The organism is Thermomonospora echinospora (assembly GCF_900108175.1).
Lineage (GTDB): Bacteria > Actinomycetota > Actinomycetes > Streptosporangiales > Streptosporangiaceae > Thermomonospora > Thermomonospora echinospora.
The window spans coordinates 1-55,815 of the sequence record NZ_FNVO01000027.1 but is presented as its reverse complement, the minus strand read 5'-3'; the positions used below and the strand labels follow the sequence as shown (position 1 = coordinate 55,815).

The following is a 55,815-nucleotide window of genomic DNA, read 5'->3' as shown; positions in this document are numbered from 1 at the left end:
CCAGGTCGAGCCGTTCGGCGATGTCCAGGGCCAGCCGCTGTGCCTCGGCGGCCAGTTCCTCGTCCAGGCCGGGGGCCGGGGCGAGCACCTCGTGGCAGATGCCGTCCCGCTGGACGGTCTCCACCACCGGGTACGCGGCGCCCTGCCCGTACGGGGAGCGGGCGACCAGCGCGGCCAGCTCCCGCCGGAAGGGGACGTACTGCTCCACCATCAGCGACAGGCCCTCGCCGCTGAGCGACTCGACCAGCCGCCTGTCGTCGGCGCCGAGGGACTCCAGGATCCACACGCCCTTGCCGTCGTAGCCGCCGGTGGTGGCCTTGAGCACCACGGGCAGGCCGTGCTCGGCGGCGAACGCCTCCACGGCCGCCAGCGGGTCGCGGGGGTCCACCGGGGCGAACGCCGGGCAGGGCGCCCCGGCGGCGCTCAGCCGCTCGCGCATCACCAGCTTGTCCTGCGCGTGCAGCAGGGCGGCGGAACTCGGACGGCACGCCACCCCGGCGGCCTCCAGGGCCTGGATGTGGGCGGACGGCACGTGCTCGTGGTCGAAGGTGATCGCGTCGCAGCCCTTGGCGAAGGAGCGCAGGTCCGCCAGCGAGGTGTGCTCGCCGATCCGCACGTCCGCGCAGACCAGCGCGGCCGAGTCCCGGGGCGAGGCGGCCAGCACCCGCAGCGGGACGCCGAGCCCGATCGCGGCCTGCTGGGTCATCCGGGCCAGCTGCCCGCCCCCGACCATTCCCACGACCGGCATCTGACCAGGTTCTCTCACATCGGGAAAGGCTATAGGCACCCTGGTGGTGAACGAAGCGGACGTCGGCGGCGTCACACTGGTGTAGGGGCGTCTCCGGAGGGCAGGGCTCGGCGGGTACGCCCACCCGGCGGAAAGATCGTGCTTCGGGCGTCCGCAAAGCACCGTGCCTCTATTCTCGTTGTGCGAAACAGCCCCGTGTCCGGAAGGACGGTTCCCCTTCGTGAGCCTGGTCGCCAACCTCTACCGGCGGTTCGAGCACCTCGTGCGCGAGCTCGCGAAGTTCGGCAGCGTGGGGGCGCTGGCGTTCGTCATCACCATCGGGGTGGCCAACGCGCTGCAGTTCGGCCTGCACCTGGGGCCGTTGAAGTCCAACGCGGCGGCCACCGTGGTCGCCACCACGTTCGCCTACGCCGCCAACCGGTACTGGACGTTCCGGCACCGCGACCGGTCCGGGCTGGGCCGCGAGTACGCGCTGTTCTTCGCGCTGAACGGGATCGGGCTGGTGATCACCAACCTGGTGATCGGGTTCACCCACTACGGGCTGGGCCAGGACGGTCCGCTCGCCTACAACGCCGCGCTGATCGTCGGCACCGGGATCGCCACCCTGTTCCGCTTCTGGTCGTACAAGAAGTGGGTGTTCCTGCCGGCGGAGGCGCCCCCGGTGGACCCGGCCTCCGGGCTTCCCGAGACCCCGCCCGCCCCGCGACCCGATGCGGTGGACGATGCGGTGAACGGGGTGACGGCCCCGGCCAACGTCCCGGCCAACGGGGTCACCGGGCGCGGTGCCCGGCACCGGGCGCACAATGGCGTCCGCGTCCGCGACCACGACGTCCCGGCCGAGCCCGCCGGGCGGCCCGCACCGGCCCGCCGCCGGTAGACACGTCCGCCGAAAGCCCTGGGATAGACACGCTCGCCGGAAGCCTCGGGACAGGCACGTTCGCCGGCAGCCTCGGGCCGAGCGCGGTCAGGCGGGGCCCACGACCACCGGTTCCTCGGCCAGATGCCGTTCGGCCGCCTGGCGCAGGAACACCGCGAACACCGCGGGGCGGGCCTGCAGCAGCTCCAGCCGTCCGCCGTCCACCACGGCCAGCGAGCGGGCCAGGTAGAGGCCCAGGCCGGTGCCGTCGCCGCCGGTGACGCTGCGTTCGAAGATCCGGCGCTCCAGCTCCGCCGGCACTCCGGAGCCCTCGTCGCCGATCTCCACGACCACCGAGCCGGCGCTGTTCTTGGTGGTGAGGGTGACCGTGCCGGCGCCGTGCACCAGCGAGTTGTCCAGCAGCGTGGCCAGGATCTGGGACAGGCCCGCCGGGCTGACCAGGCCGACCAGCCCGCGCTCGCCGGTGAGCCGGATGTCCCGGCCGGCCCTCCGGAAGATCGGCCGCCACTCTTCTACCTGCTGGGCCACCACGTCGTCGAGGCCGACGGGCTCGGCGGCGCCGGTGCGGTCGTGCCGGGCCCGGGCCAGCAACTGCTCGACCACCGCGACCAGCCGCTCGGTCTGCGCCAGTGCGGCGGCGCCCTCCTCCCGGACGATGTCGGGGTAGTCGGCGGCCTCGACCATCTCCTCCAGGCGCATCGACAGCGCGGTCAGCGGGGTGCGCAGCTGGTGGCTGGCGTCGGAGGCGAACTCGCGGCTGGCCGCCAGCAGGTCGGCGATCCGCACCGCGCTGCGGTCCAGCACCTCGGCCACCCGGTCCACCTCGGGGATGCCGTAGCGGCGGCGGCGCGGGCGGGCGTTACCGGTGCCGAGCCGGTCGGCGGTCTCGGCGAGGTCGCTGAGCGGCAGCGTGAACTTGCGGGCCTGGAACATCGCCAGGCCGACGGTCACCGCCAGCCCCAACAGCGCCAGGCTGCCGATCAGCAGCAGTTGCCGCAGCGCCTCCTCGCGCACCTCCGCGGCGGGCTGCGACACCTGGACGCGGATCCCGCCCGCGGCGCGCGAGTGGGTCAGCAACTCGGCGCCCTTGGCCGGCCGGTTGCCGGCCGTCAGCACGGTGTCGTCGGGCAGGGTGATGACGATGTACCGGCCGGGATATCCCTGGGCGACCCGGTCGGCGGTGACCATGCGGCCGGTGCTCAGGCTGAGCTGCACGCCGCCGAGGATTGTCGAGGTCTCGCGTTCCAGCGACTGGTGCGCCTCCTCGTAGATGAGGCGGTGGGTCGCGTACGCGAGGGGGATGCCCAGCAACAGGATGGCGACCAGCGCCACCGCGAGGGTCGACAGCAGCAGCCGACGCCTCATCGGCCCTCCTCAGGTCGGATGGAGCCATGACCAGGCCGGGAGCCGGGCCGGTGCTCGGGACACCGCCCGTCCGGACGTACGGTCACGAGATGACTAGTCGCCGCGTTCGAAGCGGAAGCCCACTCCTCGCACGGTGGTGATGTAGCGGGGGCTGGCCGCATCGTCGCCCAGCTTGCGGCGCAGCCACGAGATGTGCATGTCGAGGGTCTTTGTCGACCCCCACCAGTTGGTGTCCCAGACCTCCCGCATGATCTGTTCCCGGGTGACGACCTTGCCGGCGTCGCGCACCAGCACCCGCAGCAGGTCGAACTCCTTGGTGGTGAGCTGGAGCTCCTGGTCGCCCATCCAGGCGCGGCGCGACTCGGCGTCGATCCGCACGCCCTGCACGATCGGGGTCTCGGTGCTGCCGCGCCGCAGCAGCGCGCGCACCCGAGCCAGCAGTTCGGCCAGGCGGAACGGCTTGGTGACATAGTCGTCGGCGCCCGCGTCGAGCCCGACGACGGTATCGACCTCGTCGGCCCGGGCGGTCAGGATCAGGATGGGCACGCCGTGTCCCTCGGAACGTACCCGGCGTGCCACTTCCAGTCCGTCGAGTTCGGGCAGCCCGAGATCGAGCACGATGAGGTCGACGCCGCCTCCCAGTGCCCGTTCCAGGGCCTGCGGACCATCGGGACTGACTTCAACGGTGTACCCCTCACGCCGCAGCGCGCGGGCGAGAGGCTCGGAGATGGACGTGTCGTCCTCGGCGAGCAGTACTGACGTCATGTCCGCATCGTATGACCATTCATCAACGTTTCCCGGCTAGTGCTGGCCTCTTGACCTGCGGTTTGCCACGAGTAGTACATCCTCGAACACGGATGAACCCCTACAAACCGGGAGGTAGCCGTACGTGAGACCGCCATCACCTGAGGTTGTCCGTCCGGTGGTCGCGGTGCTGCTGCTGGGTCTGGCCCTGACACACCTGGAACTGCTGTCCGAGGGGTTCCGCCACGCGCACTATCTCGGCGTCCAGATGATCACCGGCGCGCTGCTGGAGTCGGCGGCGGCCGTGGCCGTGATCGCCGACGACCGGACCTGGATCTGGGGGTTCGCGCTGGCCGAGGGCGCCCTGAACGCACTGGGCTACCTGCTCAGCCGGGCGTTCGGGCTGCCGCTGACGGCGGCCGGGGTCGCGGGGGACTGGTTGCACACCGGCGCCCTGGCGCTGGGCTTCCTCGGCCTGACGGTGACCGGTCTGGCCTCCTGGGTGCTGTTGGGCCGCCACCTCCACACCCGCCGGGGGCCGGTCACCTCGGCGCGGGACCGGGCGCTGCTGCCAGTATCGCCACCGAAGCGCCCGGAAGAGTGACGCTCCCGGCGTCCACGGCGATTCCCGGATCGGAGGCCAGCAACAGGTCCCCGGACACCGGCGCCACCGTCTTGCCGGAGCCGAAGGAGGCCGCCACGTACACCGTGCCGCGGCGCAGCACCAGCCATCGCGCGGCCTCGTCGTACTCGACGGCCACCTCGGTCAGCCGGGGGTCGGTCAGGTCGGGCAGCCGGCGGCGCAGCGCGATGAGGTCCCGGTGCCAGGCCAGCAGCTCGCGATGCGGCGGGCGGCCGGGCTCGGCCCAGTCCAGCACCGAGCTCCGGAACGTTTCCACAGCCTGTGGATCGGGGACCTCTCCCGCCCCCCAGCCGTGCCGGGCGAACTCGCGGCGGCGGCCCTCGGTGACGGCGCGGGCCAGCTCGGGCTCGGTGTGGTCGGTGAAGTAGCACCAGGGGGTGGCCGCGCCCCACTCCTCCCCCATGAACAGCATGGGCGTGAACGGCGCGGTCAGCACCAGGGCGGCGCCGACCTTCAGCAGCCCCGCGTCGAGGCCGGCCGGCAGGCGGTCCCCGGTGGCCCGGTTGCCGATCTGGTCGTGGTTCTGCAGGTAGCCCAGGAAACGGTGGGCGGGCGTGCGGAGCCGGTCCACGGGACGGCCGTGCCGGCGGCCCCGGAACGTCGACCAGGCGCCATCGTGCACGAACACCTCGGTCAGCGCCTTGGCCAGCACCGCCAGCGGCCCGAAGTCGCAGTAGTAGCCCTGCCGCTCCCCGGTCAGCGCCGCGTGCAGGGCATGGTGGAAGTCGTCGCTCCACTGCGCGTCCAGCCCGTGACCGCCGGCCTCGCGCGGGGTGACCAGCCGGGGATCGTTCAGGTCGGACTCGGCGATCAGGACCAGCTCCCGGCCGAGGTGGGCGGCGAGCGCGTCGACCCGGGCCGACAGCTCCTCCAGCAGGTGGACCGCCCGGCCGTCGGCGATGGCGTGGACGGCGTCCAGCCGCAGCCCGTCGAGGTGGAAGTCGCGCAGCCACGCCAGGGCGTTCTCGATCACGAAGGTCCGTACCTCGTCGGAGTCGGCCTGGTCGAAGTTGACCGCCTGCCCCCAGGGGGTTTGGTGCGCCGGGGTGAAGTACGGCCCGTAGTTCCCCAGGTAGTTGCCGCTGGGACCGAGGTGGTTGTAGACGACGTCCAGGACGACGGCGAGTCCCTTGGCGTGGCAGGCGTCCACGAACCGCTTCAGCCCGTCCGGCCCGCCGTACGGCTCGTGCACCGCCCACAGGTCCACCCCGTCGTAGCCCCATCCGTGCCGTCCGGGGAACGCCGCCACCGGCAGCAGTTCGACGAAGTCGACGCCGAGCTCCACCAGATGGTCCAGCCGCCCGACCGCCGCATCGAACGTCCCCTCCGGGGTGAACGTGCCGACGTGCAGCTCGTACAGGACGCCGCCGGGCAGGGGACGGCCGTGCCAGCCCTGGTCGTGCCAGGGGAAGCGGTCGTGCTCGTACACCCGGCTGCGGCCGTGCACGCCGTGCGGCTGCCACCGCGAACGCGGGTCGGGCAGCACCTCGCCCCCGTCGAGGACGAAGCCGTAGTCGGTGCCGTGCCCGGCCTCCGGGACCTTCGCCGCCCACCAGCCCGGCCGCCCCTCGACCGGCCCCATCAGATGCCTGGCGCCGTCCTCCCCTGTCTCGACCTCGACCCGCCCCGCCTCGGGCGCCCACACCTCGAATACGGTCACTCACGCTCCTTCTTCGTGACGGACGAGGAGGGCGACGGGGAGCACCCGCAGCAGCCGGTCGAGCCGTAGATCATCGTGCACGACACCGGTCAGGACGTCCCGCCACGGCCCGTCGCCGAGGGACAGGCGGGTGTCCGCCCAGCCGCCGCGCCGCTCCAGGCCAACGGGCAGCCGGGTGGCCGCCGCGACGACGCCGCCGCGGCGGAAGGCCAGGACGTGGCCGGCCGCCGGGCCCGCCGCCTCGACCGGCTCGTACCGGCCGGGGCCGAACCACTCGGGGCGGTCGCGGCGCAGCCGCAGCGTCCGCGAGGTCACCAGCAGCTTCTCGTCGTCGAGATCGCGCGGCGGCTCGCCCGCGTCCAGCCGGGCCAGGCGCGCCCGGCGATCGTCGTAGTCGACCGGGCGCCGGTTGTCGGGATCGACCAGCGACAGCCCGACCAGCTCGCAGCCTTGGTAAACGTCCGGCACCCCCGGCATGGCGAGCTGGACAAGCTTCTGCCCCAGGATGTTGGCCCGCGTGTAGAGCTCCAGCCCCGTCGTGAACGCAGCGACCTCTTCGGCGGGCAGGTCGCCGACGTAGGCCAGGACGGCCTCCTCGTAGGCGGGGTCGGGGTCGGTCCAGGAGGTGCGGGTCTTGGCCTCGCGCATCGCCTTGGTGAGGTACTCCGCTAGCCGTTCCCGGGTCAGCGGCCAGGCGCCGACGACGGTCTGCCACAGCAGGTACTCCAGGTCCGGCTCCAGCGGCGAATCCGGGGAGCGCCACCCCCGCACGGCCGCCGCCCACTCGCCGGGCAGTTCGGCGAGCACGGCCAGCCGGGCGCGGACGTCCTCCTGCCGCTTGGTGTCATGGGTGGACAGCGTCGTCATCGTGCTGGGCCAGTCGCGGGCCAGCCGGGCGCAGAACTCGTGGAACTCCGTGGGCGAGACCGCGAAACGGTCCGGCTCTCCCCCGACCTCGTTGCGGGCCACCAGCCGTGACCAGCGGTAGAACGCGGTGTCCTCCACGCCCTTGGCCATCAGCGGGGCGGCGGTCTGCTGGAAGCGCACCGCCACCTCGGTGGTCTCGTCGGTGCAGCCGAGGCCGCCGGAGACGACCGGCAGGATCGTCTCCAGCGCCGGGTGGAGCCGTTCGGGCAGGCGGCGCCGTGCCGCCTCAGCGGCCTGGGCCATCACCCGCCGCGTGTGCGGGAGCTCCTCCTCCCCCGGCTCGACGTAGGTGCGGTAGACGGGCATGGCCACCAGCAGCTCGACCAGCGCGGCCAGCATCTCGCCGGGGTCGTGCGAGGGCAGGACGCGGCACAGCGCCCGGTGCAGGCGGAGCACCTCCGGGCGCAGCCCCCGCTCGGCCATCTGGCGTTTGGCCCGGTAGGCGACCTCCTCGAAGTCGGCCGAGCCGCCGGTGAACGTGACGTACGCCTCGGTCAGGGGCCGCTCGCCCGCCGGGTCCACGAACACCCCGCCGACCATGTTCAGCGCGTCGTAGCCGGTGGTCCCGGCGCACGGCCAGTCGGGGGCCAGCTCCTCCGGGCCGGTCAGGATCTTCTCCACGACCGTCCACCGGCCGCCGGTCTCCTCGGCCAGCCTGCGCAGGTACGCCCTGGGCGCGGTCAGCCCGTCGGGGTGGTCCACCCGCAGCCCGTCGATCAGCCCCTCGTCCACCAGCTTGCGGATCAGCTCGTGGGTGCGGTCGAACACCTCGGGGTCCTCGGCCCGCAGCCCGGCCAGCGTCGAGATCTCGAAGAAGCGCCGGTAGTTGGGGCCCTCCCGCCAGTAGACGGGCCGGTAGTGGTCGTCGGGCAGCGGGAAGACGTGGTCGTGGTAGCGCAGCACGCCGCCGTCGGCGACCAGTTCGTCCCCGACGTCCTCGGCGCCCAGCACGGGCAGCAGGACCCGGCCATCGCCGTACTCCCAGTCGATGTCGAACCAGCGGGCGTACGGCGAGGCGCGGCCCTGCTCCAGCACCGACCACAGCGGCCGGTTCAGGCTCTCGGGCGCCGGGATCGCCATGTGGTTGGGGACGATGTCGACCACCAGCCGCAGCCCGGCTTCGCGCAGGCGGGCCGCCATGGCGCGAAAGCCCTCCTCGCCGCCGAGGGCGTCGCTGATCCGGGTGTGGTCGACGACGTCGTAGCCGTGCGCCGAGCCGGGCGCCGCCTGCAAAATCGGCGACAGGTAGACGTGCGAGACGCCGAGCGCGGCGAGGTAGCCGGCGAGCGCGGCGGCGTCGGCGAACCCGAACTCCGCGCGGAGCTGGAGCCGGTACGTGGCATGGGGGGCGGCGGTTCCTTCCGTGACGTCTGTGGCCTCCGTGGCCTCCGTGGCGTCAGACACGGCGCAGCACCTGGATCGAGCGGGCGTCCACCGCGACCACGTCGCCGGCCTTCACGCCGATGCCGTCGGCGTCCTCGGCCAGCAGCGGGTCGGCGGTGTCGAGCACCTTCAGCCAGGACCTGCCGTAGCGCTCCGGCGGCAGCGTGAACCGCAGCTCGCCGTGGTGGGCGTTGAAGATCAGCAGGAACGAGTCGTCGCGGACGCGCCGGCCGTGCCGGTCCGGCTCGGTGATCGCCTCCCCGTTCAGGAACACCTGCAGGGACTTGGCGAACCCGGCCAGCCAGTCCTGCTCGCCCATCTCCCGGCCGTCCGGGGTGAACCAGCCGATGTCGCTGAGCCGGGAGGCGTCCGGGTCGGCGGGCGGGCGGCCGCGGAAGAACCGGCGGCGCCGGAACACCGGGTGCTCGGCCCGCAGCCGCGACAGCCGCCGCACGAAGTCCAGCAGCGGGAAGTGCTCGCGCAGCCGCTCCCAGTCCATCCAGGCCAGCTCGTTGTCCTGGCAGTAGGCGTTGTTGTTGCCGTGCTGGGTGCGGCCCAGCTCGTCCCCGTGGGAGAGCATCGGGACGCCCTGCGACAGGAGCAGCGTGGTCAGCAGGTTGCGCTTCTGCCGCTCGCGCAGGGTCAGCACGGCCAGGTCGTCGGTCGGGCCTTCGTGGCCACAGTTCCAGGAGCGGTTGTCGTCGGTGCCGTCCCGGTTGTCCTCGCCGTTGGCCTCGTTGTGCTTGTGGTCGTAGGACACCAGGTCGTGCAGGGTGAACCCGTCGTGACAGGTCACGAAGTTGATCGAGGCGATGGGACGGCGGCCGTCGTCGGCGTACAGGTCCGAGGAGCCGGTCAGCCGGGAGGCGAAGTCGGGCATGGTGGCCGGCCGGCCGCGCCAGAAGTCGCGGACCGTGTCGCGGTACTTGCCGTTCCACTCGGTCCACAGCGGCGGGAAGTTACCGACCTGGTAGCCGCCCTCGCCCACGTCCCACGGCTCGGCGATCAGCTTGACCCGGGAGACCACCGGGTCCTGCTGCACCAGGTCGAAGAACGCGCTCAGCCGGTCCACCTCGTGCAGCTCGCGGGCCAGCGTGGCGGCCAGGTCGAAGCGGAACCCGTCCACGTGCATCTCGGTGACCCAGTACCGCAGCGAGTCCATGATGAGCTGCAGTACGTGCGGGGACCGCATCAGCAGGCTGTTGCCGGTGCCGGTGGTGTCCATGTAGTAGCGCGGGTCGTCGTCCACCAGCCGGTAGTACCGCTGGTTGTCCAGCCCCTTGAACGACAGCGTCGGCCCCAGGTGGTTGCCCTCGGCGGTGTGGTTGTAGACCACGTCGAGGATCACCTCGATGCCCGCCTCGTGCAGGGACTTGACCATCGACTTGAACTCCAGCACCTGCTCGCCCCGGCTGCCGGAGGAGGAGTACTCGTTGTGCGGGGCGAAGAAGCCGATGGTGTTGTAGCCCCAGTAGTTGCGCAGCCCCCGCTCGATCAGTACGTCGTCATGGACGAACTGGTGCACCGGCATCAGCTCGACGGCGGTGACGCCCAGGTCGCGCAGGTACTCGACCATCACCGGATGGGCCAGCCCGGCGTAGGTGCCGCGCAGCCGCTCCGGGATGTCGGGATGGGCGATCGTCAGCCCCTTCACATGGGCCTCATAGATCACCGTCTCGTGGTACGGGGTGCGCGGCGGGCGGTCGTCCCCCCAGTCGAAGTAGGGGTTGACCACCACCGAGCGCGGCATGTGCGGCGCCGAGTCCAGGTCGTTGCGCGACCAGGGGTCGCCGAAGGTGTAGCCGAAGCACGCCTGGTCCCAGTCGATCTCACCCTCGATCGCCTGGGCGTACGGGTCCAGCAGCAGCTTGTTCGGGTTGCAGCGGTGCCCGCGGGCCGGATCGTAGGGGCCGTGCACCCGGAACCCGTACCGCTGGCCGGGCATGACGCCCGGCAGGTAACCGTGCCAGACGAAGCCGTCCACCTCCGGCAGCGGCAGCCGGGTCTCCCGGCCGTCCGGGCCCGCCTCGTCGAACAGGCACAGCTCCACCTGCGTCGCCGCCTCGGAGAACACCGCGAAGTTGGTTCCCGCCCCGTCGAAATGCGCCCCGAGCGGATACGCCTGCCCGGGCCAGAAGCTCCCCACCTACCGCCCTCCCGCCTCCCAGATGCCAACGGGTGCCTTCCCCAGACGGGATGGATCACACCGGCCGGGTGCGGTACTGGCCAAATCGGACATCGGTCGGCTACCTTAGGAGAGCCTTACCTAACGAGGTCGTTCCGACGACCGCGCGCTCCGGCGCTTTCCCGAGAGGTTCCCGACCGGATGTACGTCTGCCTCTGCAACGGTGTCACCGAGAACGACGTTCACATGAGCATCGCCGCCGGCGCCGGGAGCACCCGTGACATCCGAGCGGCGTGCGGGATGAAGCCCGGCTGCGGCGTCTGCACCAAGCGCCTGTTCGCCCTGCTCAGCGAGCACCGCGCCACGAACGACCCGCTGAAGGTCACCACCGGCGCCGCCCCCGCGGCCACCCCCGCCGTGCCCCGGCCGTCCGAGCCCTTCTCCGCAGAGCCCTTCCCGTCCGAGCCCTTCCCCTCCGAGCCCTTCTCCGCGGAGCCCTTCCCCTCCGAGCCTTTCCAGCCCGAGTCCTTCCCGTCGGGTCCCGGTCGCGTCCCGGCCCTGCCGGGCGCCCCCGGTCTGCCGGTCGCGCTCGGCCTCCCCCGCATACCCGGCGCCCGCCAGGAAACCGCGGCCTGATCCTCACCCCCCACCGAAGGATCGCCGGGGAGTTTAAGCTGTCCTAATTCGGCTTCCGCGTGGAAGCATGGTGCCCCATGGAAGGCGATAAGGACATCATCGCGCTGCTCAACGAGCAGCTCACCGCTGAGCTCACCGCGATCAACCAGTACTTCCTGCACGCCAAGATGCAGGAGAACTGGGGCTACACCAGGCTTGCCAAGCACACCCGCGAAGAGTCCTTCGACGAGATGCGGCACGCCGAGCGGCTCACCGACCGCATCCTCTTTCTCGAAGGCCTGCCTAACTACCAGAAGCTCAACCCGCTGCGTATCGGACAGACCGTATTGGAGCAGCTCGAATCTGACCTGGCGATCGAGCTGGAGGCCGTGGCCCGGCTGCGGCCCGGCATCGAGCTGATGCGCTCGCGCGGCGACGTCACCTCCGCCCGCATCTTCGAGTACATCCTCGAGGACGAGGAGAAGCACATCGACTACCTGGAAACCGAGATCGGCCTCTATCGCTCCCTCGGCGAACACAACTACCTGCAGCGCCTGACCGGCTCCCCGGAGGAGGACGGACACGCCTGACCCGCTCCAAGGGAGCTCCCCTGCGAGCCCCCACCGCGCCCGCTCACCGTGCCACCCGGCACCGGGAGCGGGCGCCGACGCCTACGGCCCCAGACCCGCGCCCCAACGGCCCGCCTTCCCTTCACCAGGCCACCCCGGAAGGCCCGCACCCGCTCGGCCGGGCGTCAGCGGGGCGCGTCGCGTCCGGTATCCCGGCGCACGGCCGTGAACGTTCCGGAGTCGATTGCCGCCCAAGGCGGCTTGAGCCAGGATTGCCCCTGAAGTTAAGGGGACACGCATGGACGACGTGCTCGCCGGACGTTTCACCCTCCTGGCCGAGCTCGGCCGCGGCGGTATGGGCGTGGTCTGGCACGCCCGCGACGATGAGCTGGGCCGCGAAGTGGCGATCAAGCAGATCCTCCCGCCGCACGGCCTGGGTCAGAACGCGCTCACCGCCCGGCGCGACCGGATGATCCGCGAGGCCCGGGCCGCCGCCCGGCTCAACCATCCGGGTGCCGTCACGGTCCACGACGTGCTGCGGACCGACGGTGAGCTGTTCATCGTCATGGAGTACGTCCCCGCCCCCTCGCTCCAGGAGCTGGTGGCCAGGTGGGGACCGCTGCCGGTGGACAAGGTCAGGGCGCTCGGCCTGGCGATGCTGAACGTCCTGGAGGAGGCCCACCGGATCGGCATCGTCCACCGGGACGTCAAGCCCGCGAACGTGCTGATGTCCGCCCACGGCGTCAAGCTGACCGACTTCGGCATCGCCCGTCTCGAAGGGGACTCCACCCTCACGGCCGAGGGCGCCGTCATGGGATCCCCCGCCTTCATGTCCCCCGAGCAGGTGCGCGGGGAGCAGACCACCCCGGCGACGGACCTGTGGGCGCTCGGCACCACCCTGTACTTCGCGCTGGAGGGCCGTTCCCCCTTCGCCCGCGATCACCCGGGCGCGAGCATGGCCGCCGTCCTCACCGAGCACCCTCCGCCGCCCCGCGCTCTGGCCTCCCTGATCGGCCGCCTGCTGGCCAAGAACCCCGCCGACCGCCCGAGCCCGCAACAGATCCGCAGCGCCCTTACGGACGGAACCGGCCCGCAGGCCCCGCCCACGCCCGCGCCGCAGAGACAGGCCCCGCCCATGCCCACACCGCCGGGAACGGTGCCCCCACGGGCGCAGCCGGCGTGGGACCAGAGGGCCTGGACGCCCATGACCGGGCCGCCGCGCGACCACGGAGGACGACCGTCCCGCGTCCCCGAACGGCTCGGCGGTGCCTCCCTGGTGGCCGGTTCTCTGCTGTGGTTCTTCTTCTGGCTGGTCCCGGGGCCGGGCACCGACCTCCTCCGCGACAGGCATATGCCAACGGCCCTGTACCTCATCACGCCCGTGACCTGTCTCGTTCTCGGGGTGGTCGTCCTGCTCCGAGGGGAGACCAGGGCGGGGGCATGGGCGATGGGGCTGGCGCCCTGGCTCATGCCGGCCGCCCTGACCGGTGTCGCTCCCTATTTCGGCCAGCACGATCTCCTCCCGTACGTGCTGCTCACCGCCGGAGCCTTCGCGGCCGGGCTGCCCAGGCCTCACCCCGGCCCGGCAGCGCGCGGCCCCGCCGCCGCCCATGTCGTCGCCGCGCTCGCCGCGTCCCTCACCGCCGCGGCGGCGATGTACCTGGGGTCCTCCATGTGGTCCTGGAACATCCTGCTCGTCGTGGGCAGCGCCGTGGCCCTGGGAACGGCCGCGCTGATCCGGGGCGGGCAGGACGGCTCCTTCGTCCTGTGGGGCTGGAGCTTCAGCGCCGCCCAGGTGACCTCGTTCTTCGTCTACCGCAACCTGAGCGACGGCTTCGCCACCTCACTGGTCGTCCCCATGGCGCTGCTGGCCGCAGCCGCCGCCATCTCCCTGACCCACGGCCTGTTCCTGCGACACGCAAGGACCTGACGAGCCTCTCCCCGCTTGCGGGGAGTCGGGTCAGGAGCCGGTGGCTCGGCGTAGGACGTAGGGCTGGATGATGCCGAGGCCGCGGGCCGGGCGGCGGACGATGCGGGTGACGCTGTAGTCGTCGGACTTCTCCAGCTCGGCGGCCAGCTCGGCGTCGATGACGACCGCGCCGGGGCGGGCTATCGAGGTGAGGCGGGCGGCCAGGTTGACGGTGGTGCCGAAGAGGTCGCCGCGCATGGGCAGGACGGGGCCGTAGGCGACGCCGACCCGCACGTCGGGCATCTCGGTCTCGTCCTTGATGGCCTCGGCGATGCTCAGCGCGATCTCGCCGCCCAGCCGGGGCGAGTCGGCGCTGAACAGGACCTCGTCGCCGAGGGTCTTGATCAGGCGGCCGCCGCGGGAGGCGACCACGTCCGCGGTGGTCTCCTCGAAGCGCTCCACCACCCGGGCCAGCTCGGGCTCCTCCAGCTCCCGGCTCATCTGAGTGAAGGAGACCATGTCGGCGAACCCGACGGTGGCCTGGGAGCGGGCCGCGGCCGGGTCCTCGGCGGTGGCGGCCAGCGCCATCGCGCGGGTGCCGGCGGCGGCCAGCTGGCGGCGCCAGGCGTGCACCAGCAGGGGCTCGAACTCGCCGATGTGCTTTCCGGCCACGTCGACCAGCAGCCGGACCGACTCCGCGCTGGGCGGCTCCTGGGAGTCCTGCTCGGCCATGCTGGTGAACAGGTCCACCTGCCACTCGGCCAGCCGGGTCATGGTCTGGCCGAAGGCGCGCACCAGGCGGATCGCGCCGTCCTCGTCCAGCACGCCCTCGTCCATCAGCCGCCGGATCTGGCACAGTGCCGCGATGTCGCCCTCGGTGAAGGCGACCGCGTCCTCGCTCAGGTGCGGATAGCCCAGGGCACGCCACAGGCGCTGGGAGAACTCCCAGGTCACCCCGCCGAGCCGGACCGCATCCGCCCGGGTGTACCGCAGCTCGCCGCCCAGCAGCAGCTCCTCGATCTCCCGGGGGTCGGGCAGCCGGCCGGCGCCCGCGCCGGGGTCGCGCCGCGGCCGGGAGCCGCTAGCGCCGTTCTGGGACGCCATCGGAAAGATCCCCGATCGAACGGTACGGCCCGGCCGGACACCGGCCCGCCGCCGGAACCTCCCGCGACACCGACCGTCTCGACTCGCCACCCGATCCGATCATCAGGGCGGGCTCGTGCTGACCCATACCGATATCGTGACAGAAACCCGGCCGGATCGGCGCTCCGCGCGCCAAACACTCCACTTCCGGTCACCGTACGTGAACGACATCGCCCGCGCCGACCACCTGGTCCCCCTCGGGGGTGGCCACCACCAGGCAGCCGGCCGCGTCGATGTCGACAGCCTCCCCGGTGAGTGTCCGGTCCCCGGGAAGCAGGACGCGGACCCGCCGGCCGAGGGTGGCGCACAGGTCCTTGTACGCGGTGCGCAGGCCGCTGGTCTCCGGGTCGCCCTTGAGGGCGGTCCACTCCCGGTACCAGGTCTCCAGCTCGCGCAGCACCGCCCTCAGCAGCGCCTCCCGTTCCTGGAAGGTGGCGTCCTCGCAGGCCAGCGAGGTGGCCGTGGGCACCGGCAGTTCGTCGGTGCGCAGGCTCACGTTCAGCCCGACGCCCACGACGACGGCGTCCGCCACCTTCTCGGCGAGGATCCCGGCCAGTTTGCGCTCGCCCACCAGCAGGTCGTTGGGCCACTTGAGCCGTACGTCCAGCCCGCTGCCACCCGGCCGGCCGAAGTCGCCGGAGGCGGCGCGGCCGGTGACCCGGCGCAGGGCCGTGGCCGTGGCCAGGCCGGTCAGCAGGGGCAGCCAGCCCAGGGCCGCCGGGTCCACGCGGGGCCGCAGCAGCACCGAGAACATCAGGCCCGAGCGCGGCGGCGCCGTCCAGGACCGGCCGAGCCGCCCCCGCCCGGCGGTCTGCGCCTCGGCGACCAGCACCTGCCCCTCCGGTGCGTCCCGCCGCGCGGCCTCGGCCAGGTCGGCGTTGGTGGAGCCGGTCTCCGCGACGACCTCGATCCGCCGCCACAGCGACCCGGAGCGCACCAACATGCGGTTGAGCGCCTGCTCGTTGAGGGGCGGACGGCCGAGATCGGTGAAGGGTGACTCGTTCACTCCTCCATCCAACCCCACGGCCGGTCCGCCGGGGCGGACCGGCCGGGTGGTCCGCGGTCAGCCGGTGTTCTGCAGACCGGCGGCGACGCCGTTGACCGACAGCAGCAGCAGCTCCTCCAGGTGCCGGCGCTCGTCCTCGTCGGCCACGCCCGCCCGCAGCGCGGTGAGGGCGCGCAACTGCAGGTGGGACAGCGCGTCCACGTACGGGTTGCGCAGCTCGACCGCGCGCGACAGCACGTGGCGGTTCGCCAGCAGCCGCTCGTGCCCGGTCACTGCCAGGACCAGGGAACGGGTGCGGTCGTACTCCGCCAGCACCGTCTCGGTCATCTCGGGACGGCCGCCCAGGGCCAGGTAGCGCTCGGCGATGGCCCGGTCGGTCTTGGCCAGACTCATCTCGGCGTTGTCGAGCATCGCGGCGAACAGCGGCCAGGCCTCGTAGGCCTCCCGCAGCTCGGCCAGGCCCGCCTCGCCGGTCCCTCCGTCGCCGGTCACCGCCGCCAGCCCGCTGCCCAGGCCGTACCAGCCGGGCAGGTTGACCCGGGTCTGGGTCCAGGCGAACACCCAGGGGATGGCGCGCAGGTCCTCCAGGCCGCGGGCGGCGGTGCGGCGCGACGGGCGGGAGCCGATGCGCAGCTGGGAGATCTCCTCCAGCGGGCTGACCCGGGCGAACCACTCGGCGAAGCCGTCGGTCTCGATCAGCGAGCGGAAGGCGGTCTGGGCGGCCTCGCCGATCCGGTCGGCCAGCGGCCGGAAGCGGGCGGCGGCCTCGCGGGCGCGGGCCTCGACGGCCGGGGTGGAGGCCAGCAGGACCGCGTTGGTGACCTGCTCCACATGGCGCTTGGCGATCTGCTGCTGGCCGTACCGGGCGAAGATCACCTCGCCCTGCTCGGTGACCTTGAAGCGGCCCGCCACCGAGCCCGGCGCCTGCGCCAGGATCGCCCGGTTGGCGGGGCCGCCGCCGCGGCCCAGCGAGCCGCCGCGCCCGTGGAAGAGGGTCAGCCTGATGTCGTTGCGGGCCGCCCAGGCGGCCAGCGCCTCCTGGGTGTCGTACAGCCGCAGGGTGGCACTGGTGGGGCCGAGCTGCTTGGCCGAGTCGGAGTAGCCGAGCATGACCTCCAGCCGGCGGCCGGTGTCGGCCAGGCGGCGCTGCACGGCGGGCAGCCCGAGCATCCCCTCCAGCACGGCCGGCGCCCGCTCCAGGTCCTCGCCCGTCTCGAACAGCGGCACCACGTCCAGCACGGGGGCGTGGTCGCCCGCGGTCGGGGGTGGGCTCCCGTCAGGGGGCTGGAAACCAACATGTGCGGCCAGCTCGTGGACGGCGGCGACGTCCTCGGCCGAGCGGGTGAAGGAGACCACGTAGCGGTGGCAGGCCCGCACGCCGAAGCGCTCCTGGATCCAGGCGACCACCCGCAGGGTGTCCAGGACCTCCTCGGTCATCTCGCTGAGCGGCCCGCCCGCGCGCACCTCGGCCAGCGCCTTCTCGTGCACCCCGGAGTGCTGGCGGATCTCCAGCTCGGCCAGGTGGAAGCCGAACGTCTCGGTCTGCCAGATCAGGTGCTGTAGCTCCCCGTAGGCCTGCCGGGCGGCCCCGGCGGCGGCCAGCGAGTCCTGCACCAGCCGCAGGTCGGCCAGCAGCTCGTCGGGGGAACGGTAGGCCAGGTCGGCGTGGCGGGCCCGGGTGGCGGCGATCCGATCGGCCACGTACAGCAGGAACTGCCGGTGCGGCTCGTCCGGCGAGCGCTTGCCGATCTCGGCGATCCGGTCGGGCTGGGCGGTGCGGGCGGCGGCCAGCGCGCCCTGCAGCGCGGCCGACGGCGGGGTGGTGGCGGCGCCGACGGTCAGCTGCCGGCCGATCCGGGCGCAGGCGGTCTCCAGGGCGCGCAGCACGTGGTCGGCCTGGATCATCACCGCCTCCCGGGTGACCTGGGCGGTCACGTACGGGTTGCCGTCCCGGTCGCCGCCGATCCAGCTGCCGAAGCGCAGGTAGGCGCGGGCACGCGGGGAGCGGGCACCGGTGGGCGGCCGGTCGGCGGCCACGCCCAGGTCCAGGGCGCCGTCCAGAGTGCGGTAGATCTGCGGGACCACCCGGAAGATCGTCTCGTCGAAGGCGGCCATCGCGGTGCGGACCTCGTCCAGCGGGTCCAGCTGGGTGCTGCGGCGCAGCGCGGTGCGCCACAGCAGGTCGATCTCCTCGCGCAGCCGCCGGGAGGTCTCGGCCCGCTCGGCGGCGCCCTGCCGGGGGTCGTTGAAGGCGTCCAGCAGCCCGCTGATCCGCATGATCGCGGTGACCACGGCGCGGCGGCGGGCCTCGGTGGGATGGGCGGTGAAGACCGGCCGCAGCTCCAGGCCGTCCAGCACCTCGGCCAGCCGGTGCTCGCCGGTCTGCCGGATCTGTCCGACGGCCGCCGCCAGCGAGCTCTTGACCGGCACCGCCGGGTCGGTGTCCCGCTCGCGCAGGGTGCGGATGCGGTGGTGCTCCTCGGCCAGGTTGGTCAGGTGGAAGTAGACGGTGAACGCCCGGGCGACCAGCTCGGCGCGTTCCAGCGTCCAGCCCTCCACCAGCGCGGTGACCTCGTCGGCGGGGACGCCGCCCCGGCGGGCGTCGATCACGGCGTGCCGCAGCCGTTCCACGTCGTCCAGCAGGTCCTGGCCGCCGTACTCGACCAGGCTGTCGCCCAGCATGGCGCCCAGCAGCCGGACGTCCCGGCGCAGCGGTTCGGGCATCTCCTCGCGCAGGGTCCTGCGCTGGGCCGAGGCGGCGGGTGGGGCCTCGGAGGCGGAGTTCGCGGAGTCGCGCGTATTCGTAGCCACGGCCTCAGACTAGTCAGCCGCAACGGGCGCGAAACGGGCGGCCGGGCCTGTACGGGACCTGCCCGAAGAGCGCCGTCAGGGCCCGGTTACCCTTGCGCTCATGGCGATGCATGCTCCCGAGCCCACGGGCGATATCGACATCCACACCACCGCAGGCAAGCTGGCGGAACTGGAACGTCGCAGGTACGAGGCGGTCCACGCCGGTTCGGCCAAGGCGGTCGAAAAGCAGCATGCCAAGGGCAAGATGACCGCCCGGGAGCGGATCGACGCCCTGCTGGACCCGGGCTCCTTCGTGGAGTTCGACGAGCTGGCCCGGCACCGCTCCACCAACTTCGGGATGGACAAGAACCGTCCCTACGGTGACGGGGTCGTCACCGGCTACGGCACCGTGGACGGCCGGCACGTGGCGGTGTTCAGCCAGGACTTCACCGTCTCCGGCGGCTCCCTGGGCGAGGTCTTCGGCGAGAAGATCTGCAAGGTCATGGACCACGCCCTCAAGACCGGCTGCCCGGTGATCGGGATCAACGACTCCGGCGGCGCCCGCATCCAGGAGGGCGTGGTGGCGCTCGGCCTGTACGCGGAGATCTTCAAGCGCAACGTGCACGCCTCCGGGGTCATCCCGCAGATCTCGCTGGTCATGGGCCCGTGCGCGGGCGGCGCGGTGTACTCCCCCGCGATCACCGACTTCATCGTGATGGTCGACCAGACCTCGCACATGTTCATCACCGGACCGGACGTAATCAAGACCGTTACCGGCGAGACGGTGACGATGGAGGAGCTGGGCGGCGCCCACTCGCACAACACCAAGTCCGGGGTGGCGCACTACCAGGCCTCCGACGAGGAGGACGCCTTCGAGTACGTCAAGGCGCTGCTGTCCTACCTGCCGTCCAACAACATGTCCGACCCGCCCGCCTACGACGTGCCGGTCGACCTGGACGAGGTGGACGCCGAGGGCGCCCCGCTGGACATGCTGATCCCCGACTCGGCCAACCAGCCGTACGACATGCACACGGTGATCGAGCACGTGGTGGACGACGGGGAGTTCCTGGAGGTCCAGCCGCTGTTCGCGCCCAACATCATCGTCGGCTACGGCCGGGTGGAGGGCCGCCCGGTGGGCGTGGTGGCCAACCAGCCCATGCAGTTCGCCGGCACCCTGGACATCGACGCCTCGGAGAAGGCGGCCCGGTTCGTGCGCACCTGCGACGCGTTCAACATCCCGGTGCTGACGTTCGTGGACGTGCCCGGCTTCCTGCCCGGCACCGACCAGGAGTTCGGCGGCATCATCCGGCGCGGCGCCAAGCTGCTGTACGCCTACGCCGAGGCCACCGTCCCGCTGGTCACGGTGATCACCCGCAAGGCGTACGGCGGGGCCTACGACGTGATGGGCTCCAAGCACCTGGGCGCCGACATCAACCTGGCCTGGCCGACCGCGCAGATCGCGGTGATGGGCGCGCAGGGCGCGGTCAACATCCTGTATCGGCGCGAGCTGGCGGCCGCCGAGGACCCCGACACCCGCCGCGCCGAGCTGATCACCGAGTACGAGGACACGCTGGCCAACCCGTACATCGCCGCCGAGCGCGGCTACGTGGACGCGGTGATCAAGCCGTCGGAGACCCGCGGGCAGGTGATCCGGGCGCTGCGGGCGCTGCGCGACAAGCGGGCCGCGCTGCCGCCCAAGAAGCACGGCAACATCCCGCTGTGAGGCCCGGTGACCGCTGTGACCCGTGAAGGAGGCTCCGGTGAGCGCTGAAGGCAGGCCGTTCCTTCAGGTCGTCCGGGGGGACGCCACGCCCGAGGAAATCGCCGCGCTGGTGGCGGTGCTGTCGGCGCGCGCCGCGGCGGCGTCCGCCGCGGCGGGCGGCGGCACCCGGCGGACGTCGGCCTGGGCCGATCGGTCCCGGATGGTGCGCACGCCGCTGCCGCACGGCCCCGGCGCCTGGCGGCACAGCGCACTGCCCCGCTGATTTCCCGATTTCGGCGTCGGGTCGCCCTTTTTCGGAGACGGCGCGGAACCGCCCGGGACAGGGCGGTTCGTACCGGTGACCGGGCAGGTCGGAGGGCTGTACGGCGCGTTCGGGTGGACGGTTCCGCTCCGCGGGCGCCCGTACGCGAATAAGGTAGAAAGCCCATGGCTACTTCGGAGCTAGTTCCCCAGCCCGCCCGCTATGCCGTCTTCGTGGACGCGGGTTATCTCTACGCTGCCTCGGGGGCGCTGCTCCTGGAGGCCTCCTCGCGCCGCGAGTACCGGGTGGCGGCCGAGAAGCTGATCCGGGCCCTGACCGGTCATGCCGCCGAAGGGCTGCGCGGTGAGCTGCTGCGCGTCTACTGGTTCGACGCCGCCCCGCGCCGCCAGCCCACGGTCGACCAGCGGGTGATCGCCAACCTGCCGCTGGTGAAGCTGCGGCTGGGCAACCTGAACGCGCAGGGCCAGCAGAAGGGCGTGGACGCCCAGTTGCGCGCCGACCTGGAGGCGCTGGCCCGCCACCGCGCCATCACCGACGCGGTGCTGCTGGCCGGGGACGAGGACATGCTGCCCGCCGTGGAGGCCGCCCAGCGCTATGGGGTACGGGTGCACCTGTGGGGCGTCGAGCCCACCCACGGCTCCAACCAGGCCGAATGGCTGGTGTGGGAGTCCGACACGGTCGAGGTGCTGTCGGCGGACTTCCTACGTCCCTACTTCACCAAGGCCAAGGTGCTGGCCGTCCCGCCGGCCGCTCCGGCCCGGGAGGCCTCGGCGGCCGTCAAGAGCTCCCCGGTGCCCTCGCCGTCGCAGGTGTTCGCCGGGCGCGCCCCGGCGACCAAGCCGATCCCGGCGGCCGGCGGCCGGGCGGGCTCGCCGCTGCCGGTGCCGGGCAACAGCGACGGCAAGCTCGGCCCGGACCGCCACCACATGCTGGAGATCGGCGAGCACGTCGCCCAGAAGTGGATCTTCGAGCGGGGCCGGGACAACATCCGCGACCTGCTGCCCGGCCCGATCCTGCCGCCGGTCATCGACAAGGAACTGCTGATCGAGGCGGAAAAGGAACTCGGCCGTTCGCTGCGCCCCTACCAGGAGGCCCGCACCTGGCTGCGGGACGGTTTCTGGGAGCGCGTCTACCGCGAGTTCGGCATCGGCGTCGGCAAATCCGGCTGACCCGACAAAAGACCGGAACCGGCGTTTTCATCGGGTCGAAAAAGACGGCCCGCCATTCAGGATCGAATCGACCTCGGCCGATTCCGGATTCTTCGGTTCTCCCCTTCCGGCCGTGCAAGCGGTGCCGGCCGGAGGCGTGCCCGGGATCGGCGAGTCGGACTGATCCGCCCGGTCCTCCGCGGTCAAACCTCGGCGAGGTGGACACTTTCGGCCACTTCAAGATCACTTAATGTGGTCGCAATGGGACATCATCTCCAATCCGGATCCCCCATGAGGTGAGAGGTGAGGCCGATGGACCGTCGCGCCTTCCTGACCGCGACCGGGCTCGCGGGCGCGGCCACCGCCCCCGGTCCGCTGACGGGCGTCGCCCGGGCGGCAGGCCCGGCCGACTCCGCCCTGGTGCTGCGCGCCCTGACGCGGCTGACGGCCGACACCATGAGCGGGCTGGCCGTGTTCGTGTTGCCGGGCCCCGACGCGTACTCCCGGGCGCAGGGCACGCCTCGCCGGGAGCCGGGCGCCATCGAGGCCGGGGTGCCCGCCTTCCTCGTCGACGCGCTGAACCGGTACCTGCCGTTCCCCGACCAGGTCGCCGTCCCGCTCATGCGCGCCCTGGTGCAGGGCGCCGGGTCGCTCTCCCTGCCCGCGCCCAGGGAGGGGGACGCGCAGGCCGGCACGGTCCGGCGCGTCGACGCGGGGCTGCGCAGGCTGCTGGAGAACGACGCGACGATCCCGCTGGCGCCGGTGGTGGCGCTGCTGCTGAACCTGGAGGCCGTACGCGTCGATCCGCTCGCGGTGGGCGGGCCGTTCCTGTCACCGTTCGCCCGGCTGAGGTACGCGCGCAAGGCACGGGTCTTCCAACTGCTGGAGGGCCCCGACCCCACCCTGGTCGCGATCCTGGACCGGCACCTGCCCGAGCCGCTGCGCGGATCGGTGTCCGGCCTGCTGAAGTTCCTGGCGGGCGCGCTGCTGGAACTGACCGCGCTGGGCTCCTACTCCGAATGGGCGGTGTTCGACCCGCAGACCAGACGGCTGCGCGGACGTCCGGTCGGCTGGCGGATCTGCGGCTATACGCCCTCGGCCGATGGCTGGGACGAGCACCGGGGCTACTACCAGGGGCGAAAGCAGGTGACCGGCTGATGCGCGACGTCATCGTGGTCGGGGCGGGCGGCGGCGGGCCCGTGGTGGCCAAGGAACTGGCGGCGGCCGGCCTCGACGTCCTCCTGCTGGAGGCCGGCGCGCACCACACCGATCCGCGCGCCTCGTGGACGCACTACGAGAACGACGCCAACAACCCGCTCACCGGGTTCCTGCGGTTCGGGCCGTCCGACCGGAGCAAGCCCGCCTGGCTGCGCGAGGAGCCGCAGAACTCCTACGTGCTCCAGGTCGCCGGGGTCGGCGGCACCACACAGCACTACTACGGCAACTCCCCGCGTGCCTTCCGCGGACTGTTCGCCGGTTACGAAGGGCCGGACCGCGACGCCTACGACACCGAGCACGCCTTCCCCTTCCCGTATGAGGAACTGGTGCCGTACTACGAGTGGGTGGAGGCCACCCTGCCGGTGCAGACCGCCGCCATGGGCACCAAGGAGGCGGTGTTCTTCCGGGGCGCCGAACAGCTCGGCATCCCCGTACAGACCACCAAGGACACGCTGCACGCCTCCTACCGTCCGCAGGAGAACGCCATCCTGCAGCCGGGCGGTACGGCCGGGCGCACCACCGACCCGGCCCGGCTGCACTACCCGCAGGCCACCGGCTGCACCTACTGCGGCTTCTGCCTCCAGGGCTGCATGGAGCCGATCCGCGCGCCCCGCAACCAGTTCGCCAAACGCTCCACCGACAACAGCTATGTGCCGATGGCGCTGACCGCCGCCGCCTGGTCGCCTCAGGGAAGGAACGCGACGCTGATCCCCGACGCCTTCGTGGTCAAGGTGCACACCGAACTGCGCGACGGCGAGACGGTGGCGACCGGGGTCACCTGGCGCGACGGCAGGACCGGCGAGCGGCACCGCGAGGACGCCAGGGTCGTCGTGCTGGCGGGCGGCGCCACCGAGACGCCCCGGCTGTGGCTCAACAGCGGCCTGCCCAACCCCAACGGCTGGGTGGGCCGCGGCTACACCGACCACTTCCTCGACGGCGTCACCGGCCTGTTCGACGAGGACACCGGCTCGTCCAAGGGGCCCAGTTCGGCGGCGCGCTGCGACTTCCCGGGCCGGGGCGCGCTGGAGGGCCTCGGGCTGCCGCCCGCCATGCAGGCGTTCATCATGGCGCTGTCCGACAGCGGCATCCGCGGCCGGTACGCCAACGGGCGCGGCATGCGGGGGCCGTGGGACGGCCGCAGCGGCCGGGTGCTCGGCCCCGAACTCAAGGACGCCCTCGGCAACGGCGTCAACCGCCTGCTGAACATCCTCATCCTCACCGGAGACGACGTGCAGCGCCGCAACAGGGTGCTGCTGTCGGCCTTCCCGCCCGACGAGCACGGCGCGGTGCCCAAGGTCGTCCTCGACGGCCGCGCGCGCACCCGCCGGACGGTCGGCAACCGCGAGTTCCTGGCGCGCAAGGCCACCGAACTGCTCCGCAGGGCGGGAGCGCGCAGGGTGTACCGGTTCGACTGGGCGCCGCTCCTGCTGCACGTCCACTCGTCCATGCGGATGGGACGCTCGGCCGCCGACTCGGTGCTGGACTCCGACGCCGAGAGCCGCTGGGTGCGGCGGCTGTACGTGGCCGACAACTCCGCCCTCGCCAACTCCCTCGGCGGGCCCAACCCCACCCTGACCACCCAGGCCCTGGCCACCCGCACCGCCGAAAAGATCTTCATCGAGCACTTCGGCGGACGGCCGTGGGTGCGCGACGGGAACCCCGTCGTCTCCACCGATCCACGGATCTCCCGGGCCCTGCGCTGACGGGCCGTGCCCGGCCGTCACCCCGCCTGATCTAGATCTTCTCGGGGATGAACAGCCTCCTGCACGGCAGGCTTCGGGCGGCGCCACGGTGAGGTCTGATTCCCGCCGGTGAAGGGGTTGGGCCTGGGGTTTACTCAAGGTGTGCTCGACTTCGACTCCTGTTACCGGGCGGTGAGCGCCCGGGACCCCCGGTTCGACGGGCGGTTCTTCACGGCGGTGACCTCGACCGGCATCTACTGCCGGCCGATCTGCCCGGCGCGCACCCCGGCACGCCGCAACGTGCGGTTCTACCGGGACGCGGCGGCGGCCGAGGCGGCCGGGTTCCGGCCGTGCAAGCGGTGCCGTCCGGAGGCGTGCCCAGGGTCGGCGGGCTGGGACTTCCGGGGCGACCTGGTACGGCGGGCACTGCGGCTGATCGACGATGGCGTGGTGGACGAGTACGGGGTGCGGGGGCTGGCGTGCCGGCTGGCGGTGACCGAACGGCATCTGCACCGGCTGTTCGTGGCCGAGCTGGGCGCCCCGCCGCTGGCCGTGGCGCGCAGCCGCCGGCTCCAGTTGGCGCGGCGGCTACTGCGGGAGACCGCCATGCCGGTGACGGACGTGGCGTTCGCGGCCGGGTTCGGCAGCGTCCGGCAGTTCAACGCGACGCTGCGCGAGACGTACGGGCAGACGCCGTCACAGTTGCGCGGCCCGCGCCCGGCCGACGGGTCCGCGCTGGAGCTGCGGCTGGCGGTACGGCCGCCGTTCGACGCGGCGGGCCTGCTGGACTTCCTGGCGGCACGGGCCATCCCGGGCGTGGAGGAGGTCGGCGACGGACGCTATGCCCGTACCGGCCCGGGACCGTACCGGATCGAGCTGCTGCCCCGCGACGGCCATGTGCTGCTCCGGGCGGACGCTCCTGACCTGCGGGGCGTGTCCCGCCTGGTCGCACGGTGCCGCAGGCTGCTGGACCTGGACGCCGACCCGCAGGCGGTGAACGAGGTGCTGGGCGGCGACCGGCTGCTGGCGCCCCTGGTGGCCGTACGGCCGGGGCTGCGGGTGCCGGGCGCCTTCGACGGGTTCGAGATGGCCGTGCGCGCGGTGCTCGGCCAGCAGGTGTCGGTGGCGGCGGCGCGCACCCTGGCCGGACGGCTGGTCGCCCGGTGCGGCGATCCGCTGCCCCGCCCGGTGGGCGGGCTGACGCACCGGTTCCCGGCGGCGGAGGCGGTCGCGGACGCCGACCTGTCCGGGCTCGGCCTGACCGGCGCCCGGGAACGGACACTGCGGGAGCTGGCCAGGGCCGTGGCCTCCGGGAAGCTCGACCTGGACGGCGGCGCGGACCCCGGCGAGACGACGCGGCGGCTGCTGGACCTGCCGGGCGTCGGACCATGGACGGTGGCGTACGTGGCCATGCGCGCGCTGGGCGACCCGGACGCCTTCCCGGCGGCCGACCTGGGGCTGCGTAACGCCGTACGGAACCTGACGGGCGACGGCTCCCCCGCGGACCTGCGGGAACGTGCCGAGGGCTGGCGGCCGTGGCGCGCCTACGCGGCGATGCACCTGTGGGCGTCCCTCGCCGCGCCAACATCACAGCGGACACTGGAGAAGATCTGAATGATCAAAGCGATGGTGCTGGAGACTCCGATCGGGCCGCTGGCGCTGCTGGAGCACGACGGCGCGCTGATCGGCGGCGGCTTCACCGCCGATCCCGGCGAACTGCACGTCCGGCTGCACCCGTCACTGCGAGCGCTGGAGCTGACGGCCACCGGCGACCTGGGCGATCTCAGCAAGGCCCACCTGGCCTACTTCGACGGCGACCTCACCGCCCTCGACACCGTCCCCGTCCACCAGCCGGGCTCTCCTCGAAGGGAAAGGCTGCTGGCGGCGCTACGCGCGGTGCGCCCCGGCGAAACGGTCACCTACGGAGAGCTGGCGGCCAGGGCCGGCCTGGAGCGCGCCGCCCGTGCCGCCGGGCAGGCGTGCGCGCAGAACCTGGTCGCACCGGTGGTGCCCTGCCACCGTGTGCTGCCCGCCGCCGGGGGCAAGGGCCTCAAGCGGTTCGGCGGCTACTACTACGGCCCCGAACGCAAGGAATGGCTGCTCAGTCACGAGGCCACCACCCGCTGATCACCCACCGGCCCGCGGCTCGGGAGACCCGGCGGTCGCCTCACCGCTCCGCGGGGCGATGCCCGACAGGACCGGCCACCGTAGGAAACGGGCCTCCGGCCGGACACCCGGATCGGCCGGGAGCGGACGGTCGTGTCGCGCCGCCCCCGGCCGGCCGGGAAGTCCCCCGGCCGCGGACCTTCGGAACAGGCTCAGGTGACGAGTTCGAGGCAGGTCAGGTGACGTTCGTCCAGCCGGCGGGGCAGGTCGGGGTCGAGGACGAGACCAGGGTCGAGAGGAAGTGCTCGAAACTCGTGCTCCAGGACGTCCAGTCGTGGCCGCCGGTGCCTCGGCAGTACCGGTGGGGGATCGTGCCCAGGGGGCCGGTGGGGCCATCAGGATCTTTGAGCTTGGCGTGGAAGTCGTTGTTGAAGGTGAGGATGTCGGGCTCACCAGTGCCGGCGTAGAGGAACAGGTGGTTCGCGAAGTCGTCGTACTCGGCGGCCCTGGCCTGCGGGTCGTAGGCGTTCCAGCCGGACGTGGGGCCGAAGACCAGCGGGAGCCGCTCTTCCTTCCAGGTGGCCGGGAGTTGGTGGTCCCACCAGGTCTGGCCGAGGACGTCGCCGGGGTAGCCCTCGCCCTGGATGGACGCGCCGAGAACGTAGAGCGACTGGTCGATGGTGTTCATCGCGGTCTCGCCGTGGATGGTCGTCCCGCCGGAGAAGGACGCCACGGTCGAGAACAGGTCGGGGTGCCGGACCGCGTACTTCAGGGCGCCGTACCCGCCCATCGACAGGCCGGCCACCATGCGCCCGGCACGGGAGGCGTCGGTGTTGAAGTTCTGGTCGATCCACGGGATGAGCTGCTGGATGTGGAAGGTCTCCCAGCCTGGACGGAAGCCCCCGTTGGTGTTGCCCGCCCAGTCCTGGTACCAGCCCGCCCGGCCGCCCTCGGGCTGCACGATGAGGCCGTCGAAACCAAGGTTCTGAATCCGCGCCGCCAGGTTGCCGCCACTTGGGTCGGACCAGTCGGAGAACTGCCCGTTGCCGCCGTGCAGCAGGTAGAGCACCCGGTGGCCGGCGCCCGTGGACGAGTAGCCCGCGGGGAACCACACCCTGACCCGCACGGTGGGCGTGAAGCTTCCCGGCTTGTGGATCTGGGCCGTGACCATGTCGGCCTGACCCATGTCGTCGGTCCCGTCGCCGTTGGTGTCGACCGGGTCCCATACGCTGGCGATCCCGTTGGAGTTCGGGTACGGGATGGACGCCGGAACGGCGGCCAGCGCGGGAGTGCCGGGCACGAGCACCGCCACCGCCGCGACAACGACCACGGCCAGCGCCGACCTCAGCATGCGCCCCCGGAGCCACCTGCTCTTCACCGCTTTTGATCGCATGACCCGGCACGATAGATACAAGATCCACTCACTTGGGCGATATGACCGAATCCGGCCGACCTCGACGACCTACGGGGAGCTGGCGGCCAGGGCCGGGCTGGAGCGCGCCGCCCGTGCCGCCGGGCAGGCGTGCGCGCAGAACCTGATCGCACCGGTGGTGCCCTGCCATCGGGTGCTGCCCGCTGCCGGGGGCAAGGGCCTCAAGCGGTTCGGCGGCTACTACTACGGCCCCGAACGCAAGGAATGGCTGCTCCACCACGAGGCCACCACCCGCTGATCACCCACCGGCCCGCGGCTCGGGAGACCCGGCGGTCACCTCACCACTCCGCGGGCCGATGCCCGACAGGACCGGCCGCCCCGTCCGGCGGCCGTCAGGCCGCCGCTTGACCCCCAGACAGCCCGATTCGGCAACGCATCCCGGGTGTCGAGCACGCCTCACCCCGGCTCGGCCTGAACCGCTACCGCTCCTGGTCTGACCGAGGAAAGGCGTCCATTGCCGCGGACAGCTCCGTCCAGGGCACGCCCTCGGCGAGCGGCCGCCGGGGCCTGATGCCGAGTGGCTCTGGTGGTTAACTTGCCGGCAGGGGGTCGAGCCGCCACCGCAGTTGCCTCGCGGCCAGATACACGTGGGAGTGCTGCGTCATGTCGGCAGGCGTCCGAATCTCACCTGTGGGATCGAGGTCCAGGTGCAGGAGGCCGGCTTCGTCCCGCACCACCTGGGGCTGATCGAGCATCACCCAGGAGAAGGTGTCGATATCAACGATCTTGCGGTGCACCAAGCCCCTCAGCTCGATCGTGAGCTGTACCCATCCGGGCTCGGATGCGTGCTGGACGTCGATGACCACGGAAGCGGACTGCGCGGCATCGGGTCCGTAGGTCGACCTGAGCGTCAGCTCACGGATGCATCCGTCGCCGCACTCCACCACCGAGAGAAGGGCGGGAATGGTCTCCGGCGTCAGCTCACGCCAACCCTGTTCCGACACGTCCGAAGCCTACCCATAAAGCGGCCCCCATTCCGGCCAGAGCAGAACGAGGGCCGCTGGGTGCGGGTCGTCAGGCGAGGTCGTGCGCGCCGTTCTTGATGTGACGCAGCACGGCGGCGAAGCCGGCCGCCGGGAAGACGAGGGCAGGACCGTTCGGGTTCTTGGAGTCGCGGACCGCCACGTGGGGGGTGAGGTTCGCCAGTTCGACGCACTCGCCGCCGGTGGGTCCGCTGTGGCTGCTCTTGCGCCACCGGGCTGCGGACAGGTCCGGTGTGTTCATAGGTTCTCCAGGGTCGCATGGAGCATGGACAGGGATTCGTCGGCTGAGGCCGCCGTGCCCCTGATCAGATCGTAGTTGCGAGTGTATGCCTGGATCTCGTCCGGATGATCGATGAGTTGCCCGGTTGTATAGCCCTCCACATAGACGAGGTTCGGCCCGTCGCTGACACCGAGGATCGTGAAGGCCCCCATAACACCCTGGTAGGAGCCGACGTGCTCTGGGACGAGTTGGATTGTGATGTTGGGGTGGTCTTCGGCCAGGTCGATCAAGTGGCGGAGCTGGTCCTTCATGACCTCCGTGTTTCCGATCTTCCGGCGGAGGGCCATCGCGTCGAACACCGCCACGATGTGCGGAGGGTCCTTGCGGGTGAGGACGTTCTGCCGCTCCATGCGCGTTGCGACGAGTTGTTTGGCCTGTTCGGGGGTCCTTCCTTTTTTCAGGACCTCGTAGGCGTACTCCTCGGTCTGGAACAGCCCGTGCAGCACCATCGCGCCGAAGATGTGCAGCGAGGACGCCTTGGCCTCGTGCTCGACGTAGCCGGAGAAGCCGGGCAGCAGCGCCAGGTGCCTGCCCTGCCCGCGGATCTCGTTCCACGCCTTCCAGAACGGCCCTTGGGTCTCTTCGGGCAGGCCGAGGAAGAACGTGTCCAGGTCTTTCGCGGTCTGCTCGGACGGGGGGCGCTGGGCGGTCTCCAGTTTCTCGATCCACTCCGGCCCGCAGCCGAGGGCATCGGCCAACTGCTGGCGCGTGAGCCTGCGCGATTCCCGGAGGGAGCGCAAGAACGCGCCAAAGGTACGGATCAGCGGGTCTCGCGTGTACGTGTCACGGTGCGGCATGGGTCGCCTTCGAGGGTCGGGCGGGGTGCCTGTGGGGTGCGTTCCGGTGTCCTTGGGAGTGTCTTACACGGTGCCTATCGTCTGTAGCAGACAGTAGCCGCAAAGGAAAAGCTGTTCAGCACGTTCCGGAGAACGGCTGGAAGGATTTCCGATGGGCTTCGATATGGGGCGCCGCCTACCACGGGCCATACGCCCCGATGTCACCGATCAGCGGCACAAGAGCACCGGCACGGCTCCCCCACGGCCCGCCCCCGGCCCGATGGACCGGCCACGTCAGGGCGCCGGCTCCGAGACCCGGCACCGCAGCCGCAGGCCGGGGAACGACCTGCGGCTGCGGTGCCGGGTCCGGCTGTTGACACTGGCCGGTGATCTGGACGATCTGGGTGTACGGTGCCGGCTGACCGACACGATCAGCCCGCCGTTCACGTTGCGGTGCTGGAACCCGGCTCGGCAGGGACCGGCCATCGAGGTGGCCTGCGGACTGGACCGGTACGGACGGCTGGTGTTCCAGGTGCACCCGGACGGGGAGTTCCTCGGCGACGCCGAAGCGGCGCTACAGCCGGGCGACACCGTGGACCTGGCCCGCGAACTCGCCCGCCGCCTCGGCATCGACCCGGCATGGCGCGGATGAACACTGCCGTGCCCCGGCCGGAGGCACTGCTGACCGGCTGGAACGTCCCGGGCTAAAGGGCGGCTCGGGGACTCCCGGGCGCACTCTGCGGCTACTCCTTCGGGCCTGGCCTCGTTCGGCGGGCATGGTGCCCGGCACGGAACGGGCCGCGCGGTGACCGGTCACCAGGCGACGTCCACAGGGCCGCCGGTGGGCGGGGACGGTCGGTGGGGGGTCAGCGGGAGGCGACCTGGTGCCAGTGCGGGACGAGTTCCTCGACGAGGGCCTCGGTCTCGGGCTGCATCTGGTCGATCAGCGGGTCACGGCTGATCTGGTAGCGCAGCTCGTCCACGGCCGTCTGGACCTGGGTGGCGTCTCCGGTGGCCTGGGTGGCGCGCAGCAGGTCGCGCCACAGGCCCTCGTCCTCGGGGGCCAGCCGCAGCCCGGTGCGCGCGGCCTCGACCGCGCCCCGGGGGTCGCCCTCCTCCAGCCGCAGCACGGTCAGCCGGTGGGCGACGTCGATGACCCGGGCGGTCGCCTCGTACTCCAGGGGGTCGGCGGCCAGCCAGCCGTACCGGCCGCGGGGGCGGTCGGCCAGCAGCGGTCCGCGCACCAGGTCCAGGGCGTAGGACATGTAGGCGGCCTCGGACCCGGGCTCGGCCGCCGAACGCCAGATCAGCCAGCGGAACACCGCCCAGTCGACCCGGACCTCCGAGCCCAGCCTGATGCGCCCGCGCTCGTCGTAGTAGAGGTTGGGCCGGCCCCGCGAGTCGCGGCCCAGCCAGTCGGAGACCCGGGCGATGCAGGCGTCGCGCACCCCGGCGCTGACGCCGCGCGGCCAGACCGCCCCGCCCAGCACGGTCGGGTGGACGCCGCCGGGGTGCGTGGCCAGATAGACCAGGACCTCGGTGCACAGCGCCCGGCGGCTGTCGTCCATCGGGCCCGGCGCGTCCACCTCGATCGGGCCGAGCAGCCGGATGTCCACCTCGGGGCGGTGGTCGCCCGTCATCGGCGGCTCGCCGCCGGCCTCGGGAGCGGGCAGCGGGGTGGCCTCCGTGCGCCCGGCGGTGCGGAACAGGCCGGCCACCGCCCGGTAGTGCTCCTCGGGAACGAGCTGGGCCTCGACCTCGAAGCCCAGCACGCCCGCCTGGAGCCGGCCCTCGGTGGTGACGTCCCAGGTCCAGGTGGCGCCCTGCGCCTCCCCGGCGACCAGATAGCCGGCGGCCATGCGCTGCCCGGTGCGGGCCAGCGCCACCAGCCGGTCGGCCTCGGTCTCGGTGGGCTGGTCGGCCATGATCAGATAGTGCGGCATCCACGCCTCGCCGAACACGCCGCGGCAGCGCCCGGTCAGCACCGAGTCCGCGCCGGAGGCGGCCAGCGCCTGCCGGACCTCCTCGCTGCGGCTCTCCAGCTCCGGCAGCGCCTCCTGCAGTGACGCCACGGTGCGGATCCGGTCCGGCGCGATCTCCGCCAAGCTGAGCCCCAGCTCCTCGCCGAAGCCGACCAGGGTGATCCGCATGTGGTCGGACCAGCGGTTGGTGGCCAGTTCCAGGGCGATCGCGGCCAGCGCCGCCCGCCTGGTCGGCTCCGGGCCGCGCAGCGCCACCAGGCCGTGCGCGGCCTCCAGGTCGACCAGGATCCGGCCGGTCGGGTTGGTGCCGATGGATACCAGCCCGGGATAGGGGGCCAGCACGTCCGACAGGGGGGCGGCCTGCAGGTCGGGCAGCGCGTCGGCGTGCAGCCGCCACACCTGCCCGTCGTCGTGGGCCTGCCAGGGCTCGGGCGGGTTCGGGTCGGCGGGCGCGATCCACAGGTCGAGGCTCTCGGCGCCCAGGTGAACGCCGTAGACGGTGGGCAGGGTACGGCCGTCGGCGGCCAGGGACCGGGACATCTGGCGCAGGCCGAGGTCCAGCAGCCGCGCCGCGTCCTCGTCCCGGCCGACCCGCAGCGCCTCCTCGACGCGGGCCGCCGCCCCCTCCGGACGGGCGATCATGTTGCCGAACCCGCGGTGCTCCATCTGCTCGCGGCGCCGCCGGCCGAGCGCGGCCAGCACCCCGGCGGCCAGCAGCGAGGCCGCCGCAAGCCCCTGCGGCCAGCCGAGCTCGACCGGCAGGGACGGCAGGCCGACCGTGGGCGGGGGCCCGTCGGGCCGCTCGTGCGCCCCGCCGGACGGCTCCTGCCCCTGCTCCTGTTCCCGCTGGTCGGGCTTTTCGGACGGAGCGGGGGCCTGCGTCTTCGGGGGTGCGGGCTCCTGGGCCTTGGGCGGCTCGGGGGCCTGGGTCTTCGGCGGCTCGGGGGCCGGGGTGCGCGGCGGGGCGGGCTGCTGGGCGTCGGGGCGCTGCTCCTCGGGAGCGGACGGCCTGGGCTCCGGTGTCCTCGGACGCTCGGGCTCGGGGTCCGGGCGCGGATGCCCGTACCGGAAGTACTCGTCCAGGTCCTCGACCGGCACGGTACGGGCACCGACCGCGTCGGCGGGCATCTCCAGGATCCAGCCGGGCCGGATCAGGCTGGCGATGGTGAGTTTGCTGCCGTCCGGCTGCACCCGGCCCTTGTTCAGCTCGTAGATCTCCTTGTAGCGGCGGCCCTCGCCCAGGCACTTGTCGGCGATCTCCCACAGGCTCTCGTGGTGGCGCCCCTCCGGCGGCTGCACCCGGTAGATCTTGGTGGTCCGCGCCTTCTGCACCGGCTCGGCCGCCGCGTCCTCGGCCAGGAGCTGCGTCTCCTCGTCGATCGGGCTGGTGGCCGCCACCGGCTGGAACTCCGGCTGCACCGCGGCGACCGGCCGGGCGGGCGCCAGGTCCCGGGCCGAGAGCGCCGGCATGACCGCCGTGGTGGCGGTGAACAGCAGCAGCACGGCCACCACCAGCCGGTGCACCAGTGACTGCACCCCGCCGGCCAGCGGCACCCGGGCCGGCACCCCGATCCCGCGGACGCCCGCGTACACCTCGACCAGCACGCAGGCCGCCAGTTGCAGCCAGGCCAGCCAGACCAGGGTGACCAGGACGGTGATGATCGAGCCGGGGCCCAGCTGCCGGGTCAGGTCGTCCAGGGCGGGCGCCTGGTCGGGCAGCGGCGAGCCGAAGAGGACCAGCAGGGCGCAGGGCACCCCGGCGACCAGGGCGGCCAGCGCCACGAGGGACGCCAGCCCCGCCAGCACGTCGCCGGCGCTGCGCGTGCGGACCTTGACTGCGTCGCGTGGTGACATCGTGCCTTCTCGGGGGTCCTCTAGGGGGTTTCGCCGGTCTCGGGATGGGCGGATGCCGTCGAGGTCATCGTAAAGTCCCCCAGGCCCGGCACAATGGCCAGCAACTGGGGACTGACCCGGATCGTGACCGTGACCCGCACCTCTTCGGCCCCCGGTACGCAGCCGCGCCCCGCGATGTCCTGCCCGTAGGCGGCCAGCAGGTCGTAAGCGCTGGCGCAGGCGGCTCCCTGGTCGATGCGGGGCTGCCCGGTGGCGCGCAGGGTCTCGACGTCGATCTCGTTGGCGCCGGCGCGGGCGGCCTGCTCGGCCATGTCGGCGGCCCGCTGCCGCGCGTGGATGGCCAGGCCGCCGTCCACCAGCAGCCCCGCCAGCAGCAGGACCGCCGGGGTGAGCAGCACGGTGTACATGGCGACGGTGCCCCGGTCGCCCCGTTCCCGGCCTCGCGCGTTCATTGGTCGTCCTCCGCTGGGGAGTCGGTGCCCCGGTAGCTGTAGGTGTCGATCGGCGCGACGGCGCTGCCGGTGAACGTGCGGGAGCCGGGCAGCCCGAGGAAGGCCAAGTCACCGAGACCCACGGTGCAGGTCACGGTGACGGTGACCCGCCCGCCGGGGCCCCAGTTCCCGGTGTCGGTGACGATGCTCGGCCCGCCTCGGCACCAGTGGTGCCCGTTGAGGCTGGCGGCTCCGGCCCGGTCGGCGTAGCGGACGGCGTCGCCGGCGCTACGGGCGATCGAGGCGGCGCGTACGGCGTCGCGGGCGGCCCCGTCGATCTGGCTCTGCGCGTCCACGTACCGTCCGACGGCGGCCAGCAGCATGATGAACATCACGAAGACGGGCGTCATCAGCACCAGTTCCAGCGACATGCCGCCTCCGTCCCCGGCCGCCCCGTCCCGCCGGGGGACGGCCCTCGGGCCCGGGGGCCGGTACGCCGGCGGCGCGCCCCGCGTCGCCCTCGGCCTCATGGTCCCGGCTCGCAGTCGGTGCCGCCGTCGTCGGGACGGAAGCACTCGATCGGCCCGCCCGCCCGCTGGTGCACCCGGAAGGTCATGAACGGGATCACCCGGACCGCCTTGCCGTCGACGTCCACCCACCGGTTGTCGTTGCCGTCGTCGCTGGCCACCGCCCGCAGGTCGGTCAGCAGATTGGACCCGTACTGCCGGGCCGCCTGCCGCGCCCTGTCCTCGGCCTCGCCGCGCCAGGAGCCGCCGGGGTCGCTGCGGGCCACCCGCGCCCCGCTCTGCGCCGCCGCCAGCGCCACATGCCGGGCGTGAAAGACCATCGCGAACTGCACCACGCACAGGACGACCAGGATCAGGATCGGGGTGAGCAGCGCCAGTTCCATCGACGACGCCCCGCGGTCGCCCGTCCCGCGCCGTCTCGGCGGCCACCGCCCGCCGCTCGGTGACGCCACCTCGCCGTCCCCGTCAGTAGCCGGTGTCGATCCGGTTGGCGGCGTCGGAGATCCGGCCCCTGATGGTCGCGTAGATCGCGATCGCGATGACGGCCAGCATGCCGGTGATGATCGCCCACTCGATCGCGGAGACGCCCAGCCCGCGGTCGGCGGTACGGGCCCGGTGGATCCGGTCGCCGATCACGGCCCGCAGGTAGGTGATGAGGGGATCGTGCAGAGGGTTCATGGTGGCTCCTTGGGGTTCGTGGTCGTCGGATCAGGTCACCAGGATGCGGATCATCGCGGGGAAGCCCAGGAAGACCAGGAAGCCGAAGCAGAACAGCAGCTGGGCCACCAGCATCGACTGTGACCGCTCGCCGGCCTTGCCCTCCAGCTCCGACAGCTCGCGGCTGCGCATCGAGGCGGCCCGCGCCGACAGCGACTGGCGGACCTTGGCGCCGTCGTCGGCGACCAGCGTCAGCGCCGCCGACAGGTCGCGCAGCTCGGCCACGTTGACCTCCTCGCCGAGCCGGCCCAGCGCCTGCCAGGGGGTCTGCCCGGTGATGCGGGCGTTGGCCAGCGCCTCCCGGATCCGGATCATCGCCCAGCCTTCGCCGACCTGCGCGGCGGACATCAGCGCCTCCGGCACGCCCCGGCCGCCGGCCAGGTTCATCGAGACCAGGTCCAGGAAGGCCCCGACCACGTGCCGGAAGTCCCGGCGGCGCTGCGCGGCCTCCTGCCGCAGTTGCAGGTCCGGCAGGATGAAGAAGAACGCCGCCAGCAGCACGCCCAGCCAGGCCGGCATCGTCAGCGAGCCGCCCAGCCCGAGCAGCGCCGTGTACCCCACCAGCGCCGGGATGAAGATCAGCGCGGCGGCGGGCAGCAGGAACTTGGTCGCCAGGAAGCCCTCGTAGGAGCGCTCCAGCAGGGCCAGGTCGGCCCGCACCGACCGTTGTTCCCAGCCCCGCGACTCGTAGAAGCGGGCCAGCGAGCGGCCCACCCGGGCGCGGAGCCCGCCGATCTCCTCCATGCCGGGCGAGGCCCGCTCCGACCGGCGGGCGGTCTCCTGCGCCCGCGCCCGGTCGAAGGCCGCCAGACCGGCCGCCAGCCCCGGCCGCGCCGGGAACAACGCCCGCACCAGCGCGTACAACCCGAGCCCGAAGGCGGCCCCGGCCAGCAACGCCGCCGTCACGACCCACCACCTCCCGCATCCATCGCATGACGGCCACGCAGCGGCGGGGTAGCGCCCTGCCAGCCCGCCACGATGACACGCCCAGTACCTCGCGCGGGACACCCCAACAGCACGACAGAAGCCCTCACTTGCCGCCTCCCGCATCCATCGCATGACGGCCACGCAGCGGCGGGGTAGCGCCTTGCCAGCCCGCTACGGTGGCCGGTACCTCGCGCGGAACGCCGGGGGCGGTGTCGGGGGTGCTCAGCAGGCGCTGCGGCATGTCGTAGCGGGCCAGGCGGCGCAGCCACAGGAATGCCGCCGCGTACAGGGCCAGCACCACGACCAGCACGAGCTGCCCCACCAGCCCGTCGTAGGGGGCGACGTAGGCGCGGTTGAAGACGGCCAGCAGCAGCGCCGTCCCCACCGACACGCCCACGACGATGTTGACGCTGCGCCGGGTGGCCTTCCGGTCGGCCTCGACCCGGCGGCGCATGTCCAGCTCGGCGCGGGCCGAGGTGGACAGCGCGCCGAGCATGTCGCGCAGCCCGGGGCCGCGCAGCCGGGCGTTCAGGATCAGCGCGGCGATGACCAGGTCGGCCGACGGGTCGTTCAGGTCGTCGGCGAACCGGCGCAGCGCCTCGGGCATCGGCATCCGGGTGTGCAGCCGGTCGACCAGCGTGCGCAGCGGCTGCTGCAGGGCCGGGGCGGCGGCCCGCACCGATGCGGGGATCGCCTGCTCCAGCCCGACCGCGCCCGCGATGGTGTCGCGCAGCGACTCCGTCCAGGCGGCCAGGCCCTCCAGCCGCGCCATCGCCCGGCGCTCCTCGGCGGCCCCGCCCGCGATACCCTCCCAGCCCAGCACCAGCAGCCCGGCGCCGACCGCGGCCACCGGCCAGCGGGTGACGACCAGCACCACCGCGCCGATGATCGCCGCGACGGCGGTCCGGGTGGTGAGGGTACGGACCAGTTCCTCGCGGCTGCGCCGCCGGGTGGGCCTGCCGGGCCGCACCGGGACGCCGCGGATCGCCATCGCCAGCAGCAGGATCCCGCCGCCGACCAGCCCGCCGGTCAGCACGGCCGCCACCACGTCCGGGGCGAACATCACCAGCCACCCCCCGCCATCGGGTCGTAGCCGTAGGCGGCCAGTTCCTCGCCGCAGGAGATCGGGGCGGCCGGCAGCACGTACCCCTCGGGGCCCAGCGCGAACACCTCCGACGACAGCACCCGCACGTCGCACCCGGTGACCTCGCGGACGCTGGCGACGTAGCGGCGCAGCCGACCGCCGCGCCCGTAGTCGTTGCGCTTCTCGATGAAGATCACGAAGTCGATGGCCCCGGCGATCAGCATGTGGGTGGCCTCGACCGGCAGCCGCTCGGTGGCCTGGATGGCGTAGGTGGCGATCCGGTTGAACACCTCCATCGAGGAGTTGGCGTGGATGGTCGACAGCGAGCCGTCGTTGCCCTGGGTCATCGCGTTGAGCATGGTGACGATCTCGTCGCCCAGCACCTCGCCGACGATCACCCGGGACGGATTCATCCGCAGCGATCGGCGCACCAGCTCGGCCATCGAGATCTCGCCCTGGCCCTCGGAGTTGGGCAGCCGCTGCTCGAAGGCCACCACGTTGGGGTGCAGCTCGGGGAACTGGTCCAGCCCCAGCTCCAGGGCGCGTTCCACGGTGATCAGCCGCTCGGCGGGCGGGATCTCGTTGGCCACCGCGCGCAGCAGCGTGGTCTTGCCCGCGTTGGTGGCCCCGGCGATCATGATGTTCTTGCGGGCCAGCACCGCCGCCCGCAGGAAGCGCCCCAGCTCGGGGGTGAGCGTGCCGTTGCCCACCAGGTCGGACAGGAAGACCTTGCCGAGCCGGGCCCGCCGGATCGACAGCGCCGGCCGCACCGTCACGTCCATCACCGCCGACAGCCGGGACCCGTCGGGCAGCCGCAGGTCCAGCTGCGGGTTGGCGGTGTCGAACGGGCGCGAGGACAGCCCGGAGTAGGCCGCCAGGATCTGGATGAGCTCGACCAGCTCCTCGTCGGAGTCGGCGACCGGCTCGCCCATCACCTCGCGCCCGTCGGCGTAGCCGATGAACACCCGGTCGCAGCCGTTGATGTCGATGTTCTCGATCTCGGGGTCCTCCAGCAGCGGCTGCAGCCGGCCCACCCCGAACAGCGCCGCGTGCACCCCGGCGGCCAGCGCCTCCTCCTCCTCGGCGCCCGGCGGGCGGCGCCCGGAGGTCAGCTCGGCGCGCGCGTACTCCTCCAGCACCTGGGAGATCAGGGCGCGGGCGAACTGCCGTTCGTCCTCGGCCGACATCGGGACCAGCCCGTTGGCGGCGTCCATCCTGCGCTGCTGGGCCAGCCGGTCGCCGACCTCCTGGCGCAGCCGCTTGACCAGCGCGTGGTCCACCTACCGCCCCCTCTCCGGCACGCCCCGCCGCGACGGGTCCGCCGCCCGGTCCGCCCCCGGCGGGGGAACGGACTGTCGGGCGGTGTCCGGCTGCGGAACGCCGGGCGGCGGCGCCTCCTGCCGCGACAGGCCGGCCGGCCGCGGGGCGTCCGGCCGGGAGGCACCGGGCTGAGAGACGCCTGACCAAGGGTCCGCCTCTGGGTGAGCCCCAGGCTGGGAAGCGCTCCGTGTCAGTCCTTCCGGCCGAAAGCCCGCCTCCTGCTGGGCGCCCGGCTGGGCGGGGGACTGCCGGGGCGCGTCCGGTTGCCGTTCGTCCGGTTGCTGCGTGCGGCGGCGTTCGCTCGGGTGCGGAACGCCCGGGGGCCAAGGGTTGCGGGCGCCGGAGGAGGGAGCGGGGCCGTCGTCCGGGAACGGCCCGGCCAGGCGGTCGGCGGGCTGGGGGCCGCGGGGCGAGGCCGCCAGGCGGCCCACCAGGTTCCCGGCGACCTCGCGGGCCGAGCGGATCAGCAGCGAGCGGTCGAGCCGGCCGCCCCACCGGCCGCGCAGCATCTCGGCGCCCTTGGGGTCGAGCGCGAACCCGCCGAGCACGGTGGCGGGCAGCTGGGAGCCGGCCACGATCCGGTCCACCTCGGCGATCGAGCCGCGGAAGTCGCGCGGGTCGGCCAGCACCACGATCCCGATGGGCGGGCCACCGGGCAGCTCCTTGGCCAGCGCGGTCACCCGTTCCCGCAGGTGGGCGACCTGCTCCAGGGTGGCGCGGCACAGCAGCACCACCATGTCGGCCTCGCGCATCAGGTCCAGCAGCGGGGAGCCGGCGCCCAGCCGTCCGCAGTCGGCCAGCACGTCCACCGGCGCCAGCCCGGCGAACGCCCGTCCCAGCGGGCCCCACAGCCAGGTCATGCCCTGGGCCTGCTCGGCGCTGGTGATGCCGACCAGCACGTCCAGCCCGCCCACCAGCCGCTGGCAGTGCTCGCCGATCTGCTCGGGCCGCAGCCCGCGGCGGGCGGTGGCGGCCAGGCTGAGCAGCCCGCGGGAGGGGTTGAGCATGGCGGTGTGCCGCCCGTCGTCGTCGGACGCGGGCAGCCGGTAGACCAGGTCACCGCCCGCCTGGTCGCATTCGGCGACCAGCACGGGACGGGGCCACACCGCGCCGAGCGCCACGGCCGCGGTCGTGACGCCGGGCGCCCCCTTGTCGGCCGCGAGCGCGATCAGTGCCACGGTCAGCCCCCGGTCGGGTTGTTCGTACGGCCGGTGCCCTGTCCGGTGCCCTGACCCTGTCCGGTGCCCTGCCCGGTGCCTTGGTCCTGTCCGGTGCCCTGGCCGGTGCCCGGGCTCTGCGGTCCGGCGGAGGGGGTCTCGGCGGTGTCGTCGTCGTTGTCGTTGCCGGAGCCGTTGGGTTTGTTGCCGCCGCCGGACGGGGCCGCCCTGCTCCCCTCGGGCACCACCGCGGCCGCGACGGCGCCGGCGGAGGCGGCCTGGGTGAGCTGGGGCGCGTCGGCGGGCGGCACCGCCACGTCCACCATCGTCTGGTCGCTGCGCAGCCGTTCGCTGCCGCCCGCCCGGACGGCCACCACGATCGCGTCCCCGGACAGCAGGGTGCCGGGCCGGGGCCCGCCGCCCTGGCCGCTGCCGACCGCGTACAGGCCGACCTTCACCCCCGACTTGAGCCCGTCGGCCGGCATCTGGCCGGGCTTGAGCGCCAGCCCGACGACCACCCGGCCCTTGGCCGCGTCGTTGACCGGGCTGACCATCCCGCCGGTGAGCAGGGTGCCCTCGACCAGCGGGACGGCGGCGTAGGCGGTGGCGACCTTGGCGCGCTCGGACCAGTTGACGAACTGGATGCCGGTGTCGCCGACCTGCACCTCGCGCAGGGCGCGCAGCGGGATCCGCTGGCCGGCCGCCACCGGCTCGGCGATCTGAATGGCCGACACCCGCTGACCGCTGACGATCACCAGGTAGGCGCTGGTCAGCGCGCCGCCCAGGATGAGCAGCACGGCCAGCGCGGCCAGCGCGGGCTTGCGCTCGCGGGGCGGTACGGGCAGCCGCTGCCCGGTGGAGGCGCCGAGCCCGCCGCGCCCGAGCGCCGTCGCGCCCGTGGAGGCGCCGTTCGAACCGCCGGCGACCGTCGACTGACTGGCCTTCATCGCTTGGATACTCCGAGATGGGGGTGACCGAGCGATCCATGCTCCCGGCGGGAGCAAGGCCGCGTCAATGGATTGCCGGGGATATGCCGTCCCGTGACCGGGTGTGACTTTGCTGACCTGCCTTTTCGAGGATCACACGCTGCCTTACCCAGCGTTGCTGAATGCGCTTACCAATTCCGGTAAGTCGGACATCCGTTGACAGGTGACACAGAGGTAACGGCGAGGTCAGGCGACCGGGCGTCCCAGGGCGATCACTTCCGCCGGGTCCAGCGCGGCCAGGGCCTTGCCCGGGACGAGCAGTTTGGAGCGGCGCAGCCCGCTGCCGATGACGACGTACGGCTCGGCCGCCACCGCCTCGTCCACCAGCACCGGCCATTCCGGCGGCAGGCCGAGCGGGGTGATCCCGCCGTACTCCATGCCGCTGAGCCGCGTGGCCTCCTCCATGGGGGCGAACGAGACCTTGCGCGCCCCCAGGTGCCGCCGTACCACGCCGTTGACGTCGGCCCGGTGGGTGGCCAGCACCATGCAGGCGGCCATGCCGATCTCGCCGCCCCGCTTGGCGGCCACGATCACGCAGTTGGCGGATACGCCGAGCGGGACGCCGTAGCGCTCGCAGAACGCGGCGGTGTCGGCCAGTTCCGGGTCGATCCCGGCCACCTGCGCCTGCGGCACCAGCGCCGTGCGGACGGGCTCGGCCAGCAGGTCGGGGTGGTCTGCGGCGGGCACCCAGTCGAGGTCACCGATCATGCCGTCGATTCTCCCACCGGGCGCGGCAGCCCGATGAGGGCCCCCAGCGCCGCCACGCTGTGGTCGAACAACGCCGCCCGGTGCTCGATGACGTTGTTGAACTGGCCGAACAACTCGAAGCCGATCCAGCCGAACACCCCGGTCCAGGCGGTCACCGCCCGCACGGCCACCGCGTCGGGGACGCCCGGCATGACCTGCTCGCGCACCCGCGCCATGTCCTCGGCCACTCCCGCCGCGCCGGTCCCCATCGGCCCGGCGGGGACGGTCAGCGCGCCCGCCTCATGGGCCTCGCTGACGATGCGGCCGAACACGATGGTGTCGCGCATCGCCGGGGCGACCGTGTCCTGCGGCGCCTGGTAGCCGGGCACCGGGGATCCGTACAGCAGCGCGTACTCGTGCGGGTGGGCCAGCGCCCAGTCGCGGACGGCGTGGCACACCGCCCGCCAGCGCCCGCCGTGGTCGGCGCGGTCGCAGCCGGCGTCGGCCTGCTCCACGACCCGGCCCAGGGCGTTGTAACCGTCGATGATCAGCGTGGTGAGCAGGTCGTCCTTGCTGGGGAAGTAGCGGTAGACCGCCGAGGAGGACATCCCCATCTCGCGGGCCACCGCGCGCAGCGACAACCCGACCGCCCCCTCGGTGGCCAGGTGCCGCCGGGCGATCTCGGCGATCTCCCGGGTCAGTTCCGCGCGCACCCGTTCCCGCGCGGTCCGACTGCTGTTCATGGCCTGCTCCTCGTCGTCCGTTCCCCGCTCCACGGCCCTCCGCGGCAGATTAACAGAGCAGCGCAAACAAACGAGAGCAGCGCTCCCCATAGGGGAGCGTGCGACGCGCCGGGACGAAACCGCGCGCGTCAGATGTCCATGGAGGGGCCGGTAATTAAGCTGACCCGGTGTCGGAGCCGCCCGGCGGCGGATGGCTGGAGGGTTGCATGCGGATCTCGCTCACCGCGCTGACCGGCCGGGGGCCACGGGACGTCGTCATCGACACCGATTCCGAAATGACGGTGGGAAACGTCGCCAAGGCCGTTTTCGACGCTTTGGAAACCGAATCACCATCGATTTCCAAGCCACGGACCGGTGACGACCCACAGCGGGTGCTCTGGATGGACGGCCGGATGCTGGACCCGCAGGCGCGGGCCGTCAAGGAACTGCGCGACGGCGCGGTGGTGGCGGTCGAGCGGCGGTCGGCGGCCGCCACGGTGCTGGCCGAGCCGACCGGGCTGGTGGAGGTCCGGGTGGCCGGGGGCCCGGCGGCGGGCGCGGTGCACCGCCTGGGGCTGGGCACCAGCACCCTGGGCAGCGGCGACCACGTCGACCTGACCGTGGACGACCCCGGCATCCCGGCCCGTTCGCTGCGCATCACCGTGCGGCGCGCCACCGAGGGTGCCAGCGGGGTGGAGGTCGAGGCGTCCGCCCGTACCCAGGCCGTCCTGGACGGACGGCCGTTGGACGGCACGACGCCGTGGCCCTTCGGGGGAATGCTGGCGGTCGGCTCCACCATGCTCAGCCTGGCGCCCAGCACCGCCCCCGACACCCACCTGGAGCCGCTGCCCGGCGGCGGGCTGGCGTTCAACCGGCCGCCGCGCATCACCCCGGAGCGGCGGCCCAAGCGGCTGGCGGTGCCGCACCGTCCCGAACGCGGCCCCCGCGAGCGGCTGCGGCTGTTCGGCGCGCTGCTGTTCTCGGCGTTCGGACTGGTCATGGCGTACGCGCTGGGCCAGTGGTGGTGGGCGCTGTTCGCCCTGAGCTGGCCGCTGATGCAGATCGGCGAGTGGGTCGGCGACCGGCTGCACGGCCGTAAGTCCTACCGCAAGGCGCTGCGGGAGTACCACGAGCGCAGCGCCTCGTTCGGCGACGAGCTGGACCTGCTGCGCCGCCGCGACCAGGCCGAACGGCGGGAGCTGCGACCGGACCCCGCCGAGGCGCTGCTCACCGCCACCGGCCCCCGGCGGCGGCTGTGGGAGCGCCGCATCACCGACGACGACACCCTCCACCTGCGGATCGGCCTGGCCGACCTGCCCGCCCACGTCGAACTGCAGGACAACGAGGACGGCGCGGTGCCGATCCCCACCGCGCACACCGTCCCGGCAGCGCTGCACCTGCCGGAACTGGGCGTCATCGGGCTGACCGGCCCGCGCCCGGCCTCCCGCGCGCTGGCCCGCTGGCTGGTCGCCCAGTCGGCGGTCCTGCACAGCCCCCGCGACCTGGCCGTCGTCGTACTGTCGGCGGAGCCGGACGGCGCCGAGCACTGGAACTGGGTGCGCTGGCTGCCGCACTGCGCCCCGCACGCCGGCGAAGAGTGCCTGGCGATGGTCGGCACCGACCCCGAGTCCATCGCGCACCGGGTCACCGAGCTGGCCATCCGCATCACCGAACGGCGGCGCGCCCGCCAGGACGCCCCCGGCATGCTCGGCGATGCAGGCAAGCGGGCGGCGGACGTCCCGTACAACGTCCTGGTCGTGCTCGACGGGGCGCGGGCCCTGCGGCGGGTGCCGGGCATGCCGCACGTGCTCTCGCGCGGCCCCGAGTACGGGCTGTACGCGATCTGCATCGACGACGAGGAACGCCTGCTGCCCGAGGAGTGCGCCGCCGTCGCCGCCTGGGAAACCGGCGGCGCCGTCCCGGACACCCTGCGGCTGCGTGGGCGGGGGCTGGACGGCATCGGCCCCGTGCTGGCCGACCAGGTCTCGGTGGCCTGGGCCGAGCGGGTGGCCCGGGCGCTGGCCCCGGTCCGCGACGTGTCCCGGGAGGACGCCGCCGAGGCCCTGCCCGGCCAGGCCCGGCTGCTGGACCTGCTGGGCATGCCCGACCCGACCGCCGAGCACGTCCGCGCCGCCTGGTCGGCCTCGGGCGGCCGTACCACGCGGGTGCCGATCGGCGTCGCCGCCGACGGCCCGTTCCACGTCGATCTGCGGGCCGACGGCCCGCACGGGCTGGTCGCCGGCACCACCGGCGCGGGCAAGTCGGAGCTGTTGCAGACCCTGATCGCGGCGCTGGCGGTGGCCAACCGGCCGGACGAGATGACCTTCGTCCTGATCGACTACAAGGGCGGCGCGGCGTTCAAGGACTGCGCGGCGCTGCCGCACACCGTGGGCATGGTCACCGACCTGGACGGCCACCTGACCGAGCGGGCGCTGCAGTCGCTGGCCGCCGAGCTGCGCCGCCGGGAGGAGATCCTGCTGGCAGCCGGGGCCAAGGACATCGAGGACTACGACGACCTGCGCGACCTGGCCGCCGGGCACCAGGACGGCGGGCACCAGGGCGGCGGCATGGGCCGTTACGCCCGCTCCCGCACGACGGCGCCCCACCGGGAGGTGAGCCTGCCCCCGCTGCCCCGGCTGATGCTGGTCATCGACGAGTTCGCGGCGATGGTCGCCGAGCTGCCGGAGTTCGTGACGGGCCTGGTGGACATCGGGCGGCGGGGCCGTTCCCTCGGCGTCCACCTGATCCTGGCCACACAGCGCCCGGCGGGGGTGGTGACCGCCGACATCCGCGCCAACACCAACCTGCGGATCGCGCTGCGGGTCACCGACCCCGACGAGTCCACCGACGTGCTCGACTCCCCCGAGGCCGCGCAGATCTCCGCGTCCACCCCCGGCCGCTGTTACGTGCGGTCGGGCGCGGCCGCCCCGCAGGCCGTGCAGTCCGCCCGCATCGGCGGCCGCCGGCCCGGAGCGGGAGGCGGCGCGGGGCCGGCCAAGGGCGCCGCCTCCGTGCTGCCCGTCCCGTGGGAGGGGCTCGGCCGGGCGCTGCCCTCCTCCGGCGAGCCAGAGGAGACCTCCGGCATGGTCACCGACCTGGCCGTCCTGGTCCGCGCGATCGGTGAGGCGGCCGCCCGCGAGGGCATCGGGCCGCAGCGCTCCCCATGGCTGGAGCCGCTGCCCGAGCGGATCCGGATGTCGCTGCGCACCGCCGCCGGCGGCTCGGTGGTGGACCCGCCGCCCGTCGAGTTCGGCGTCACCGACCTGCCGGAGACCCAGTCCCGCCGGCCCCTGAGCCTGGATCTGCCGGCCGACGGCCACCTCTACATCGCCGGGGCCGCCCAGTCCGGTCGCTCCACCGCGCTGCGCACGCTGGCGGGCTCGCTGGCCTCCGCCTGCTCCCCGTTCGACGTGCACCTGTACGCGATCGACTGCGGCGGTGGCGCGCTGCTGCCACTGGTGTCCCTGCCGCACTGCGGGGCGGTGGTCGGCCGCGACCAGCTCGACCGCTGCGAACGGCTGCTCGCCGCGCTGTCGTCGGAGGTCGCCCGCCGCCAGCAACTGCTGGCCGAGGCGGGTTTCGCGACGCTGGCCGAGCAGCGCGCCACCGTCGCCTCCTCCGACCGGCTGCCGTGGATGGTGCTGCTGCTGGACCGCTGGGAGGGCTTCCTGGGCGCGTTCGAACACTACGACTACGGCCGTCTGGTCGACGCGTTCGTGCGCCTGCTCCGCGAGGGGGCGGCGGTGGGCCTGCGCGCCGTGTGCACCGGCGACCGGACGGGGCTGGGCGGCCAGATCTCCACCGTCTTCGGCCGCCGCCTGGTGCTGCGGATGGCCGACCCGATGGACTACGGCTACGCGGGCCTGAACGAACGCCAGATTCCCGCGTTCATGCCGCCGGGCCGTGTCCTGGAGCAGACCGGCCCCGGGCGACCCCCGCGCGAGTCCCAGATCGGCCTGCTGGCCGACGACCCGTCGGGTCCCGCCCAGGTCGCCGCCCTCCAGCAGATCGCCCGCGCCTGCACCGGACGCTACGGCCGCCTGCCGCGCCGCCTGCGTCCCCTGCACGTGGACGAGCTTCCGGTACGGGTCACCTACGCGGAGGCCATGGCCCTGGAGCCCGACCATCTGGCCCCATCCCCGTTGTGGGCGCTTGTGGGCGTCGGCGGGGACACACTGGCCCCGGTGGGCGTCGACCTGCTGAACGAGGGCCCCGGCTTCGTCGTCGCCGGCCCCCCGCGTTCGGGCCGTTCCACCACCCTGCTGACGATCGTCGGCTCCCTGCTGGACCCGGCGGTCGGCGGCGGCCTGGTCCCCGTCCTGCTGCTCACCCCGCGCCGCTCCCCGCTGAGCGCCCTGAAGGGCCACCCCGGCGTGCTGGGCGTGTTGGACGCCGACGCCGCCGAGGACGATCTGCTGGACGCCGTCGGCGAGGAGCACCGCTACGTCGTGGTCGTCGACGACGCCGAACTTCTGGACGAGACCGCCCTGGACGACGCCCTGCGCGGCGTCCTGCGCACCGCCCGCGACGGTGAGCACGCCGTCGTCATCGGCGGCACCACCGAGGATCTGGGCCGCGGTTACCGGGGCTTCCTGTCCGACGCCCGCCGCTCCCGCTCGGGCGTCCTGCTGTCGGCCGACTCCCCCGACGACGGCGAACTGTTCGGCCTCCGCCTGCCTCGCAACGCCGGCCTGGCGGGCCCCACCGGCCGCGGTCTCCTCGTCCTCCAGGGCTCCACCTCCCAGATCCAGGTGGCCCTCCCGCCCTTGTGACGCGTCCCGGTCCGTACCCGGAACGCCGGGACACCGGTCCCGTCGTGGTCGGGAATCTCGGCGGCGGCGGGTGCGTCACGGTGTCCGGACCCATGCGGCTCGGCGAATATGCGCGGATGGACGAACCGCGGAGAGCGCAGGCCGATGTCAACCCGCCCGAGGACACCCCGTCCCGGCCGGATCCGGGTGTCACCGCCATGACGTTCACCGCGGCGGCCGATCTGCTGGTCGTCGCGCGGGCGAACGGGCGGGTCGAGTCCTGGCGGATCGGGGCGCCCAGCACGCCGCAGGTCGTCCGTGCGGAATCGGACGACCCCGTCCTGGACCTGGTGACCGACGGACCGCGGATCCTGGGCGTCTCGGCGCGGCACCTCCTGGTCTGGAACGCCGCGATGGAACCGCAGGCCGAGTACGCGCTCGAACACCCCGCGTACTTCGTCACGGTGACGCCGCGCGGTGTCTGGCTGGCGGGAGACTCCCACGTCGCACGGCTCGACCGCGACCTGGGCGAGGCCCGGTGGACGCCGATCTCGGAGGGGAGGACGACCGACTTCGACGTCCACCCTTCGGAGAAGCGTTTCGTGGTGGTGAAGGACCGCGTCGCAGTCCGGGTCCACGATGCCGGCGGCGCCGAACTCCACGCCTGGGACCGGAAGGCGCGCCGCAACGTCCGGCGCGTGTCGGTGCGCTTCGCCGACAGGCCCGAGCACCTGTGGGAGGCCGCCAACCGCGACTGGATGTTGGGGCGGGTCTCCGCGAAGAGCGGACGGCAGGTCGGCCGGAACAATCCGCGCCGCAAATTCGCGAGCGCGTGGGCGGGACCGCTGGCCCTCTGCCCCGACCGCAGGTTCCTGGCGGTGCTGCAGACCGGTCGTGACGTCCAGGTCTGGGACCTCGACCTCGACGGGCCGGTGTTCTACGCGGAGCCGGTGATCGACCGCTCCCAGGAGAAGCTGATGGCGTCGTTGAGCCGCGTCCCGGCGTTCGCCCCGGCGGGTCCGGGAGAGATCAAGGTGGTGGCGCGTCACCGTCAGCCCGACCGCGACGCGCCGGTGACCGCGCTGGCGATCTCCGCGGGGGGAACGATGGTGGCGCTCGGCGACCGCGCGGGGACGGTCCACCGCTGCGAGGTCCGGACCGGAGCGATCGAGCGGCTCGGCGCGTCCGGATGGCAGGCGGCCCCGCACGGCCTCCAGATGACCCGGTGGGCCAGAGGCGTCGCGCACGGCGTCCGCGACGGCGAGCGCTGGATCGTGCACCAGGGAAGGCTGGCCAGGCTCGACTTCGCCCATCCCGATCACATCGAGGGAGTGGTCCTCGACGGTTTCCCCGCCGGCGCGGGGTCCGGCGGGGGCCAGCCCTCGATCTTCTTCCGGGACGACCTCGTCTGGCATGCCGACAGGGGCGGGCTCCGGGCATGGGAGATCGCGACGGGACGGCTCGTGTGGCACCTGGAGACGCCCGGAGTGCCGGAGATCGCGGGGGACGCCGCCTATCTGATCGAAGGGGACTTCCACTACAGCAGGGACCGGTTCCCCCTCGTCAAGGTCGACCTGGCCACCCGTGCGATGGGCGAGCCCGGCGACTTCGAGATCGACCGGTCGACGATCGACCTGAGCACCGCGCCGGTGAACTGGCCGCAGCTCCACACGATCGGCCCTCACGTCGTGCTGGAGCTCTACTCCCGTCCCGAGCGCGCGTTCCTGATCGATCCGGAACGGCGCGTCCTGAAGCGGGAGCTGCCGGAAGGGGTCGGTCTCGAACCGCACGACGGCCGCCGGGTGCTCCATCAGGTCCCCGACGGTTACGCGGTGATCGACCTGGCCGACCCGGACGCCGAGCCGCGGGTGCACAAGTTCGGTGACCCGATCCGCAACGTGCGGTGGCACCTGGAACTCGGCGACGATCGTGTGGTCGGCTGGGACCGGGCCGCGCAGCGGATCGTCGTCGCGTCTCGGACGACCGGTGAGCTCCTCGGCCACTTCGCCGGGCACGGCGCGCAGGTGTTCACGCTCTTCGCGTCCCCCGACGAGCGGACCCTGCTTTCGGTGGACGCCGCCGGTTTCGTACGCACCTGGCGGCTGTGACGAGACGCCGCCCGGCGGGCCGTCGTCGCTCAGCCCGACGCGCCGGGGTCGCGCCACATGGCCCAGACCGGAGGGCAGCCGCCGGGAGGCCGGATCGTCCGGGTCACCCTGAAGCCGTACTTCTCGTAGAAGGGGACGTTGCTCTCCTTCGACGACTCCAGGTAGGCGGGCAGCCCCTCCTCGTCGCACCGGGAGAGCCGGGACTCCAGCAGCCTGCCGCCGAGCCCGTTGCCCTGGGCGGCCGGGTCGGTGCCGATCACCGACAGGTACCAGTGAGGCTCGGCCGGGTGCTGCTTCTCGATCGCCGTCAGCGTGCGGAGCACCGGGACCGTACGGGTCCCGAACAGCCGCGCCAACGGGACGAACTGGCGGATCAGCACCGGAAGTGGGGTCCGCCAGCGGCCGGGCGGATCCCACATGGCCCCGGCCTCGATCCGGCCGCCGCGTCCGGCGACCTCGGTGGCGCCGAGCGGCAGGTGAACGTGCCGCAGTTCGATGGAGAACAGCCCGGCCATGCGGTCCAGGCGCACCCGTGGGCCGGGGAACATCCACCGCCAGACCGGATCGTCGTCGAAGGCGCGGGCCAGCACGCGCGAGAGCACCGGCACATCGGCCACGCCGGCCTCCCGCACAGCCGGCACGGAGGCCTTCCGCTCGGGCCGCTCGGGCCGCTCGACCATGCGCACCTCCAAGGATCACGCCCCTCCCCGGATGTCCGGGGAGGCAACGGCCCCACGTTAAGGACCCGCGTCACCGCCCCGACTCCCCCGCATGGATGAACCCGTCTCCTGCTCTCGTACGACCCGGGGCGGGATCAGGCGCGGGGGTCGGTGGAGGCGGCCTGGTGGGCGGCGGTGATCAGGCGGGTCAGGGACTGGTGGAGGGCCTGCAGTTCGCCGAGCTCCATGCCGAGGCGGTCGAGGATCGCGGCGGGGATCTTCTCGGCCTGGGCGCGCAGGTCCCGGCCGGCCGCGGTGAGGGTGACGCAGAGCATCCGTTCGTCGCGGCTGTCGCGCTCGCGGCGCACCAGGCCGGCGGCCTCCAGGCGCTTCAGCAGCGGGGACAGGGTGCCGGCGTCGAGCTGGAGCAGTCCGCTGAGCTCCTTGACCGAGACCTGGTGGTGCTGCCACAGCGCGAGCATCACCAGGTACTGCGGGTGGGTCAGCCCCATCGGCTCCAGCAGGGGCCGGTAGACCGCCAGGACGCTGCGCGAGGCCACCGCCAGCGCGAAGCACACCTGGCTCTCCAGGGCCAATGGATCGGGGATGTCACGCAGGTCACTCACCGGGCAGTCTCCGCCCTCTGTTCGCCATGAGCTATCTTGTACACCAATGGTTTGCACACCAAGCATAGGGGTCTCCAACGCCCCGGGGAGACGTTCATGGCCGCCTTCAAGAAACCGTTCGGGTTCCAGCCGCTCGAACAGCAGCTCGCCCAGCGGCAGGCGGAGCAGGAAGCGCGCAAGCCCGCCCAGGGCAAGTACTTCGACCACCCCACCGCGAAGTACGTCTTCATCGCGCTGACGGTCGTCACCGTGCTCGCGCACGTGATCGCCCTGGTCGTCTTCGGCATCATGGGGCTGCACTAGTCCCATCCGCCTCAGCCGGGGACGATACGCCGGACTCGGTGGCGTGACCTCGGCGGGCACCTGATACCTGTAGTGCCTGAACAACCCCCACCGAGCCGCCGTCCGAGGGGCGCGCATGACCGGGCCGCGGCCCCGCGACCATCCAGGACTCGGTCTCGGTACCGCACTGGGCGCCGGACGGCGCCCCGATAGGAGGCTCAATGTCCGGTTCCGGTTCCCATGGCGGACGGCCCAGTTCGTGGCTGGTCTTCACGATCAGCATGACCGGGTTCATCGTCGGAGGGGTCGCCCTGTGCATCGGCCCGAACTGGATGATGTTCTGGGCGGGCGTCGTGATCGTGGCGGTGAGCGGCGTGCTCGGACTGGCGGTCGGCATCATGTCCGACGTGGTCCTGGACAAGCCGCGGGTGGCCCGGGACGCCCTGGCCGACCCGTCGTCCGGCTCCTGAGCCACGGACCCGGAGCGGGCCCGCCCGGCTCCCGCCCGGCTCCACGACCCGACGGTAAGCCCGTACCCGGCTATCGGATGCGACCCCGAAGCCGCCCGCAAGGACGACGGGACGCCGGCGTCGGCCCCACGTGCGCGACGCCGGCGATGCCCCCTGCTCCACAAGCCGCCCCCGCGCGGTCACGGGCCGCTGCCGGCGGCCGGGCTCGCCCTGGAGGCCGCCCGTCCGGGCGGCTGACCCCCGCCGCCCGGACGTCCGTTCAGCCGGTCCGGGCGTCGGTGCCGCTCTCCAGCATCTCCCTGGCCCGTGCCGCGTACTCGGCCTCGGCCCGCACCTCATAGGTCGCCGCCACGAACGAACTCCTGGAGACGAAGTCGCGCCGCCCGCCGGTGAGGGCGTGCGACACCGCCCCGAACAGCGCCCCGGCGACGACGCCCCAGACCAGCCCGGCCAGGATCACCCCGACCGAGGACAGCCGGCCCGGCGTGAAGATCGCGAAGAACAGGCCGATGAGCAGGCCGAACCAGGCGCCCGACGCGGCGCCCGCGCCGGCCGCGCGCAGCACGGTGAGCCGGCCGAGGACCTGCTCGACCATCCGCAGGTCCACTCCCACGATCACCGTCCGTTCGACGGGGAAGTGCAGGTCGGACAGCCGGTCGACGGCCTGCTGGGCATCGGCGTAACTGGTGAAGGTAGCGATGGGCTCCGTGGTCAGCAGGGTCCTGTTCAAAGGTGGCGTCGTCATGTGGCCCTTCCCTCCGTCACCGCAGCGGGCGGATGCGACGATGCCCCCGCTGCGCAGCCAGGCTCTTCGTCCGGTGAATGCCCCGCATAACGCACCGCACACAGATCACACACAGGACGTACGGCACACCGGCGGAACGAGCGCCCCGTCCGCGCGGGCGAGACGAGGCGCCGGCCACCGGAAAAAGAACACCGGCTTTCCGGCCGGTCGGCCGGCTCCGTGAGCTCACGGCCGCGCCGCCGGGCCTCCTGCCAGGTGCCGGGACGGGCCCCGCCCCGGACCGCCCGTGAACCGAGTCGCGGGCACGGGCCGGCGTGGGCCAGCATTGGGCCATGCGCATCGAAGTCGTGGGCTATGACCATCCCGACGCCGCCCGACTGATCGGTGAGGCCCAGCAGGAGATGGTGGTGCGGTACGGCGGCCCGGACGAGACGCCCGTGGCCCCTTCCGAATTCACTCCGCCGAGTGGGCTGTTCCTGGTCGGCTATGTGGACGGCGTGCCGGTGGTGTGCGGCGGCTGGCGCTCGCACGGACAGGACGCCGAGCTGAAGCGGATGTACGTGGCCCCGGCGGCGCGCGGCAACGGGTACGCCCGGAGCCTGCTGGCCGAGATCGAGCGGACCGCCCGTGCGGCCGGACACCGCCGCGTCATCCTGGAGACCGGCACGCAGCAGCCTGAGGCGGTGGCGCTGTACCGGTCGGCGGGCTACACCGACGTACCGGCCTTCGGCTACTACTCCTGCTCCCCGAACAGCATCCACCTGGGCAAGCTCCTCGACGTCCCGGCGAGCGCGCCGGGAGTCCCGGGAGGCCCGGAAGGCGTCGCGGCCACCCCTGACCGCGCCTGACCGCGATCGGCGGCGCGGTGTCCGCGCGGCGGGCGTACGGGGCGAGGGGAGGCCGCGGGTCCCGGCTTCGGAGACGGCCGGGACCCGCGGGTCCCCGGAGCCGTCAGCGGGTGGCGGCCTCGATGTTCTGCTGGGAGCGCTTGATGTCCTGGCCGCCCTCCTCCAGGGCCATGGCCATCCGCTCGAAGGCGGTCCTGGCCTCCTGCCAGGCGCTGCGGAAGCGGTCGGCGCTGGGCCCCCACCAGATCTCGGTGCTGCTCACCGTGCGCCCGTTGAGGTCCTTGATCAGCGCGTCCAGATTCCTGGAGTGCTTGCTGAACATCCGGGAGAGGTCCTCCAGCGCCGCGATGTTGGCGCCCCGCTTGTCGCTCATCGACCCGTTCCTTTCATCGGCACCGGTGACATCACCATTTACCCGCATGATCGGCACCAGTGGAAGGCGTTCGGCCGATCGGGTCCGGCCGACCCGCCCCGGCAGAGGCGTCTGGCCGCTTCCGGACATGACCTCAACGTGACAGATTCGTCACCCGCCCGGCCTGGCCGGGCTCCGGAACGGCCGGGTCCACGTGGACCGACGGAGAGACGGCCGGGGACGGGGCGGGCGGAGAGGTCTCCGGCGACGGGGAGGGCGGCGTCTGCGGCGGCGAGGACGGCTCCGGCGGGGCGGGCGGGGCCGGGGGCGGCCCGTCCGGGTCGTTGATGGGGCTGGCGTCCGGGTCGACCACGTGCTCGTCGACCAGGACGAACCGGCCGCCCTCGGCCGAGAACTCAAAGCGCCGGCGAACCTGCTGGGTCATCGCCCGCTCACCGGCCGGGGTGGCGTACTCCATCTCGGTGTACTCGGTGGCGTCCAGGATGATCCGGTCGCCGTCGCGCACGGCGGCGGCCACCGTCAGCCGGGTGCGCGCCGCCGTGAACGGCGGGCCGCCCGCCACCGGTGCCCGGTTGCGGGTCTCCAGCCGGCGCAGCGCCTCCTGCTGCTCGCGGACCAGCCGGGGCGAGATCCGCACGCCCAGCACCTCCGCGGGCAGCGACCGGGTGCGGGACTGCTGGACAAGGGCCTCGGTGCGGCGTTCCAGCATGGTGCGGGCGGCGGCGGTCAACTGCTGTGCGGTCTCCTCGTCCACCGAGACGGGGCCGCCGGGACGGGCGGTGGAGGAGGGCAGCAGGGCACAGCCGGCCATCAGCACGGCGGCCAGGCCGGCCAGACGAGTGCGGCGGCGAACCATCAGACAAGCTCCCACGGTCGCGTGCGCGGCGCTCCGATGTTGCGGCGTTGCGGCGTTGCGGTCCACGGCTGTCCCGGAGAACGGCCATGGCCTGTGGCGCCCGGCGGGGCGTCCCGAACCGGACGGTCACATGCTGGTCAAGACGGAAGATACACGGCCATCGCGGGCCCCACCCGTACCATTGGGCCGCCCAACGGCCACGGCCGGGGGCCACGGTGCCCGCAAATCTTCGTGACCAGGTGGTCAAGCCCGCCCCAGAGCAGGGCAAAGCCCGGGAAAGCGGGGGCTTACGAAAGTCCCGCCGAGCGGTTATCTAGACTGCCGAGCAGGTTTGTGAAGCCAGCCGGTCCGGCACGGAGCCGCCGGTCAAAGGGGGTCCGCACAGGGAGCGGCACCTCGGGAGGAGACGTAGGTGCGCAAAGTCCTGATCGCCAACCGCGGCGAGATCGCCGTACGCATCGCTCGCGCCTGCCGCGACGCCGGCCTGGCCAGCGTGGCGGTGTACGCCGAACCGGATCTGGACGCGCTGCACGTGCGGGTCGCGGACGAGGCGTACGCGCTGGGCGGCCGGACGGCCGCCGACAGCTACCTGGACATCGACAAGATCTTGAAGATCGCGGCGGAGGCCGGTGCGGACGCGGTGCACCCCGGCTACGGCTTCCTGGCCGAAAACGCCGACTTCGCGGCCGCGGTGCAGGCCGCCGGGCTGACCTGGATCGGTCCGCCGCCGGCGGCGATCACGGCGCTGGGCGACAAGGTGCAGGCCCGGCACATCGCGCAGAAGGTGGGCGCCCCGCTGGTGGCCGGCACCAAGGATCCGGTGGCCGGGGCCGAGGAGGTGGTGGCCTTCGCCCGCGAGCACGGGCTGCCCATCGCCATCAAGGCCGCCTACGGCGGCGGCGGGCGGGGCCTGAAGGTCGCCCGCACCCTGGAGGAGGTCCCCGAGCTGTACGAGTCGGCGGTGCGCGAGGCGGTGGCCGCCTTCGGCCGCGGCGAGTGCTTCGTTGAGCGCTACCTGGACCGGCCTCGGCACGTGGAGACCCAGTGCCTGGCCGACCGGCACGGCAACGTGGTGGTGGTCTCCACCCGCGACTGCTCGTTGCAGCGCCGCCACCAGAAGCTGGTCGAGGAGGCCCCGGCGCCGTTCTTGACCGATGAGCAGGTCGCGCTGCTGTACGGCTCCTCCAAGGCCATCCTCAAGGAGGCCGGCTATGTGGGCGCGGGTACGTGTGAGTTCCTGGTGGGCCAGGACGGGACGATCTCGTTCCTGGAGGTCAACACCCGGCTGCAGGTCGAGCACCCGGTGACCGAGGAGGTCACCGGCATCGACCTGGTCCGGGAGATGTTCCGGATCGCCGACGGTGAGGAGCTCGGCTACGGCGACCCGCCGATGCGCGGCCACTCCATCGAGTTCCGGATCAACGCCGAGGACGCGGGCCGGGGCTTCCTACCGGCGGTCGGCACCCTGTCGGCCTGGCGCCCGCCGTCCGGTCCCGGGGTGCGGCTGGACTCCGGGTATGAGGAGGGCCACACCGTCCCGCAGGAGTTCGACTCCCTGATCGCCAAGCTGATCGTCACCGGCGCCACCC

General features: G+C 72.9%; 50 protein-coding genes (1 of these 50 only partly in view). 20 read left to right on the top strand and 30 right to left on the bottom strand.

Features of this window, described 5'->3' with window-relative positions; all coding sequences use genetic code 11:
• Positions 1–748 carry the 5' portion of a 5-(carboxyamino)imidazole ribonucleotide synthase gene (locus C4U03_RS34990; protein WP_103944103.1) on the bottom strand. It extends 443 nt beyond the left edge of the window, so the window shows 748 of its 1,191 coding nt (coding positions 1–748); its start codon is at positions 746–748; its stop codon lies off the left edge, out of view.
• A gap of 220 nt (positions 749–968) precedes the next feature.
• On the opposite strand from C4U03_RS34990, the gene C4U03_RS34985 reads away from it, so the two are divergent.
• Complete coding sequence (locus C4U03_RS34985) at positions 969–1,625, top strand: GtrA family protein (RefSeq protein WP_235018325.1); 657 nt, start codon at positions 969–971, stop codon at positions 1,623–1,625.
• Positions 1,626–1,712: 87 nt separating this feature from the next.
• On the opposite strand, the gene C4U03_RS34980 is transcribed toward C4U03_RS34985, so the two are convergent.
• Both C4U03_RS34980 and C4U03_RS34975 read right to left on the bottom strand, forming a co-directional pair.
• On the bottom strand, positions 1,713–2,990 hold the full coding sequence (locus C4U03_RS34980; protein ID WP_103944102.1) for a sensor histidine kinase: 1,278 nt from the start codon (positions 2,988–2,990) through the stop codon (positions 1,713–1,715).
• Between the two features lie 93 nt (positions 2,991–3,083).
• A complete protein-coding gene (locus C4U03_RS34975) occupies positions 3,084–3,755 on the bottom strand; it encodes a response regulator transcription factor (RefSeq protein ID WP_103944101.1) in 672 nt (223 codons plus the stop codon).
• 157 nt (positions 3,756–3,912) lie between these two features.
• On the opposite strand from C4U03_RS34975, the gene C4U03_RS34970 reads away from it, so the two are divergent.
• The gene (locus C4U03_RS34970) at positions 3,913–4,338 is read left to right on the top strand and encodes a hypothetical protein (protein WP_103944100.1); all 426 of its coding nucleotides are present in this window, start codon (positions 3,913–3,915) and stop codon (positions 4,336–4,338) included.
• Here C4U03_RS34970 and treZ read toward each other — a convergent pair.
• From treZ to glgX, 3 genes are read right to left on the bottom strand one after another with little or no spacing between them, the layout of a single operon-like run.
• A complete protein-coding gene (gene treZ / locus C4U03_RS34965; RefSeq protein WP_103944099.1) occupies positions 4,277–6,037 on the bottom strand; it encodes a malto-oligosyltrehalose trehalohydrolase in 1,761 nt (586 codons plus the stop codon). The genes C4U03_RS34970 and treZ overlap by 62 nt on opposite strands.
• Positions 6,038–8,368 (bottom strand): malto-oligosyltrehalose synthase, encoded by a 2,331-nt coding sequence (gene treY, locus C4U03_RS34960; protein WP_103944098.1) that lies wholly within the window; start codon positions 8,366–8,368, stop codon positions 6,038–6,040.
• Complete coding sequence (gene glgX, locus C4U03_RS34955; protein ID WP_103944097.1) at positions 8,361–10,493, bottom strand: glycogen debranching protein GlgX; 2,133 nt, start codon at positions 10,491–10,493, stop codon at positions 8,361–8,363. Before glgX ends, treY begins: the two co-directional genes overlap by 8 nt.
• Between glgX and C4U03_RS34950 the strand changes: the two genes are divergently transcribed.
• The 3 genes from C4U03_RS34950 to C4U03_RS34940 all read left to right on the top strand — a co-directional run bounded on the left by C4U03_RS34950 (position 10,449) and on the right by C4U03_RS34940 (position 13,586).
• Entirely contained in the window at positions 10,449–11,108 is a 660-nt protein-coding gene (locus C4U03_RS34950) for a (2Fe-2S)-binding protein (protein ID WP_327374262.1), read from the top strand. The two genes, glgX and C4U03_RS34950, sit on opposite strands and share 45 nt — an antisense overlap.
• Positions 11,109–11,185: 77 nt before the next feature.
• Complete coding sequence (gene bfr, locus C4U03_RS34945) at positions 11,186–11,677, top strand: bacterioferritin (protein WP_103944095.1); 492 nt, start codon at positions 11,186–11,188, stop codon at positions 11,675–11,677.
• Between the two features lie 277 nt (positions 11,678–11,954).
• Positions 11,955–13,586: a serine/threonine-protein kinase gene (locus C4U03_RS34940; RefSeq protein WP_103944094.1), complete on the top strand. Its 1,632-nt coding sequence runs from the start codon at positions 11,955–11,957 to the stop codon at positions 13,584–13,586.
• A gap of 30 nt (positions 13,587–13,616) precedes the next feature.
• Here the strand turns inward: C4U03_RS34940 and C4U03_RS34935 are convergent, their stop codons facing one another.
• The 3 genes from C4U03_RS34935 to C4U03_RS34925 all read right to left on the bottom strand — a co-directional run bounded on the left by C4U03_RS34935 (position 13,617) and on the right by C4U03_RS34925 (position 18,438).
• The gene (locus C4U03_RS34935) at positions 13,617–14,669 is read right to left on the bottom strand and encodes an adenylate/guanylate cyclase domain-containing protein (protein ID WP_103944093.1); all 1,053 of its coding nucleotides are present in this window, start codon (positions 14,667–14,669) and stop codon (positions 13,617–13,619) included.
• A 190-nt stretch (positions 14,670–14,859) separates the two neighbouring features.
• Positions 14,860–15,714 (bottom strand): biotin--[acetyl-CoA-carboxylase] ligase, encoded by an 855-nt coding sequence (locus C4U03_RS34930; RefSeq protein ID WP_235018323.1) that lies wholly within the window; start codon positions 15,712–15,714, stop codon positions 14,860–14,862.
• Positions 15,715–15,771: 57 nt separating this feature from the next.
• A complete protein-coding gene (locus C4U03_RS34925; RefSeq protein WP_103944092.1) occupies positions 15,772–18,438 on the bottom strand; it encodes a phosphoenolpyruvate carboxylase in 2,667 nt (888 codons plus the stop codon).
• Between the two features lie 187 nt (positions 18,439–18,625).
• Between C4U03_RS34925 and C4U03_RS34920 the strand changes: the two genes are divergently transcribed.
• From C4U03_RS34920 to C4U03_RS34890, 7 genes are all read left to right on the top strand, one after another.
• Positions 18,626–20,227 (top strand): acyl-CoA carboxylase subunit beta, encoded by a 1,602-nt coding sequence (locus C4U03_RS34920; RefSeq protein ID WP_200827680.1) that lies wholly within the window; start codon positions 18,626–18,628, stop codon positions 20,225–20,227.
• A 37-nt stretch (positions 20,228–20,264) separates the two neighbouring features.
• Positions 20,265–20,489: an acyl-CoA carboxylase subunit epsilon gene (locus C4U03_RS34915; RefSeq protein ID WP_103944091.1), complete on the top strand. Its 225-nt coding sequence runs from the start codon at positions 20,265–20,267 to the stop codon at positions 20,487–20,489.
• A 164-nt stretch (positions 20,490–20,653) separates the two neighbouring features.
• Positions 20,654–21,658 (top strand): NYN domain-containing protein, encoded by a 1,005-nt coding sequence (locus C4U03_RS34910; protein ID WP_103944090.1) that lies wholly within the window; start codon positions 20,654–20,656, stop codon positions 21,656–21,658.
• 291 nt (positions 21,659–21,949) lie between these two features.
• Positions 21,950–22,795: a twin-arginine translocation signal domain-containing protein gene (locus C4U03_RS34905; RefSeq protein WP_103944089.1), complete on the top strand. Its 846-nt coding sequence runs from the start codon at positions 21,950–21,952 to the stop codon at positions 22,793–22,795.
• On the top strand, positions 22,795–24,558 hold the full coding sequence (locus C4U03_RS34900; RefSeq protein WP_103944088.1) for a GMC family oxidoreductase N-terminal domain-containing protein: 1,764 nt from the start codon (positions 22,795–22,797) through the stop codon (positions 24,556–24,558). Before C4U03_RS34905 ends, C4U03_RS34900 begins: the two co-directional genes overlap by 1 nt.
• A gap of 141 nt (positions 24,559–24,699) precedes the next feature.
• Positions 24,700–26,151: a DNA-3-methyladenine glycosylase 2 family protein gene (locus tag C4U03_RS34895; protein WP_103944087.1), complete on the top strand. Its 1,452-nt coding sequence runs from the start codon at positions 24,700–24,702 to the stop codon at positions 26,149–26,151.
• Positions 26,152–26,664: a methylated-DNA--[protein]-cysteine S-methyltransferase gene (locus tag C4U03_RS34890; RefSeq protein ID WP_103944086.1), complete on the top strand. Its 513-nt coding sequence runs from the start codon at positions 26,152–26,154 to the stop codon at positions 26,662–26,664.
• 214 nt (positions 26,665–26,878) lie between these two features.
• Here the strand turns inward: C4U03_RS34890 and C4U03_RS34885 are convergent, their stop codons facing one another.
• Entirely contained in the window at positions 26,879–28,036 is a 1,158-nt protein-coding gene (locus tag C4U03_RS34885; RefSeq protein ID WP_103944085.1) for an alpha/beta hydrolase, read from the bottom strand.
• On the opposite strand from C4U03_RS34885, the gene C4U03_RS42245 reads away from it, so the two are divergent.
• Entirely contained in the window at positions 28,035–28,313 is a 279-nt protein-coding gene (locus C4U03_RS42245; RefSeq protein ID WP_235018322.1) for a methylated-DNA--[protein]-cysteine S-methyltransferase, read from the top strand. The genes C4U03_RS34885 and C4U03_RS42245 overlap by 2 nt on opposite strands.
• A gap of 292 nt (positions 28,314–28,605) precedes the next feature.
• On the opposite strand, the gene C4U03_RS34875 is transcribed toward C4U03_RS42245, so the two are convergent.
• From C4U03_RS34875 to C4U03_RS34865, 3 genes are all read right to left on the bottom strand, one after another.
• Complete coding sequence (locus tag C4U03_RS34875) at positions 28,606–29,019, bottom strand: hypothetical protein (protein ID WP_103944084.1); 414 nt, start codon at positions 29,017–29,019, stop codon at positions 28,606–28,608.
• Between the two features lie 70 nt (positions 29,020–29,089).
• The gene (locus tag C4U03_RS34870; RefSeq protein WP_103944083.1) at positions 29,090–29,299 is read right to left on the bottom strand and encodes a DUF397 domain-containing protein; all 210 of its coding nucleotides are present in this window, start codon (positions 29,297–29,299) and stop codon (positions 29,090–29,092) included.
• Positions 29,296–30,135, bottom strand: coding sequence for a helix-turn-helix domain-containing protein (locus C4U03_RS34865; protein ID WP_103944082.1), 840 nt, complete (start codon positions 30,133–30,135; stop codon positions 29,296–29,298). Before C4U03_RS34865 ends, C4U03_RS34870 begins: the two co-directional genes overlap by 4 nt.
• A 151-nt stretch (positions 30,136–30,286) precedes the next feature.
• Here C4U03_RS34865 and C4U03_RS34860 point away from each other — a divergent pair, with 151 nt between their 5' ends.
• Positions 30,287–30,766 carry a hypothetical protein gene (locus C4U03_RS34860; protein WP_103944081.1) on the top strand — a complete coding sequence of 160 codons (480 nt, stop codon included), beginning with the start codon at positions 30,287–30,289 and terminating at the stop codon, positions 30,764–30,766.
• 214 nt (positions 30,767–30,980) lie between these two features.
• Here the strand turns inward: C4U03_RS34860 and C4U03_RS34855 are convergent, their stop codons facing one another.
• The 12 genes from C4U03_RS34855 to C4U03_RS34800 form a co-directional block, all read right to left on the bottom strand.
• A complete protein-coding gene (locus C4U03_RS34855) occupies positions 30,981–33,950 on the bottom strand; it encodes a bacterial transcriptional activator domain-containing protein (RefSeq protein WP_103944080.1) in 2,970 nt (989 codons plus the stop codon).
• 20 nt (positions 33,951–33,970) lie between these two features.
• Positions 33,971–34,402 carry a pilus assembly protein TadG-related protein gene (locus tag C4U03_RS34850; protein ID WP_103944079.1) on the bottom strand — a complete coding sequence of 144 codons (432 nt, stop codon included), beginning with the start codon at positions 34,400–34,402 and terminating at the stop codon, positions 33,971–33,973.
• Positions 34,399–34,812 (bottom strand): TadE family protein, encoded by a 414-nt coding sequence (locus tag C4U03_RS34845; RefSeq protein WP_103944078.1) that lies wholly within the window; start codon positions 34,810–34,812, stop codon positions 34,399–34,401. The genes C4U03_RS34850 and C4U03_RS34845 overlap by 4 nt, the downstream gene beginning before the upstream one ends.
• Before the next feature lie 95 nt (positions 34,813–34,907).
• Complete coding sequence (locus C4U03_RS34840) at positions 34,908–35,291, bottom strand: TadE family protein (RefSeq protein ID WP_103944077.1); 384 nt, start codon at positions 35,289–35,291, stop codon at positions 34,908–34,910.
• 82 nt (positions 35,292–35,373) lie between these two features.
• Complete coding sequence (locus C4U03_RS34835) at positions 35,374–35,586, bottom strand: hypothetical protein (RefSeq protein ID WP_103944076.1); 213 nt, start codon at positions 35,584–35,586, stop codon at positions 35,374–35,376.
• Positions 35,587–35,616: 30 nt separating this feature from the next.
• Positions 35,617–36,531, bottom strand: a complete 915-nt coding sequence (locus C4U03_RS42700; protein WP_200827678.1) for a type II secretion system F family protein — start codon at positions 36,529–36,531, stop codon at positions 35,617–35,619.
• Positions 36,532–36,655: 124 nt separating this feature from the next.
• The gene (locus C4U03_RS34825; protein ID WP_103944074.1) at positions 36,656–37,615 is read right to left on the bottom strand and encodes a type II secretion system F family protein; all 960 of its coding nucleotides are present in this window, start codon (positions 37,613–37,615) and stop codon (positions 36,656–36,658) included.
• Positions 37,615–38,916: a CpaF family protein gene (locus C4U03_RS34820; RefSeq protein WP_103944073.1), complete on the bottom strand. Its 1,302-nt coding sequence runs from the start codon at positions 38,914–38,916 to the stop codon at positions 37,615–37,617. The genes C4U03_RS34825 and C4U03_RS34820 overlap by 1 nt, the downstream gene beginning before the upstream one ends.
• Positions 38,917–40,134 (bottom strand): hypothetical protein, encoded by a 1,218-nt coding sequence (locus C4U03_RS42235; protein WP_235018321.1) that lies wholly within the window; start codon positions 40,132–40,134, stop codon positions 38,917–38,919.
• A 2-nt stretch (positions 40,135–40,136) separates the two neighbouring features.
• The gene (locus C4U03_RS34810; protein WP_235018320.1) at positions 40,137–41,060 is read right to left on the bottom strand and encodes a hypothetical protein; all 924 of its coding nucleotides are present in this window, start codon (positions 41,058–41,060) and stop codon (positions 40,137–40,139) included.
• Positions 41,061–41,285: 225 nt separating this feature from the next.
• Positions 41,286–41,807: a YbaK/EbsC family protein gene (locus C4U03_RS34805; RefSeq protein WP_103944072.1), complete on the bottom strand. Its 522-nt coding sequence runs from the start codon at positions 41,805–41,807 to the stop codon at positions 41,286–41,288.
• Entirely contained in the window at positions 41,804–42,529 is a 726-nt protein-coding gene (locus C4U03_RS34800; RefSeq protein ID WP_103944128.1) for a TetR/AcrR family transcriptional regulator, read from the bottom strand. The genes C4U03_RS34805 and C4U03_RS34800 overlap by 4 nt, the downstream gene beginning before the upstream one ends.
• A gap of 167 nt (positions 42,530–42,696) precedes the next feature.
• Between C4U03_RS34800 and C4U03_RS34795 the strand changes: the two genes are divergently transcribed.
• The gene (locus tag C4U03_RS34795) at positions 42,697–47,280 is read left to right on the top strand and encodes an FtsK/SpoIIIE domain-containing protein (protein WP_327374248.1); all 4,584 of its coding nucleotides are present in this window, start codon (positions 42,697–42,699) and stop codon (positions 47,278–47,280) included.
• A 116-nt stretch (positions 47,281–47,396) separates the two neighbouring features.
• Positions 47,397–49,367: a hypothetical protein gene (locus C4U03_RS34790; RefSeq protein WP_146087629.1), complete on the top strand. Its 1,971-nt coding sequence runs from the start codon at positions 47,397–47,399 to the stop codon at positions 49,365–49,367.
• 29 nt (positions 49,368–49,396) lie between these two features.
• Here C4U03_RS34790 and C4U03_RS34785 read toward each other — a convergent pair whose 3' ends face one another.
• The gene (locus tag C4U03_RS34785) at positions 49,397–50,047 is read right to left on the bottom strand and encodes a GNAT family N-acetyltransferase (protein ID WP_103944069.1); all 651 of its coding nucleotides are present in this window, start codon (positions 50,045–50,047) and stop codon (positions 49,397–49,399) included.
• Positions 50,048–50,181: 134 nt separating this feature from the next.
• Entirely contained in the window at positions 50,182–50,652 is a 471-nt protein-coding gene (locus C4U03_RS34780) for a MarR family winged helix-turn-helix transcriptional regulator (RefSeq protein WP_407701467.1), read from the bottom strand.
• A gap of 96 nt (positions 50,653–50,748) precedes the next feature.
• On the opposite strand from C4U03_RS34780, the gene C4U03_RS34775 reads away from it, so the two are divergent.
• Both C4U03_RS34775 and C4U03_RS34770 read left to right on the top strand, forming a co-directional pair.
• Positions 50,749–50,955, top strand: coding sequence for a hypothetical protein (locus C4U03_RS34775; RefSeq protein WP_103944067.1), 207 nt, complete (start codon positions 50,749–50,751; stop codon positions 50,953–50,955).
• Between the two features lie 200 nt (positions 50,956–51,155).
• Positions 51,156–51,404 carry an HGxxPAAW family protein gene (locus C4U03_RS34770; protein ID WP_103944066.1) on the top strand — a complete coding sequence of 83 codons (249 nt, stop codon included), beginning with the start codon at positions 51,156–51,158 and terminating at the stop codon, positions 51,402–51,404.
• A 259-nt stretch (positions 51,405–51,663) separates the two neighbouring features.
• Here C4U03_RS34770 and C4U03_RS34765 read toward each other — a convergent pair whose 3' ends face one another.
• The gene (locus tag C4U03_RS34765) at positions 51,664–52,149 is read right to left on the bottom strand and encodes a general stress protein (RefSeq protein WP_103944065.1); all 486 of its coding nucleotides are present in this window, start codon (positions 52,147–52,149) and stop codon (positions 51,664–51,666) included.
• 332 nt (positions 52,150–52,481) lie between these two features.
• Between C4U03_RS34765 and C4U03_RS34760 the strand changes: the two genes are divergently transcribed.
• A complete protein-coding gene (locus C4U03_RS34760) occupies positions 52,482–52,997 on the top strand; it encodes a GNAT family N-acetyltransferase (protein ID WP_103944064.1) in 516 nt (171 codons plus the stop codon).
• Positions 52,998–53,100: 103 nt separating this feature from the next.
• Here C4U03_RS34760 and C4U03_RS34755 read toward each other — a convergent pair whose 3' ends face one another.
• Both C4U03_RS34755 and C4U03_RS34750 read right to left on the bottom strand, forming a co-directional pair.
• Positions 53,101–53,370, bottom strand: coding sequence for a WXG100 family type VII secretion target (locus tag C4U03_RS34755; protein ID WP_103944063.1), 270 nt, complete (start codon positions 53,368–53,370; stop codon positions 53,101–53,103).
• 133 nt (positions 53,371–53,503) lie between these two features.
• Positions 53,504–54,226 carry a hypothetical protein gene (locus C4U03_RS34750; protein WP_200827677.1) on the bottom strand — a complete coding sequence of 241 codons (723 nt, stop codon included), beginning with the start codon at positions 54,224–54,226 and terminating at the stop codon, positions 53,504–53,506.
• Positions 54,227–54,638: 412 nt separating this feature from the next.
• On the opposite strand from C4U03_RS34750, the gene C4U03_RS34745 reads away from it, so the two are divergent.
• The coding region (locus tag C4U03_RS34745) for an acetyl-CoA carboxylase biotin carboxylase subunit (RefSeq protein ID WP_103944055.1) at positions 54,639–55,815 on the top strand (1,177 nt) is incomplete at its 3' end.

What these genes read in the sequence shown, in the direction of transcription:
- C4U03_RS34760 (WP_103944064.1), top strand. Translation starts at nt 52,482, where the DNA reads ATGCGCATCGAAGTCGTGGGCTATGACCATCCCGACGCCGCCCGACTG.
- C4U03_RS34870 (WP_103944083.1), bottom strand. Translation starts at nt 29,299, where the DNA reads ATGAACACACCGGACCTGTCCGCAGCCCGGTGGCGCAAGAGCAGCCAC.
- C4U03_RS34805 (WP_103944072.1), bottom strand. Translation starts at nt 41,807, where the DNA reads ATGATCGGTGACCTCGACTGGGTGCCCGCCGCAGACCACCCCGACCTG.
- C4U03_RS34850 (WP_103944079.1), bottom strand. Translation starts at nt 34,402, where the DNA reads ATGAACGCGCGAGGCCGGGAACGGGGCGACCGGGGCACCGTCGCCATG.
- C4U03_RS34845 (WP_103944078.1), bottom strand. Translation starts at nt 34,812, where the DNA reads ATGTCGCTGGAACTGGTGCTGATGACGCCCGTCTTCGTGATGTTCATC.
- C4U03_RS34980 (WP_103944102.1), bottom strand. Translation starts at nt 2,990, where the DNA reads ATGAGGCGTCGGCTGCTGCTGTCGACCCTCGCGGTGGCGCTGGTCGCC.
- C4U03_RS34910 (WP_103944090.1), top strand. Translation starts at nt 20,654, where the DNA reads ATGGCTACTTCGGAGCTAGTTCCCCAGCCCGCCCGCTATGCCGTCTTC.
- C4U03_RS34790 (WP_146087629.1), top strand. Translation starts at nt 47,397, where the DNA reads ATGGACGAACCGCGGAGAGCGCAGGCCGATGTCAACCCGCCCGAGGAC.
- C4U03_RS34975 (WP_103944101.1), bottom strand. Translation starts at nt 3,755, where the DNA reads ATGACGTCAGTACTGCTCGCCGAGGACGACACGTCCATCTCCGAGCCT.
- C4U03_RS34940 (WP_103944094.1), top strand. Translation starts at nt 11,955, where the DNA reads ATGGACGACGTGCTCGCCGGACGTTTCACCCTCCTGGCCGAGCTCGGC.
- C4U03_RS34800 (WP_103944128.1), bottom strand. Translation starts at nt 42,529, where the DNA reads ATGAACAGCAGTCGGACCGCGCGGGAACGGGTGCGCGCGGAACTGACC.
- C4U03_RS34860 (WP_103944081.1), top strand. Translation starts at nt 30,287, where the DNA reads ATGGGCTTCGATATGGGGCGCCGCCTACCACGGGCCATACGCCCCGAT.
- C4U03_RS34770 (WP_103944066.1), top strand. Translation starts at nt 51,156, where the DNA reads ATGTCCGGTTCCGGTTCCCATGGCGGACGGCCCAGTTCGTGGCTGGTC.
- C4U03_RS34900 (WP_103944088.1), top strand. Translation starts at nt 22,795, where the DNA reads ATGCGCGACGTCATCGTGGTCGGGGCGGGCGGCGGCGGGCCCGTGGTG.
- C4U03_RS34925 (WP_103944092.1), bottom strand. Translation starts at nt 18,438, where the DNA reads ATGCCCGAACCGCTGCGCCGGGACGTCCGGCTGCTGGGCGCCATGCTG.
- C4U03_RS34950 (WP_327374262.1), top strand. Translation starts at nt 10,449, where the DNA reads ATGCGCCCCGAGCGGATACGCCTGCCCGGGCCAGAAGCTCCCCACCTA.
- bfr (WP_103944095.1), top strand. Translation starts at nt 11,186, where the DNA reads ATGGAAGGCGATAAGGACATCATCGCGCTGCTCAACGAGCAGCTCACC.
- C4U03_RS42245 (WP_235018322.1), top strand. Translation starts at nt 28,035, where the DNA reads ATGACCCGGCACGATAGATACAAGATCCACTCACTTGGGCGATATGAC.
- C4U03_RS34920 (WP_200827680.1), top strand. Translation starts at nt 18,626, where the DNA reads ATGGCGATGCATGCTCCCGAGCCCACGGGCGATATCGACATCCACACC.
- C4U03_RS34885 (WP_103944085.1), bottom strand. Translation starts at nt 28,036, where the DNA reads ATGCGATCAAAAGCGGTGAAGAGCAGGTGGCTCCGGGGGCGCATGCTG.
- C4U03_RS34855 (WP_103944080.1), bottom strand. Translation starts at nt 33,950, where the DNA reads ATGTCACCACGCGACGCAGTCAAGGTCCGCACGCGCAGCGCCGGCGAC.
- C4U03_RS34935 (WP_103944093.1), bottom strand. Translation starts at nt 14,669, where the DNA reads ATGGCGTCCCAGAACGGCGCTAGCGGCTCCCGGCCGCGGCGCGACCCC.
- C4U03_RS34835 (WP_103944076.1), bottom strand. Translation starts at nt 35,586, where the DNA reads ATGAACCCTCTGCACGATCCCCTCATCACCTACCTGCGGGCCGTGATC.
- C4U03_RS34890 (WP_103944086.1), top strand. Translation starts at nt 26,152, where the DNA reads ATGATCAAAGCGATGGTGCTGGAGACTCCGATCGGGCCGCTGGCGCTG.
- C4U03_RS34785 (WP_103944069.1), bottom strand. Translation starts at nt 50,047, where the DNA reads ATGGTCGAGCGGCCCGAGCGGCCCGAGCGGAAGGCCTCCGTGCCGGCT.
- C4U03_RS34775 (WP_103944067.1), top strand. Translation starts at nt 50,749, where the DNA reads ATGGCCGCCTTCAAGAAACCGTTCGGGTTCCAGCCGCTCGAACAGCAG.
- C4U03_RS34810 (WP_235018320.1), bottom strand. Translation starts at nt 41,060, where the DNA reads ATGAAGGCCAGTCAGTCGACGGTCGCCGGCGGTTCGAACGGCGCCTCC.
- C4U03_RS34905 (WP_103944089.1), top strand. Translation starts at nt 21,950, where the DNA reads ATGGACCGTCGCGCCTTCCTGACCGCGACCGGGCTCGCGGGCGCGGCC.
- C4U03_RS34765 (WP_103944065.1), bottom strand. Translation starts at nt 52,149, where the DNA reads ATGACGACGCCACCTTTGAACAGGACCCTGCTGACCACGGAGCCCATC.
- C4U03_RS34750 (WP_200827677.1), bottom strand. Translation starts at nt 54,226, where the DNA reads ATGGTTCGCCGCCGCACTCGTCTGGCCGGCCTGGCCGCCGTGCTGATG.
- C4U03_RS34755 (WP_103944063.1), bottom strand. Translation starts at nt 53,370, where the DNA reads ATGAGCGACAAGCGGGGCGCCAACATCGCGGCGCTGGAGGACCTCTCC.
- C4U03_RS34825 (WP_103944074.1), bottom strand. Translation starts at nt 37,615, where the DNA reads ATGTTCGCCCCGGACGTGGTGGCGGCCGTGCTGACCGGCGGGCTGGTC.
- C4U03_RS34865 (WP_103944082.1), bottom strand. Translation starts at nt 30,135, where the DNA reads ATGCCGCACCGTGACACGTACACGCGAGACCCGCTGATCCGTACCTTT.
- C4U03_RS34840 (WP_103944077.1), bottom strand. Translation starts at nt 35,291, where the DNA reads ATGGAACTGGCGCTGCTCACCCCGATCCTGATCCTGGTCGTCCTGTGC.